At 69.6% G+C, this 57671-nt stretch carries 54 protein-coding genes, 1 tRNA gene and 4 pseudogenes (2 of these 59 running past the window's edge); 33 read left to right on the forward strand and 26 right to left on the reverse strand.

Annotated elements, in window-relative coordinates:
• Positions 1-1495, forward strand: partial view of a transglycosylase domain-containing protein gene (locus ENC19_RS12995; RefSeq protein ID WP_164447462.1) — the 3' portion only. It extends 638 nt beyond the left edge of the window; 1495 of the gene's 2133 nt are visible here — the last part of the coding sequence; its start codon lies off the left edge, out of view; the stop codon is at positions 1493-1495.
• A gap of 3 nt (positions 1496-1498) precedes the next feature.
• On the opposite strand, the gene ENC19_RS13000 is transcribed toward ENC19_RS12995, so the two are convergent.
• The gene (locus ENC19_RS13000; RefSeq protein WP_164447463.1) at positions 1499-2980 is read right to left on the reverse strand and encodes a cobyrinate a,c-diamide synthase; all 1482 of its coding nucleotides are present in this window, start codon (positions 2978-2980) and stop codon (positions 1499-1501) included.
• A 284-nt stretch (positions 2981-3264) separates the two neighbouring features.
• Between ENC19_RS13000 and ENC19_RS13005 the strand changes: the two genes are divergently transcribed.
• A complete protein-coding gene (locus tag ENC19_RS13005) occupies positions 3265-4083 on the forward strand; it encodes an SURF1 family cytochrome oxidase biogenesis protein (protein ID WP_164447464.1) in 819 nt (272 codons plus the stop codon).
• Between the two features lie 4 nt (positions 4084-4087).
• Here the strand turns inward: ENC19_RS13005 and ENC19_RS13010 are convergent.
• The 4 genes and pseudogenes from ENC19_RS13010 to ENC19_RS13025 form a co-directional block, all read right to left on the reverse strand.
• Positions 4088-5673, reverse strand: a pseudogene (locus ENC19_RS13010) (ATP-dependent DNA ligase).
• Between the two features lie 114 nt (positions 5674-5787).
• Entirely contained in the window at positions 5788-5994 is a 207-nt protein-coding gene (locus ENC19_RS13015; protein WP_093410448.1) for a hypothetical protein, read from the reverse strand.
• A gap of 70 nt (positions 5995-6064) precedes the next feature.
• Positions 6065-7411: a dipeptidase gene (locus tag ENC19_RS13020; protein ID WP_208020901.1), complete on the reverse strand. Its 1347-nt coding sequence runs from the start codon at positions 7409-7411 to the stop codon at positions 6065-6067.
• A 166-nt stretch (positions 7412-7577) separates the two neighbouring features.
• Positions 7578-8201 (reverse strand): uridine kinase family protein, encoded by a 624-nt coding sequence (locus tag ENC19_RS13025; RefSeq protein WP_164447899.1) that lies wholly within the window; start codon positions 8199-8201, stop codon positions 7578-7580.
• Positions 8202-8294: 93 nt separating this feature from the next.
• On the opposite strand from ENC19_RS13025, the gene ENC19_RS13030 reads away from it, so the two are divergent.
• Positions 8295-8696 carry a rhodanese-like domain-containing protein gene (locus ENC19_RS13030; RefSeq protein WP_164447898.1) on the forward strand — a complete coding sequence of 134 codons (402 nt, stop codon included), beginning with the start codon at positions 8295-8297 and terminating at the stop codon, positions 8694-8696.
• A 28-nt stretch (positions 8697-8724) separates the two neighbouring features.
• Here the strand turns inward: ENC19_RS13030 and ENC19_RS13035 are convergent, their stop codons facing one another.
• The 4 genes and pseudogenes from ENC19_RS13035 to ENC19_RS13050 form a co-directional block, all read right to left on the reverse strand.
• On the reverse strand, positions 8725-9342 hold the full coding sequence (locus ENC19_RS13035; RefSeq protein WP_164447466.1) for a hypothetical protein: 618 nt from the start codon (positions 9340-9342) through the stop codon (positions 8725-8727).
• Positions 9343-9374: 32 nt separating this feature from the next.
• A complete protein-coding gene (locus ENC19_RS13040) occupies positions 9375-10916 on the reverse strand; it encodes a cobyric acid synthase (RefSeq protein ID WP_164447467.1) in 1542 nt (513 codons plus the stop codon).
• A pseudogene (locus ENC19_RS13045) lies at positions 10913-11928 on the reverse strand (cobalamin biosynthesis protein). The gene ENC19_RS13040 and the pseudogene ENC19_RS13045 overlap by 4 nt, the downstream one beginning before the upstream one ends.
• Positions 11929-12154: 226 nt before the next feature.
• Positions 12155-12991 carry a single-stranded DNA-binding protein gene (locus ENC19_RS13050; protein ID WP_164447468.1) on the reverse strand — a complete coding sequence of 279 codons (837 nt, stop codon included), beginning with the start codon at positions 12989-12991 and terminating at the stop codon, positions 12155-12157.
• A gap of 348 nt (positions 12992-13339) precedes the next feature.
• Between ENC19_RS13050 and ENC19_RS13055 the strand changes: the two genes are divergently transcribed.
• From ENC19_RS13055 to ENC19_RS13075, 5 genes are all read left to right on the forward strand, one after another.
• The gene (locus ENC19_RS13055; protein ID WP_164447469.1) at positions 13340-13759 is read left to right on the forward strand and encodes an HPF/RaiA family ribosome-associated protein; all 420 of its coding nucleotides are present in this window, start codon (positions 13340-13342) and stop codon (positions 13757-13759) included.
• 54 nt (positions 13760-13813) lie between these two features.
• A complete protein-coding gene (locus ENC19_RS13060; protein ID WP_164447470.1) occupies positions 13814-14020 on the forward strand; it encodes a hypothetical protein in 207 nt (68 codons plus the stop codon).
• 79 nt (positions 14021-14099) lie between these two features.
• Positions 14100-15137 carry an alpha/beta hydrolase gene (locus ENC19_RS13065; RefSeq protein ID WP_164447471.1) on the forward strand — a complete coding sequence of 346 codons (1038 nt, stop codon included), beginning with the start codon at positions 14100-14102 and terminating at the stop codon, positions 15135-15137.
• A gap of 94 nt (positions 15138-15231) precedes the next feature.
• Positions 15232-15304, forward strand: a tRNA-Arg gene (locus ENC19_RS13070).
• Between the two features lie 68 nt (positions 15305-15372).
• Positions 15373-16980, forward strand: coding sequence for a tyrosine-type recombinase/integrase (locus ENC19_RS13075; protein WP_309246319.1), 1608 nt, complete (start codon positions 15373-15375; stop codon positions 16978-16980).
• A 208-nt stretch (positions 16981-17188) separates the two neighbouring features.
• On the opposite strand, the pseudogene ENC19_RS13080 reads toward ENC19_RS13075, so the two are convergent.
• Positions 17189-18025, reverse strand: a pseudogene (locus ENC19_RS13080) (IS5 family transposase).
• A 321-nt stretch (positions 18026-18346) separates the two neighbouring features.
• On the opposite strand from ENC19_RS13080, the gene ENC19_RS13085 reads away from it, so the two are divergent.
• Both ENC19_RS13085 and ENC19_RS13090 read left to right on the forward strand, forming a co-directional pair.
• Positions 18347-19360 carry a hypothetical protein gene (locus tag ENC19_RS13085; protein ID WP_164447472.1) on the forward strand — a complete coding sequence of 338 codons (1014 nt, stop codon included), beginning with the start codon at positions 18347-18349 and terminating at the stop codon, positions 19358-19360.
• A 130-nt stretch (positions 19361-19490) separates the two neighbouring features.
• Positions 19491-20525: an NAD-dependent epimerase/dehydratase family protein gene (locus ENC19_RS13090; RefSeq protein WP_164447900.1), complete on the forward strand. Its 1035-nt coding sequence runs from the start codon at positions 19491-19493 to the stop codon at positions 20523-20525.
• Here ENC19_RS13090 and ENC19_RS13095 read toward each other — a convergent pair.
• Both ENC19_RS13095 and ENC19_RS30225 read right to left on the reverse strand, forming a co-directional pair.
• Complete coding sequence (locus tag ENC19_RS13095; RefSeq protein ID WP_235944773.1) at positions 20505-21296, reverse strand: hypothetical protein; 792 nt, start codon at positions 21294-21296, stop codon at positions 20505-20507. The two genes, ENC19_RS13090 and ENC19_RS13095, sit on opposite strands and share 21 nt — an antisense overlap.
• A gap of 18 nt (positions 21297-21314) precedes the next feature.
• The gene (locus ENC19_RS30225) at positions 21315-21773 is read right to left on the reverse strand and encodes a hypothetical protein (protein ID WP_235944774.1); all 459 of its coding nucleotides are present in this window, start codon (positions 21771-21773) and stop codon (positions 21315-21317) included.
• Positions 21774-21919: 146 nt separating this feature from the next.
• Here ENC19_RS30225 and ENC19_RS13100 point away from each other — a divergent pair, with 146 nt between their 5' ends.
• The 15 genes and pseudogenes from ENC19_RS13100 (at position 21920) to ENC19_RS13170 (ending at position 34568) form a co-directional block, all read left to right on the forward strand.
• Positions 21920-22162 (forward strand): helix-turn-helix domain-containing protein, encoded by a 243-nt coding sequence (locus tag ENC19_RS13100; protein ID WP_164447473.1) that lies wholly within the window; start codon positions 21920-21922, stop codon positions 22160-22162.
• A gap of 324 nt (positions 22163-22486) precedes the next feature.
• On the forward strand, positions 22487-22747 hold the full coding sequence (locus tag ENC19_RS13105) for a DUF6284 family protein (protein WP_164447474.1): 261 nt from the start codon (positions 22487-22489) through the stop codon (positions 22745-22747).
• Positions 22744-22953: a hypothetical protein gene (locus tag ENC19_RS13110; RefSeq protein WP_164447475.1), complete on the forward strand. Its 210-nt coding sequence runs from the start codon at positions 22744-22746 to the stop codon at positions 22951-22953. The genes ENC19_RS13105 and ENC19_RS13110 overlap by 4 nt, the downstream gene beginning before the upstream one ends.
• Complete coding sequence (locus tag ENC19_RS13115) at positions 22950-23741, forward strand: ABC transporter permease (protein WP_164447476.1); 792 nt, start codon at positions 22950-22952, stop codon at positions 23739-23741. The genes ENC19_RS13110 and ENC19_RS13115 overlap by 4 nt, the downstream gene beginning before the upstream one ends.
• Positions 23742-23831: 90 nt before the next feature.
• Complete coding sequence (locus ENC19_RS13120) at positions 23832-26006, forward strand: FtsK/SpoIIIE domain-containing protein (RefSeq protein ID WP_164447477.1); 2175 nt, start codon at positions 23832-23834, stop codon at positions 26004-26006.
• A gap of 147 nt (positions 26007-26153) precedes the next feature.
• On the forward strand, positions 26154-26393 hold the full coding sequence (locus ENC19_RS13125) for a hypothetical protein (protein ID WP_164447478.1): 240 nt from the start codon (positions 26154-26156) through the stop codon (positions 26391-26393).
• Positions 26390-26686 carry a hypothetical protein gene (locus tag ENC19_RS13130; RefSeq protein WP_164447479.1) on the forward strand — a complete coding sequence of 99 codons (297 nt, stop codon included), beginning with the start codon at positions 26390-26392 and terminating at the stop codon, positions 26684-26686. Before ENC19_RS13125 ends, ENC19_RS13130 begins: the two co-directional genes overlap by 4 nt.
• Positions 26683-27033: a hypothetical protein gene (locus ENC19_RS13135; protein WP_164447480.1), complete on the forward strand. Its 351-nt coding sequence runs from the start codon at positions 26683-26685 to the stop codon at positions 27031-27033. The genes ENC19_RS13130 and ENC19_RS13135 overlap by 4 nt, the downstream gene beginning before the upstream one ends.
• A gap of 3 nt (positions 27034-27036) precedes the next feature.
• The gene (locus ENC19_RS13140) at positions 27037-28617 is read left to right on the forward strand and encodes a DNA cytosine methyltransferase (RefSeq protein ID WP_164447481.1); all 1581 of its coding nucleotides are present in this window, start codon (positions 27037-27039) and stop codon (positions 28615-28617) included.
• Between the two features lie 206 nt (positions 28618-28823).
• On the forward strand, positions 28824-29792 hold the full coding sequence (locus tag ENC19_RS13145) for a bifunctional DNA primase/polymerase (RefSeq protein ID WP_164447482.1): 969 nt from the start codon (positions 28824-28826) through the stop codon (positions 29790-29792).
• Positions 29789-31348 carry a hypothetical protein gene (locus ENC19_RS13150; RefSeq protein WP_164447483.1) on the forward strand — a complete coding sequence of 520 codons (1560 nt, stop codon included), beginning with the start codon at positions 29789-29791 and terminating at the stop codon, positions 31346-31348. Before ENC19_RS13145 ends, ENC19_RS13150 begins: the two co-directional genes overlap by 4 nt.
• A 146-nt stretch (positions 31349-31494) precedes the next feature.
• A complete protein-coding gene (locus tag ENC19_RS13155) occupies positions 31495-32772 on the forward strand; it encodes a DUF6602 domain-containing protein (RefSeq protein WP_164447484.1) in 1278 nt (425 codons plus the stop codon).
• Between the two features lie 626 nt (positions 32773-33398).
• Positions 33399-33569 (forward strand): annotated as a pseudogene (locus ENC19_RS13160) (ATP-binding protein); the annotation flags it as partial.
• 394 nt (positions 33570-33963) lie between these two features.
• Positions 33964-34194 carry a DUF433 domain-containing protein gene (locus ENC19_RS13165; RefSeq protein ID WP_117228534.1) on the forward strand — a complete coding sequence of 77 codons (231 nt, stop codon included), beginning with the start codon at positions 33964-33966 and terminating at the stop codon, positions 34192-34194.
• Positions 34191-34568 carry a DUF5615 family PIN-like protein gene (locus tag ENC19_RS13170; RefSeq protein ID WP_164447485.1) on the forward strand — a complete coding sequence of 126 codons (378 nt, stop codon included), beginning with the start codon at positions 34191-34193 and terminating at the stop codon, positions 34566-34568. The genes ENC19_RS13165 and ENC19_RS13170 overlap by 4 nt, the downstream gene beginning before the upstream one ends.
• Positions 34569-34608: 40 nt before the next feature.
• Here the strand turns inward: ENC19_RS13170 and ENC19_RS13175 are convergent, their stop codons facing one another.
• The 14 genes from ENC19_RS13175 to ENC19_RS13240 form a co-directional block, all read right to left on the reverse strand.
• Positions 34609-35418, reverse strand: coding sequence for an ATP-binding cassette domain-containing protein (locus tag ENC19_RS13175; RefSeq protein ID WP_164447486.1), 810 nt, complete (start codon positions 35416-35418; stop codon positions 34609-34611).
• Positions 35419-35422: 4 nt separating this feature from the next.
• Positions 35423-37387, reverse strand: a complete 1965-nt coding sequence (locus tag ENC19_RS13180; RefSeq protein WP_164447487.1) for a dipeptide/oligopeptide/nickel ABC transporter permease/ATP-binding protein — start codon at positions 37385-37387, stop codon at positions 35423-35425.
• Positions 37384-38439 (reverse strand): ABC transporter permease, encoded by a 1056-nt coding sequence (locus ENC19_RS13185; protein WP_164447488.1) that lies wholly within the window; start codon positions 38437-38439, stop codon positions 37384-37386. Before ENC19_RS13185 ends, ENC19_RS13180 begins: the two co-directional genes overlap by 4 nt.
• Complete coding sequence (locus tag ENC19_RS13190) at positions 38436-39947, reverse strand: ABC transporter substrate-binding protein (protein ID WP_164447489.1); 1512 nt, start codon at positions 39945-39947, stop codon at positions 38436-38438. Before ENC19_RS13190 ends, ENC19_RS13185 begins: the two co-directional genes overlap by 4 nt.
• Before the next feature lie 152 nt (positions 39948-40099).
• Positions 40100-41248 (reverse strand): MFS transporter, encoded by a 1149-nt coding sequence (locus ENC19_RS13195; protein WP_208020894.1) that lies wholly within the window; start codon positions 41246-41248, stop codon positions 40100-40102.
• Between the two features lie 293 nt (positions 41249-41541).
• Entirely contained in the window at positions 41542-42345 is an 804-nt protein-coding gene (locus tag ENC19_RS13200) for a hypothetical protein (RefSeq protein WP_164447491.1), read from the reverse strand.
• A complete protein-coding gene (locus ENC19_RS13205) occupies positions 42342-43199 on the reverse strand; it encodes a DUF692 domain-containing protein (protein ID WP_164447492.1) in 858 nt (285 codons plus the stop codon). Before ENC19_RS13205 ends, ENC19_RS13200 begins: the two co-directional genes overlap by 4 nt.
• 11 nt (positions 43200-43210) lie before the next feature.
• Entirely contained in the window at positions 43211-43981 is a 771-nt protein-coding gene (locus ENC19_RS13210) for a class I SAM-dependent methyltransferase (protein WP_164447493.1), read from the reverse strand.
• A complete protein-coding gene (locus tag ENC19_RS13215) occupies positions 43978-44775 on the reverse strand; it encodes an ABC transporter ATP-binding protein (protein WP_164447494.1) in 798 nt (265 codons plus the stop codon). The genes ENC19_RS13210 and ENC19_RS13215 overlap by 4 nt, the downstream gene beginning before the upstream one ends.
• On the reverse strand, positions 44772-45908 hold the full coding sequence (locus ENC19_RS13220; RefSeq protein ID WP_164447495.1) for a FecCD family ABC transporter permease: 1137 nt from the start codon (positions 45906-45908) through the stop codon (positions 44772-44774). Before ENC19_RS13220 ends, ENC19_RS13215 begins: the two co-directional genes overlap by 4 nt.
• Positions 45909-45911: 3 nt before the next feature.
• Positions 45912-46925 (reverse strand): ABC transporter substrate-binding protein, encoded by a 1014-nt coding sequence (locus tag ENC19_RS13225; protein WP_164447496.1) that lies wholly within the window; start codon positions 46923-46925, stop codon positions 45912-45914.
• The gene (locus ENC19_RS13230; RefSeq protein ID WP_164447497.1) at positions 46918-48483 is read right to left on the reverse strand and encodes an MDR family MFS transporter; all 1566 of its coding nucleotides are present in this window, start codon (positions 48481-48483) and stop codon (positions 46918-46920) included. The genes ENC19_RS13225 and ENC19_RS13230 overlap by 8 nt, the downstream gene beginning before the upstream one ends.
• Complete coding sequence (locus ENC19_RS13235) at positions 48476-49828, reverse strand: TfuA-like protein (RefSeq protein WP_164447498.1); 1353 nt, start codon at positions 49826-49828, stop codon at positions 48476-48478. The genes ENC19_RS13230 and ENC19_RS13235 overlap by 8 nt, the downstream gene beginning before the upstream one ends.
• A complete protein-coding gene (locus ENC19_RS13240) occupies positions 49825-51003 on the reverse strand; it encodes a YcaO-like family protein (protein WP_164447499.1) in 1179 nt (392 codons plus the stop codon). Before ENC19_RS13240 ends, ENC19_RS13235 begins: the two co-directional genes overlap by 4 nt.
• A gap of 567 nt (positions 51004-51570) precedes the next feature.
• Here ENC19_RS13240 and ENC19_RS13245 point away from each other — a divergent pair.
• From ENC19_RS13245 to ENC19_RS13280, 8 genes are all read left to right on the forward strand, one after another.
• On the forward strand, positions 51571-52287 hold the full coding sequence (locus ENC19_RS13245; RefSeq protein WP_164447500.1) for a YcnI family copper-binding membrane protein: 717 nt from the start codon (positions 51571-51573) through the stop codon (positions 52285-52287).
• A gap of 202 nt (positions 52288-52489) precedes the next feature.
• On the forward strand, positions 52490-52702 hold the full coding sequence (locus ENC19_RS13250; RefSeq protein WP_164447502.1) for a hypothetical protein: 213 nt from the start codon (positions 52490-52492) through the stop codon (positions 52700-52702).
• 185 nt (positions 52703-52887) lie between these two features.
• Positions 52888-53601: a hypothetical protein gene (locus tag ENC19_RS13255; RefSeq protein WP_164447503.1), complete on the forward strand. Its 714-nt coding sequence runs from the start codon at positions 52888-52890 to the stop codon at positions 53599-53601.
• A 182-nt stretch (positions 53602-53783) separates the two neighbouring features.
• Positions 53784-53996, forward strand: a complete 213-nt coding sequence (locus ENC19_RS13260; protein WP_164447504.1) for a heavy-metal-associated domain-containing protein — start codon at positions 53784-53786, stop codon at positions 53994-53996.
• 41 nt (positions 53997-54037) lie between these two features.
• Positions 54038-56209: a heavy metal translocating P-type ATPase gene (locus ENC19_RS13265; protein WP_164447901.1), complete on the forward strand. Its 2172-nt coding sequence runs from the start codon at positions 54038-54040 to the stop codon at positions 56207-56209.
• A gap of 191 nt (positions 56210-56400) precedes the next feature.
• Complete coding sequence (locus tag ENC19_RS13270; RefSeq protein ID WP_164447505.1) at positions 56401-56943, forward strand: sigma factor-like helix-turn-helix DNA-binding protein; 543 nt, start codon at positions 56401-56403, stop codon at positions 56941-56943.
• 68 nt (positions 56944-57011) lie between these two features.
• The gene (locus tag ENC19_RS31405; RefSeq protein WP_164447506.1) at positions 57012-57281 is read left to right on the forward strand and encodes a zf-HC2 domain-containing protein; all 270 of its coding nucleotides are present in this window, start codon (positions 57012-57014) and stop codon (positions 57279-57281) included.
• Between the two features lie 367 nt (positions 57282-57648).
• Positions 57649-57671, forward strand: the start of a protein-coding gene (locus ENC19_RS13280; RefSeq protein ID WP_164447507.1) for a metal ABC transporter ATP-binding protein. 610 nt of this gene lie beyond the right edge of the window; the window shows 23 of its 633 coding nt (coding positions 1-23); it begins with the start codon at positions 57649-57651; its stop codon lies beyond the right edge, outside the window.

Here is a 57671-nt window from a genome sequence, read left to right on the forward strand (position 1 = left end):
GAAGACCCCCAAGGAACTGACCGCCGTCGAGGCGGCCACCCTCGCCGGGTTGGTGAAGTCACCCTCCCAGTACGACCCGGCCAGCTCGGACCAGAAGGAGGCCACCGCCCGACGCAACTACGTGCTGGACAACATGGCACGTCTCGGCTACGTCTCACCGGATTCCGCCCAGGCGGCGAAGGGCGAGCCGATCCGGCTCCGACTGACCTATCCGCCCAACGACTGCGCGGCCGTGCCCGAGAAGTGGAACAGCTGGGGGTTCCTCTGCGACTACCTGAAGAACTGGTGGAGCGCCCAGCCGGCGTTCGGTGAGAACCCGCTCCAGCGGTTGGACAAGCTACGCCGGGGCGGCTATCGGATCGTGCTGAGCATGGACCCGAAGATCCAGACGGCGGCGGAGAAGAACGTCGGTACCCAGTCGAACACCGGCAGTCCGTTCGCCAACGGCATCGTGGTCTCCGAACCCGGCACCGGGCGGGTCAAGGCGATGGCGGTGAACCGCACCTACTCCCTCAACCTGGACGAGAATCCGCTCAGCTCCAACCCGGAGGCCGGGCCGGAGGTCAAGGCCAACTACCCGAACACCGTGGCGCCCCTGATGGGCGGTGGTGACCTGCCCGGTTACCAGGCCGGATCGACGTTCAAGATGTTCCCCATGCTGGCCGCCCTCGACGCCGGCATGCCACTGAACACCACCTTCAACGCGCCGCACAGTTACCGCTCCGAAGTCTACGACGGCTGGCAGCCCTCGAACGCCAGCGGCGCGATGAGCGGCACGCAGACCATGTGGTCCGGCTTCGGCAAGTCGGTGAACACCTACTTCGTCTGGCTGGAGGAGCAGGTCGGGGCGGAACGGGCCGTCCGGCTCGCCGAGCAACTGGGGCTGCGCTGGCGTACCGACGTGGACCGGGAGCACGCCTCCCCGGCGAAGGCCAACAAGTGGGGCGCCTTCACCCTGGGCGTCTCCGACGCCACTCCGCTGGAGATGGCCAACGCCTACGCGGCGGTCGCCGCCGACGGGCGTTACTGCGAGGCGCTGCCGGTGAACGCCATCTACAACCGGGATGGCACCCCGACCACCTACACCACACCCGGCGGTATCGAACGGGAGGTCGCCAAGCCACGCTGCCGCCAGGTGGTCAGCGCCGACGCGGCGCGCGCGGCCACCGACGCCGCCCGTTGCCCCACCGGCGACACTCCGGCCAAGGGCAGTTGCGGCGGCTGGTCCACGGCCGACAGCGTGCGCGGCACGGTGGGCCGCCCGGTGGCCGGTAAGACCGGTACGACGGACAGCACCCGATCCGCCTGGTTCGTCGGCTACACGCCGGAACTGGCGGCGGCCAGTTTCATCTCCGACCCCGACAATCCCTTCAACGCGGTGGGCGACGGCCAGTCGCAGATCCCGATCGCCGCGGTGTCGAACACGCTTCGCGACGCCCTGAAGGGCAAGCCCGTCCGGGACTTCGTCCCACCGTCGGACCGGATCGTCGGCTGATGCTCAGGCCGACGGCCCGGCGGCCGGCCCGGACGCCACCGCATCGGCCGGGTCGCCCGGAGCGACACCCGCCGGCCCGGCCGGGGCACCGCCGCCGGGCCCGACCGGGACCGTGGCCGGCTCGGCCGCAGCGGCGGCCACCAACCGCGTCGCGATCTGTGGGTACGCCGCCCAGTGCGGAACGAGTTGGGAGGCGTGCACCCCCCGCCAGATGAACCCCTCCGGCGCGCCACCCGGCCAGCTCCACGCCGGGCGTTGCCCGCCCCGGGGGGTGAGGACCGCCCGGTGCTCCTTGTGCCCGATCACCACCTCACCACGGGCGGCAACCACACTGTCCCCCTGAGCGGTCGCCTCCCGGTAGCCGACCACCAGCCCGTCGCGCAGACTGCCGATCGCGTCGATCACCCCGCACATCGGCAGCCCGTCGAGTTCGCGGGCCAGCCAGAGCAGGCCGGCGCCCTCGGCGACCACCGGACGGCCGGTGCGAGCCAGTTCGGCGACCGCGATGCAGAGCCGCCGGTTGGCGGAGAGCTGCTCCGCGTACGACTCGGGCAGCGCTCCGCCGACGACCAGGGCACGGGTGCCGGCCGGCAGCGCCTCGTCGGCGAACGGGTCGAGCGTCATCACCTGCGCACCCGCGGCCCGCAACAGCTCGGCCGTCTCGGCGTGACTGAAGCTGCCGCCCGGTCCGCCGAGCAGCGCCACGACCGGACGAGCGGCGCCGCCGGGCCGGGCCGGGGCGGCCTCGGTAGTGTCCGGCGGCGACCATTGCGGCACGCCCAGCGCCGGTGCCGAGCGAGCCAGCCCGAGCAGCCGCTCCAGGTCGACCGTGGCGGTCACCGCCTCACCCAACCGCCGTACCGCCCGGCTGGCCTCACCGGCGCCTTCGAGCACCGGCACCACGCCGTGCCGGCGCGACGGCAGCACCGAGGGCAGATCCTGACGGCGCAGCGCCCCGTAGACCGGCACGCCGATATCGTCGAGCGCCTCACGCAGCAGCGCCTCGTGCCGGGCGGAGGCGACCCGGTTGAGGATCACGCCACCGATCCACAACTGTTCGTCGTACGCCCGGAAGCCGTGTACCAGGGCGGCCACCGACTGGCCCATCGCGGCGACGTCGACCACCAGCACCACCGGGCTGCGCAGCATGGTGGCGACGGCGGCGGTCGACTCGGTCTCGCTCCGGCCGGTCAGGCTGTCGTACAGACCCATGCTGCCCTGCACCACGGCGAGGTCCGTGCCCTGCGCACCGTGCAGCAGCAGCGGGGCGAGGCGTTCGGCACCGACCAGCCGCGGGTCCAGGGTGCGCCCGGGTCGGCCGCTGGCCAGCCCGAGGTACGCCGCATCCACCTGATCGGGCCCGATCTTGAAGCCGGCCACGTCGAGGCCCCGGTCGGCGAGCGCGGCGAGCAGACCGATCGCCAGCGCGTTCTTGCCGTGTCCCGAGGAGGGGGCACTGAGCACCAGACGCGGCACGACGGTCATCATCGACTCCTCGCGAGCGGTCGGCGTGCCGACCGTCGGCGCGCTCCGCCCGCGTGACGATAGCTGAACCGGACGCCGTACACGCACCCTCCGCCATCCCGTCCGGGCCAGGTCAGCCGGTCGGTGGCGGACCGCCCCGACGCGGGTACGCTCCGCCACGACGAGGTCCCCGGCGCCGAGTTCCGGTCGGGGCCGCTGCCTGCGGCGGCTCGGTGCCGACAACGGCGCGCGGACGTCGCGACGGCTCGGCACAGTGGCGGCGGTCACACGGGTAACCTCGTGGCGTGTACCGGTTCCTGCTGACCCCGCGCTGGCTGGGCCTGCTCGTGCTGGCCCTGGCCGCCGCCGTGGTGATGGTGCTGCTCGGCAACTGGCAGCTGGACCGCTACCACGGCCGGACCGCGATCAACGAACGCATCGACGCCGGCCTGCGGATGGATCCCGTGCCGCTGCGCGAGGCGCTGCCCGCGCCGACTGGCGGCCCGGGCGCCGTCGGTGCCCCACCGGCGGAGGAGCGAACCTTCACCCGGGTCACCGTGACCGGCCGGTACGACACCGACAACATCGTCCTGGTGCGGGGCCGCACGGCTGAGGGCCGGGTCGGCTTCGAGGTGGTCACCCCGCTGCTGCTCGCCGACGGCACCGCCGTCCTGGTGGATCGAGGCTGGATCCCGCCCGCCCCCGGCGGGGCGGTGGCACAGCCGGACGTGCCACCGACGCCGGCGGGTGAGGTGACCGTCGAGGGTCGGGTGCACGCGAGCGAGAGCGGCGACGCCAAGGTGTCCCGCCGCGAGGGCCGCCTGGAGAGTCGTCGGGTGTCCGTGCCTCAGCTCGCCGGCGAGCTGCCCTACCCGGTGCACGGCGCGTACGTCCTTCTCGACGAGCAGACTCCGGCCGCCGACCCGACGTTCCGGGCGGTGTCGATCGGCCACACCAACAACTGGCAGAACCTCGGCTACGTCGTCCAGTGGTGGATCTTCGCGGCGATGACCCTGGTCGGCTACGGCTGGATCGCTCGCCGCGAGGCCCGCCGGCTCGCCGGCGTGGTCGATGAACGCCCCCGCGACCGGGCCGCCGACTCCGGCACCCCCGCCGTCACCTGACCACTCAGCCGGGTGGGCGGCCCGCGTGGATCGCCCGGACGGCGTCGATGGTGTCGGCCTCGGCAGCGGTCTTGTCGTCCCGGTAGCGGACCACCCGGGCGAACCGCAGGGCCACCCCGCCGGGATAGCGCGAACTGCTCTGCACGCCGTCGAACGCGATCTCCACGACCTGCTCGGGTCGGACCCGGACGACCCAGTCGCCACGGTCCACGGCGAGCCCGAGGAAGCGTTCGGTCTGCCAGCGCAGCAGCTCGTCGGTGAGCCCCTTGAAGGTCTTGCCGAGCATCACGAACCCGCCGGTGCCCGGGTCACGGGCGCCCAGGTGCAGGTTCGACAACCACCCGGTGCGTCGGCCACTGCCCCACTCCACGGCGAGCACGACCAGGTCGAGGGTGTGCCGGGGCTTCACCTTGACCCAGGCGGCGCCGCGCCGGCCGGCGTCGTAGGGCGCGCCGGGCGCCTTGACCACCACGCCCTCCTGGCCTGCGTCCAGTGCGGCGGCGAAGGCTTCGCCGGCCTGCTCCGGGTCGTCCACCTCCATCCGCCCGACCAGCAGCGACGCGTCGGCCGTGCCGCGCAGCGCCGCCCACCGCTCCCGGCCCGGCAGGTCGATCAGATCCACCCCGTCGAGGTGCAGCAGGTCGAAGAAGTACGGCGTGAGCACGGTCGCACCGGTCCGTTCGGCGGCGGCGCGCACCGCCGGTGCGACCGGTGCCCCGGCGGCGGGACCGGCGGACCCGGCCCGGCGCGCAACGGCACTGGACGTCTGCTGGAACGGCAGCGGCCGGCCGGCGGCGTCCAGCCCGATGGCCTCCCCGTCGAGGACGATCTCCCGGGCGGGCAGGGCACGCACGGCGGCGACCACCTCGGGCACCCGGGTGGTGATCTCGTCGAGGCTGCGGGAGAAGACGGCGATGTCGGAACCACTGCGGTGCACCTGGATGCGGATGCCGTCGAGCTTCACGTCGACCACGGCGGGCACCCCGGTGGCGGCGAGCGCCTCGTCGACGGTGGACGCGCTCTGCGCCAGCATCGGCGCCAGGGGCCGGCCCACCCGGAGACCGAACTCGGCAAGCGCGCTCGCCCCGCCGCCGAGAGCGGCCACCGCCACCGCCCGCAGGTCGCCGGCGAGCAGCAGCGCCCGGCGTACGACGGCGACGGGCACCTCGGCGGCCCGGGCGATCGCGTCGGCGAGCAGCCCGGCCTGGGCACCGTGCCGCAGCTCGCCGAGAACAGGCCGGTCAGCAGGCGTTGCTCGTCGGCGGTGGCAGCCGCGTAGAGGGCGTGCACCAGGGCCCGACGGCGAGCCTGCGAGCCCGCGCCGTGCACGGCCGCGATCTCGTCGATCGCGGCGTCCACCGCCGACACGCTGAGCGTCGGTTCGGTCGCCGGCGGTGGCAGGTCGCGCAGGCTGGCCCAGCCGACCCCGGTCTGCCGCTGGCGCAGCTCGCCGGCGAGCCAACCGGAGCCCGCCGCCACCTCGGGCGGGTCGAGCCGCCGCAGGGCATCGGCGAGCAGCTCCACCTTGGCCCGCCGACCGCTGGTGGCGCCGACGGCCGCGGAGGTGGCAGCCAGGTCCAGGAACCGCACGACCTCATCCTGCCAGCCACCACCGACAACCGGCGCCACCTGCGGACGGACCCGACCGGCGCGACCTTTCTCCGTGGTCCCGACGGCCACCCCACCACCCGGCGGTCGCCGACGTCAGGCCGGCACCGGTTCCTCGATCCGCAGCCCCCGGGCGCGGACACCGTCGGCGATGCGCGACAGCGACGCATCCAGGGCGACCAGCGCGGCGGACAGTTCGCCGAGCTGTTCCTTCAGCGTGTCCTCGGGCCACGCGGAGACGTCGACGTCCCCCAGAGCGATGACGGCGGCCTCCAGGCGGGCCAGAACCTCGTTCGTACGCATGTTCGAGAGGCTACAACAGCCCCGCGTCCGACACACCGGAAACGGCTACCGGCGGTGCGAAGTTACGGGTTCACCCGCGACCCACCTCAGCCACTCCGGCCAGCAACAACGCCTCGGCGAGGCAGACCCGGGCGAACTCGCCGAGGTGCAGGCTCTCGTTCGGTCCGTGGGCACGGGCGTGCGGGTCCTCCACCCCCGTCACCAGGATCGCCGCCTGCGGGAACATCTCCTGGAAGGTGGCGATGAACGGAATGGAGCCACCGACCCCGATCTCCACCGCGTCGGTGCCGTCCCACGCGGTCCGGAAGGCCGATCGGGCCGCGTCGAACATCGGGCCGCTGGCGTCGATGACGCAGGGGGCACCGTCGTGCTCGAAGGTCACCTCGACCTGTGCGCCCCACGGTGCGTGCCGCTCCAGATGGGCGCGGAGCGCCGCGTACGCGCGCTTCGGTTCGTCGCCCGGCGCCAGCCGTACGCTGAGCTTGGCCTTGGCCGCCGGAACCAGCGCGTTCGGCGCCTCGCCGGTGGCCGGGGCGTCGATGCCGAGCACGGCGAGCGCCGGCTTGGTCCACAGCCGGTCGGTGATCCGGCCGGTGCCGAACAGCCGCACGCCGTCGGCCAGCCCGGCCTCGGCGCGGAACCGGTCCTCGGGGTAGTCGACGCGGGCCGCCTCCCGGCCGACCAGGTCGGCCACCGCCACGTTGCCGGCGTCGTCGTGCAGCGTGGCGAGCAGCCGGACCAGGGTGGTGAGCGCGTCCGGGACGGCACCGCCGAACATGCCGCTGTGCACGGCGTGGTCCAGTGTGCGCACCTCCACGAAGCAGTTGACGATGCCGCGCAACGACGTGGTCAGCGCTGGTACGCCGACATCCCAGTTGGTCGAGTCGGCGATCACGATGACGTCGGCGGTGAGCTTGTCCCGGTGCTCGGCGAGCAGCCGCTCCAGGGAGTCGGAGCCGTACTCCTCCTCCCCCTCGACGAACACGACCACGCCGACCGGCAGCCGGTCGCCGAACGCGCGTAGCGCCGCGACGTGCGCCATGATGCCGGCCTTGTCGTCGGCGGCACCCCGCCCGTACAGCCGGCCGTCGCGCTCCACCGGCTCGAACGGGTCGGACTCCCACAACGTGGGGTCGCCGATCGGCTGCACGTCGTGGTGGGCGTAGAGCATCACCGTCGGGGCACCGGGCGGCGCCGCCCGACGGCCGATGACGGCGGGCTGACCACCGGCCCGCGCCACCTCCACGTCGAGGCCGCAGCCGCGCAGCAACTCGGCCACCGCCTCGGCGGAGCGCTCCACGTGCGCGTGGTCGAAGCCGTCGAAGGCGATGCCGGGAATGCGGACGAGGCGCTCCAGATCGGCCCGTACGCCGGGCAACTCCCGCGCGACGGCCTCCCGCAGGTCGGACTCGGTCATGATCGGTGTGGTCATGACCGGCATCGTATTCCGGCCTTACCCGACGGCGCTGCGGGCGTGGCTGGTTCGGAGCACCATCGCAAACCCGGAGCGACAGGCCGGCGCACCGCGGCGCGACCGAGCACCGTGGCGCGACCGGAGTCAGCAGGCGGTCCGGTCGGTGTAGTCAGCCGCGTCGGCAGTAGTAGCGCTCGGCGGCGTGCGGCAGGACCGGTGCGCCCTCGACGACCAGGTCGGCGCGGGCCTCGGTGCCGTCGGCGGCGAAGTGGGCGCGTTCGGTGACGTGCCAACGACGCAGCTCCGGCAGGATCGCCGGGCCGTCGCGGGCCACCGCCCGGTCCAGCCGCAGCGGCTGTGGGGCGGTGACGAAGACCGCCAGGGTCAGGCTCGCCACGGCGGCCGTCCGGGCCGCGCTGACCCCCTCCACGATCAGCACCGGCGCGACCGGCACCGGCACCGGCGTGGGCAGGAAACGCCGGCGTACCCAGCTGTACCGCCGGTAGGCGCCAGGCCGCTCGGCGCGTACCGGCGTCAGCACCTGCTCCTCCAGCCGCTCCCAGAAGGTGAGCTGGTCGTCCCACCCGTCGAGCAGGTCGTCGGTGTGCACCACCGGTGGCCGGGTCGCTTCGGGCGTCGCACCGGCGAGGGCATCGGCCAGACGGGCCGCGAAGACCGTCTTGCCGGCGCCGCTGGGCCCGTCGACGGCCACCAACCGGGTACGCCCCAGCCGGGCCGGCCCCGCCAACACCCGTCGGGCCAGTCCGGCGTACGCCTCGAAGACCACCACCACGGACACCGACGTTACCGATCGGGTTGTCCCGGGCCACTTCGGATCGCACGCCCGGGCGCCGGGCGGCATGCTCGTGGCGTGTCCCATTCCGTGATGAGTCCCGGCGTCGAGGCGTTGCTGGAACAGGCCCGCGCGGGCATGACCCGGTTGACCCCGCAGGAGACGGTGCAGGCCGCGAGCCGTGGTGCACTCCTGATCGACACGCGCACCGACGCGCAGCGTCGGGAACAGGGCGACCTGCCCGGCGTCATCGTGATCGACCGGACGGTGCTGGAGTGGCGACTCGACCCGGCCAGCGACTGGCGGATCCCCGAGGCCACCGGGTACGACCTTGAGATCGTGGTGATGTGCCGGCAGGGGTACAGCTCCAGCCTCGCCGCCGCGAGCCTGCGCGCCCTGGGCCTGCACCGGGCGACCGACATGATCGGCGGAGTGGAGGCGTGGCGGTCGGCCGGCCTGCCCTTCTCCGACCAACCCGCCGACGTCCGTTACTGAGCCGGATGCGGCCCGCACGAGGATGCGCTCAGGCCGCCATCAACGACAGCGCCTCCTCCGCGTAGGTGACCAGCAACGCTTCCGCCTCGTCCTCGTCGGGCACCTCGGTTGCCGTGGACATTAGATCGAGCATCACGGACACCTCGCCGCGTGCCACGTGCAGCGTCGCATGACGTGCCGCCACCGGTTCGGGAAGATCGAGAATCTCCAACCCCTGGTCGACCGGCAGGATCCATACCCAGGCGCCGTCACCAAGTTGCGGCACCTCGTGCCAGGTGCCACGAGCCTGCGGCTTCGGTTGCCGGGGCAGTCCTTCCCGGGCTCGCTCCGGGGATTCGGCGAGCGACACGGAGACGGTGAGGACGTGCATGGAGACCGGGTCCCGTCGGCTCGCCCCGAGCGTGCACTTGCTCATGCGCCGGTCCGGCCGGGGCGGCCACTCACGTGTCTTCGGGGTGCCGCCGTTCAAAGCCACCAACGGCTGCGGGTCCAGTTGCGCGCACAACTCCTCGACCAGGTGGTACCCGGTCTGCGGCGCTGGCGGGGCAACCGGTTCGGATGGCGAGCTGGCGCAACCGGCCAGCAGAGCGGCAAGCAACACCGACGGCAGCACAGCGGGCCGGCGCCGACGAACGAGCAACGTCACGGCGAGATCCTGCCATGACTACGCGGTGCGGATCAGCCCGGCGGAGCGCCGGGTGGAACGAACGGTAGGTCGGTCGGGGGACCGTCCTCGACGAGTCGCCACAGGGCGTCGGTGTCCAGGTGCTCCTCGACCAGATCGCCGAGCAGGTCGAGATTGCGTTCCCGGGCGGCGGCGAAGGAGGTGTCCGGCGCGACCCGGAAGCCGGTACGTCCGGCGAGGCGGGCCGCCCGGGTGAGGAACCAGCGACGGAACTCGTCGGACTCGAACGTGCCGTGCCAGTGGGTACCGTGCACGACGCCGTGCATGGCACCCTCGTCGGCGCCACCGGTGTACCGCAGCAACGGGACCAACCGGGGGTCGGCGGTCGAGACGTGACCGTGGTGGATCTCGTAGCCGTGGACCGGAAGGTCGCCCTCGGCGCTGCCCACCGCCGGCCGGACCGTCTTGCCGCGATCGAAGGTGATCTCGATGGGGAGCAGGCCGAGACCGGGCACCGTGCCCTGCCGGCTCTCCACCGGGTCGTGGATGACGCGGGCCAGCATCTGGTAGCCGCCGCAGATGCCGAGCACCGGACGGTTCGCCGCCACGTGCGCCGTGACGGCGTCGGCGAGGCCCGTCTCGCGCAGCCAGGCCAGATCCGCCACTGTCGACTTCGAGCCGGGCAGCACCACCAGGTCGGCGGCGGCGAGTTCGGCCGGCTCGACGGTCAGGCGTACCCGCACCCCTGGCTCGGTCGCCAGCGCCTCGACGTCGGTGGCGTTGCTGATCCGGGGCAGCCGCAGCACGGCCACGTCGAGCCAGTCGGTGCCGTGCGGGGCGGCCGGGCGACCGAGCACCCGGCCGTAGGCGAGGGAGTCCTCCGCGTCGAGCCACAGGTCCAGCGCCCAGGGCAGCACCCCATACGTCGGGCGTCCGGTGAGCTGCCGCAGCATCTCCAGCCCGGGGGCGAGCAGACCCCGGTCGCCGCGGAACTTGTTGACCACGAAGCCGGCGACGAGGGCCTGGTCGGCGGGGTCGAGCAGGGCGAGGGTGCCGAACATCGCGGCGAACACACCGCCCCGGTCGATGTCACCGACGACGATCGTGGGCAACCGCGCGTGCCGGGCCAGCCCCATGTTCACGTAGTCGCCGTCGCGCAAGTTGATCTCCGCCGGGCTGCCGGCGCCCTCACAGATCACCACGTCGTACTCCGAGCGCAGCTCGGCCAGGGCCGCGTACGCGGTCTCGGCAAGCCGGGGGCGCAGGGTCCGGAAGGTGCCGGCGGTGATCGTGTCGACCGCCTCACCGAGCAGTACCACCTGGCTGGCCAGGTCGCTGCCCGGCTTGAGCAGCACCGGGTTGAATCTCAGGTCCGGCGCGAGCCCGCAGGCCGCCGCCTGCATCGCCTGGGCGCGGCCGATCTCGCCGCCCCGGCCGTCCGGCCCGAGCACCACGGCGGAGTTGTTCGACATGTTCTGCGCCTTGAAGGGCGCCACCTTCACGCCTCGCCGGTGCAGCCACCGGCAGATGCCGGCGGTGAGCACACTCTTGCCGGCATCCGAGGTCGTCCCGGCCACCAGCAGCCCACCGCTCACCGTCGCCCCACCCGCCGAGCCGCGTTGCCGGCCAGCGGACCGGCCCGGCGGGCGGCGGCAGCCACCAGGCGACCCGCGGTCAACGGGTACGCCACCGCGAGACCGAGGGTCGCCAGCCCGACCGCCCGGGAGATGCGGGCGGCCCGCGCCAGGTGCCGTGCCTCGGGACGTGGCCCGTCACCGAGGAACGGACGCACCTCCACGCGACCGAAGTACACGTTGCGCCCGCCCAGCCGTACGCCCAACGCGCCGGCCATCGCCGCCTCGCACTGCCCGGCGTTGGGGCTGGGATGGTCGTCGCGGTCCCGCCGCCACACCCGCCAGGCCCGGGCCCAGTCGCCCTTGCCGGCCGGCGCCAGCGCCACGGTCAGCAGCCCGGTCAGCCGGGCCGGCACCAGGTTGAGCAGGTCGTCCAGGCGGGCAGCCGGGGTGCCGAACCGGGCGTACCGAACATTGCGGTGGCCCACCATCGCGTCGAGAGTGTTCGCCGCGCGGTAGCCGAGCAGGCCGGGCAGCCCGGCGACCGCACCCCAGACCAGCGGGGCGACCACCGCGTCGGAGGTGTTCTCCGCCACCGACTCCACCGTCGCGCGCGCGATCTCGGGCTCGTCGAGCGTCGACGGGTCCCGCCCACAGAGATGCCCGAGCCGCTGTCGGGCCGCCGGCAGGTCGCCGCCGCGCAACGACCGGCCCATCGTCTTCGCCTCGTGGCGCAGGCTGCGCCCGCCAGCACCGCCCAGGTGCCGGCGGCGACGAGCACGGCGCGGGCCGCCGGCCGACGCCGGGTGCCCACCGTGGCAGCCACCCCCATCGCCACCGGCGCGCCCACACAGAGCGCGGTGAAGATCGCGCCGGCCAGCCGTTCCGGGCGGTAGAGGCGACGTTCCAGGGCGGCGGCGGCCCGGCCGAATCCGGCCACCGGGTGCCCTCTGCGCGGGTCACCGAACAGCGCGTCCAGCGCGTAGCCCGCGACCAGTCCCGTCGCGTTCGCCACAGCACCCGCGTGTCGCACGGCATGTCACCCCGGGCGGTCAGCCCTAGCCGAGTCGTGCCGCCCGGATCGTGCCCGGCGGAGCCCGCCCACGCCGCGGCCGTACCCGGTGGCGCCACGTCGGCCGATGGGTGACCGGGCCCGTCGCCGAGACCCGGTCACCTCGGCACCGGGGGCCGATCGGCGAGCCGTACACCGTCGGGCGGGGTGCCCGGTCACCAATCGTCGCCGGCGAGCTTCCGGGATGTCAGACGGGCTGTGGCAGCCGGCCGCGCCCTCGACGACCACGCCCGGTCGCGGCATCGCCCGCCCCCGATTCCTCCGGGCGCACCGCCAGCTCGGACTCGGTCGCGGTGGCGTCGGCGGGCACCGGAGCCAGTTCGTCGGCGACGCCTTCGCCCGCGTCGGCGAAGTCGTCGAACTCCGGCGAGAGGTGGTCGTCGCTCGACGTCTCGGAGCCGGGCGTCGAGTCGGACCTGACCGCCGAGCCCGGGTCGAAGCCGACCGTCGAGCCTGGGTCGAAGGCACCGGGCCGACCAGGGTGACGTTCGCCGGCCGAACCAGCCCCGAAGCCGGACATGTCGGCCAGTTCGAAGTCGTCGTCGACCGGGCGGTGGTCGAACCGGGCGGGCGCCTCGTCATCCGGAACCGGCTCGGTCGGCTCTCCCTGCACCCGCCGCTCCGCGTCGGCGTCGGAGACCGCGCTGGTGGCCAGGGTGGGCCGGTTGCGCAGGAACCTTCCCCGTCCCCGGGACAGGTCGTGGCCGACCGCGACGGCCTCCAGCTCGTACAGGGTGCGGTGGTTGCCGGCGTCGTCGACCCAGTCACGGGTGTAGAGCCGGCCGCAGACCACCACCGGGTCGCCGACCATCACCGAGGCGGCGACTCCCTCGGCGAGCTTGCGCCAGCAGTTGACGCGTACCCGCAGGCTGTTGCCGTCGACCCAGCGTCCGCTGTCCCGGTCGAGGCGTCGAGCCGTTGAGGCGACCTTGAAGTTGGCCACCAGGGTGTTGCTCTGGGCGGTGCGGCGCCATTCCGGCGCAGTCAGAACATTTCCGACAATCGTCATGTAGGTATCGAACATCGTCCCTCCTTGAGGGGTCCGGGGCCTGGCATCGGCGAGTCGACTCGCCACCGAGCCTGCGGTCTTGCGGCCGCCCCGAACAGCCCAGCAGGTGGCACCTGTGGACGACCGGACCAGCTGTGGACAAACGCCTGATCAAGGTCCTGATGTGGTAGGCCGATCGCCCCTGCCCGCCGGGCGACCGGCCATCGATGATCAATAGGAAGCGGAAATGGTCACGTTCCGGACGGAGCCGACCTGGGTAGGGATCCCTACAACCGCACGCGTGAGCACGACGTCGAACGAAAGGTCAGCGATCATGATGATGACCGTCACCCGTTCCGCCCGCCCCACCGGGCAGGTGCGGCGATGAGCGCCGTGCAGAACCCCGCCACCGTGGCCACGTGCCTCAGGCTGGGTGCGGGCTTCTCCGACCGGGAGCGGAACCGCATCGTCGAGCAGTTCGCCACGCTCGACGCCCGCCTGGCCGGCTTTCACGCCGACGCCACCGACATGGAGTTGTCGGTGAAGGACCGGGAGGCCAAGGGCCAGAAGGTCACCCTGGAGTGCTGGATCGCCGGCCGGCAACGGGTCGTGGCCACCTCGACCGAGGAGGACCTGCACGCCGCGCTCAACGACGTCCGCGACGACCTGCGTCGCCAGTTGAACGACGCGAAGACCCGGCAGGAGCCCCGCAACAACAAGCACCTGCGGGTCAACGAACCGCCCGGCCCCGCCACGCCAACCGACGAGTTGGCCGGCGCCGGGACGACGACCGACGAGAGGTGAGCGCCGGGCCGGGGCGACGCAAGCCCCGGCCACGCCACCGTGGAGGTGAACGACATGCCCAACGTGCAGCAGCCCGAGATGCGCCGCAGCGGCGAGACCCGGCTGGTCCAGGACAGCGACGGCCCGATCGAGGGCGGTTCGTCCTCGGCCCGGCGGGAGCACCGCTCGGTGCCGGTCGACCAGGTGTCGCCGTACGGTCCCGATCGGGGGCGGGCCACGACCTTGCAGGAGCCGTCCGGCCGGGAGGCCGTGGGCGACTGACCAGCGAACAGCCCCCGTCCGCCGGGTGCCGGCGGACGGGGGCTACCGCCCGGTAGCCAGCCGGCGTACCGTCGGCGAGGTGGAACCGGACGTGCTTGGCCCGCCCTACGAGCGGGAGATCATCGACCTGGGCCGGGACGACGAGGGCCCGGTGGTGGCGACGCTGGTCCGGCGCCGGGCCGAGCGCCCCACCGGACGGGCCGTGCTCTACGTGCACGGCTTCGTCGACTACTTCTTCCAGACCCACGTGGCCGACTTCTTCGCCGCGCGCGGCTGGGACTTCTACGCCCTCGACCTGCGCAAGTACGGTCGTAGCCTGCTGCCGCACCAGACCCCGAACTTCTGCCGTGACCTCGCCGACTACTTCCCCGAGCTGGACGCCGCCGCACAGCTCGTCCGCGACCGGGACGGGCACGAGACCCTGCTGGCCATGGGCCACTCCACCGGCGGCCTGATCCTCTCCCTGTGGGCCGACGCCCGCCGCGACGCCGGGCTCGTCGACGGGCTCTTCCTCAACAGTCCCTTCTTCGACCTCAACGCCCCCTGGTTCGTACGGCGACCCCTCGCGGCCGCCGTCGCCCGCCTGGGCCGCAGGGCGCCGCACCGCATCCTCCCCTTTTCGCTCGGCACCGTGTACGGCGAGAGCCTGCACGCCGACCATCGCGGCGAGTGGACGTACGACCTGGCCTGGAAGCCACTTGCCGGCTTCCCTGTCCGGGCCGGCTGGCTGGATGCCATCCGCACCGGCCAGCGGCGGCTGCGCGCCGGCCTGGACATCCCGGTGCCGGTGCTGCTCGCCTGCTCGACCCGGTCGTTCCGGGGCACGAAATGGCAGGACGCGGCGACCCTGGCCGACGCCGTCCTCGACGTCGAACACATGGTCCGCTGGGCACCCCGCCTCGGCCAGCACGTCACCGTGTCCCGCTTCGACGGCGGCCTGCACGACCTCACGCTCTCCGGCCCCGCCGTACGGGAGAAGGTCTTCGTCGAAGTCGGCCGATGGGCCGACGCCTTCCTCGGCGCCGGACCGACGACGACTCACCCGACCCCGCCGCAGCCCCGACCCTCGGCCGAGGAGGAACACCCGACGCCGACCCACTCCCCCGCGGACGCCTGATCCTCGCCGACACCCGGCCGCTACGCCCGGCCTGACCACCCGTTTCACCGGGCGAGGGCCGGGCGGCGGTACCCTTCTCGCGCGATACCACATTGCGCCCGTAGCTCAGCGGATAGAGCAGGGGACTTCTAATCCCAAGGCCGCAGGTTCGAATCCTGCCGGGCGCACAGCAACTTTCCTCCTCTGAACGCCTCGCGTGGGGCTATTCGTGGTGCGAGCGAGCTACGGTGGCCCCGTGGCAGCCTCGAACGGACGCAGCAAGCGCCAGCGCGGCGAGATCGAAACCCTCCCAAGCGGGTCACTGCGGGTGAAGGTCTATGCCGGTGTCGATCCGATCAGCGGCAAGCGGCACTACCTGACCGAGACGATCCCTGCCGGTCGCACCGCCGCCAAGGAAGCCGAGAAGGCGCGTACGCGGCTGCTGGCCCAGGTGGACGAGCGGCGGAACCCGCGCACCCGCGCCACGCTCGACCAGCTCCTTGACCGGTGGCTTGAGGTGGCGGACATCGAGGCCACCACCCGCATGGGCTACGTGAACAAGCTCAACAAGCACGTACGGCCGGTGCTGGGCAAGTTGCCGGTTGGCCGGCTCGACGCCGAGACGTTGGAGTCGTTCTACGCGAGCCTGCGCCGCTGCCGCGACTGGTGCGGCGGCAAGGCGTACGTGAAGCACCGTATGGAGGGCGAGCACACCTGCACCCCGAAATGCCGGCAGCACGTCTGCAAGCCGCTCAGCGCCTCCTCAGTCCGCCAGATCCACTGGATCCTGAGTGGTGCTCTCAGCCGTGGCGTCCGGTGGCGCTGGATCGCCGTCAACCCCGCCGGCCAGGCCGAACCGCCCGCGCCACCGCACCCCGACCCTCAGCCACCGAACCCTGCCGATGCGGCTCGCATCATCAACGAGGCGTGGCGCGATCCAGACTGGGGCGCGCTGGTCTGGCTCGCCATGACCACCGGCGCCCGACGCGGCGAGCTGTGCGCGCTGCGTTGGCACCATCTCGGCCTGGCCGCCGGTGTGCTGACGCTCCGCCGTAGCGCCTACCTCGATGAGAACGGCGAGCTACGCGAGAAGGACACCAAGACGCACCAGCAGCGGCGGGTAGCGCTTGACCCGGAGACGATCGAAGTGATGCGCGAGTTGCACAGCCGGTACCTCGACCGCCTGGCGCAGCTCGACGCGGACGCCGACCCCGCCGACTACGTCTTCTCCCCCGAGCCGGACAACAGCCGTGGCTACCGGCCCGACACCATCACCCAGCGGTACGGCCGGCTAGCCACCCGACTTGGGATCGACAGCCACATCCACGCTCTTCGGCACTACTCGGCAACTGAGCTGATCAACGCGGGTGTCGACGTGCGGACGGTGGCTGGACGACTCGGCCACGGTGGCGGTGGAACAACGACGCTCAGGGTCTATGCAGCCTGGCTAGCGGAGTCGGACCAGCGGGCCGCTGGCACATTGGCTGCCCGAATGCCGATACGTCCCTTGACGCCCCCTCGGCGCGCCGTGCCGAGTAGCCCTTACCAGACAATCGCCACCAAGCTACGCCAGCAAATCGCGACCGGTCTACTCCGCCCCGGAGATCAACTGCCTGCAACCGCCGAACTGGCCAGGACTCATGGGGTCTCAGAGGCCGGTTCGCAGTACTACGTCCGTTTCGGGTTGAGGGTGAACACGCCGGGTTGGTCTTCGGTGAGGACGTGGTGGTTGACCATGCGTTTCAGCTTTGCGCGGGTGCCTTCGACGTGTTTCGGTAGGGGTTCGACGCCGAGTGCGAGGCAGATGCCTTTGGCGCGCATACCGGTGGGTGCGGTGCTGAGGATGTGCAGGATCTGCTGGTAGGGGGCGCTGGCGATGGTGGGGTCGTCGGCGGTGAACTCGGCGGCGGCGAGGGTTTGCAGGGTGGTGCGGGTGGTCGCCAGGTCGGCCAGTTCGTTGTCGAGGCGGGCGAGTTCGCCGGTCAGCGCGGTGATCTGCTCGCGGAGCCGGTCGGTGTGCCGGCGTGTGGTGGTCTCCCGTTCGGTGATCAGGTCGAGAACGGTGGGGAGGTTCACCGGTGCCGCCAGGAGGGTGTGCTGTTCCGGTCAGCCGCCGCACGATGTTCGCCGTCGAGGCCCACAGGGTTCGGGACACCGCCGATTCGGGTCGGCTTTCGTACTCGCGTGTGAGGCGGCGGTGCAGCATCAGGGTGCCGTTGACCTGCTCGACGATCCACCGTCTGCGGATCGGTACGAACCCGGGACGGGTGTCGGAGCGTTTGACGACCTCGACGTCGACCCCGAGGACGGCGCCGTGCAGGGCGAGGTCCTGTTTGAACCCGGCGTCGACCCAGGCGCGGCTCACCGTCGGAGTGTGTTCGACGACCTTGTCGAGCAGCCGGATACCGATGGCGTTGTCAGTGACCGACGCCGCGGTCACCACCACCGCGATGATCAGTCCCAGGGCGTCCACGGCCAGGCCCCGCTTACGCCCCGACGCCTTCTTCGCCGCGTCTTTGCCGGTCGTCGCGGCCGGGACGTGGTTCGCCGCGCGGATCGACTGGGTGTCCAACACGACCGCGCTCGGATCCTCCCGACGGCCGACTTTTTCCCTGGCCTGGCAGCGCAGCAGATCGTGGATCACCTGGTCGGTGCCGTCGTCGCGCCACAGGGCGAAGTAGTAGTAGGTGGCCGACTTCGGCGGCAGGTCGTGCGGCAGGTACGTCCACTGACAGCCCGTCCGATTCTGGTAGAAGATCGCGTTCACGATCTCCCGCAGGTCGTAGTCACCCTCACGACCAGACACCGACACCGCGACCCGGCTTGGCCTTCCACGCCTGCAGAAACGGTCCAATCAGCTCCCACTGCTCGTCGCTGACGTCACTGGGATACGGTTTTCGATCACCCATGACCGGGCTAACGCCGCAGCCGCCTCACAGTCACGACCAAGACTCACATCCCATAGATCGACCTGGTGCTGTAACAACAGCGAACCCGCCGGAAGGCCGCCAACCGGACGCAATGCATTAGACCAGATCAAGTTACTGCGGACCGCCCTCTCAGTAGGTACCGCCCACCGCGCAGTCGCGCTGCTGGCAGCAGAGGGGGTTATAAGCGTTGTTCGAGGCCGACGCGCGACCATCAGCCCTGCCCGGAGGGCAGCCGGCGGAAGCAGGGACAGCGCGGAGCGTCAGACGGCGACGCGCGGAAGCAACGTGCAAACATAGCCTGTGGACACACTGGATGATCTTGATGAACAACTGCGGTCTATTGGTGCCGGGTTCGGCAGGGTTCACCTCGGTATCACACACAATCCGCATCTCAGTGCAGATGAGCGAAGCAGCTTGATAGATCTGACCATTCAACCATTCTACGCTTTTGAGGAGTTGACGAACCAAATATCTATTGAAGAGGATTTGATCCCCAATAGTCCAGATTTCCCGCTGATGATGGCCTCGCTCGAAACGACTGTCAGCTCGGCAGGACAGAAGATCCTAACAGCAGAGAAGCCTGAAGTCCTAGATGCTTTGCTCAGCATTATTTGGTGCCTCGGCGACGTTTTTGCCCAGTGGCAGGCTGCGGCGAGCCCAAACAGCAGGGAGCGGCGAGAACGCGACTTCAAACGCGAGTTGATTCAATCGGCCAATTTGGCCCTCGGACGCCTCAAGGAACAAGAGTCATTCCGCAAACTCCACCGTGAGGTTGTGCAAATCGCAGAAGACGCCCAAGAAGCGGCAGGCATAACCGCCAACAGCGAGGTTGCATCCTTCTACCAAGAGAGAGCCCAGCAGGAGCGACTTCGCTACGTTCTCTGGAACTCACTGCTAATCGCAGCCTCAAGCGCCGCCGCCATCGTCGGATGGTTCGCCGTCAACCGAACCGCCGACGCAACACTTACAATCCACGAATTTGCACGCATAACAGTCGCTCTACCAATCTTCGCCTTCGCAGTCTATGCTGCCAGGCAAGCCAGCTACCATAGGAACGCCGAGGCGGAAGCAAATCTGACAGCCGTGCAACTCAAGACCGTAAAGGCATTCACCGATGCCCTAGACGCCACCTCCAAGCAGGAAATGCTCCGCCTGCTCGGATCGAGGATTTTCGGCGCCGCTCCGCCACTCTCATCGACAGAGGCTACAGATAAAGACTACGATAATCCATCTACCGAACATGGCCTGCCGGCACTACTGGAGGAATTGAAGAAGCTCATCCCGAGCCAGAAGGCTAATAACAGTCCTCAATAGTTGAACTGAGAATCCCGCCTCGGGTCGCCGATGCGGCAGACTGTTAGGTACGGTGGCCACGCCCGACGCGCGTAGGTGCTAAGGACGACCGGCCAGGTTGCCGAGCCACCGCAGTCGGCATGATGGTTCCATGCATTTGCTGGTACTCGGCGGAACCTGGTTCGTGGGACATGCGATCGTCAAGGCCGCGATCGACGCAGGCTGGGAGGTGACCACGTTCAACCGGGGCACCTCCGATCCGTTCCTAAAGGCTGCGCGGCCCGTTCGGGGAGACCGCACTCGCCCGGAAGATATCGCTCGCCTAGCTGCTGCTGGATCCTGGGATGCAGTGGTCGACACCTCTGGGTACGTCCCGGCCAACACCCTCGCCGTGGCCCGTGCGCTTGCGCCCGTTTCCGGCTACTACGTCTTCGTGTCGTCAGTCAGCGTCTATCAGGACTGGCCGGCGAAGCCGCTCAGCGAGCACTCCGATGTGCTCTACTGCCCGCCGGACGCCAGCCCGGACTACGGCACTGATATTGAGGACGGACCCACCCAGTACGGCTACCAGAAGGCCGGAAGCGAGGCAGCGGCGGTCGCTGCGTTCGGAGTGGACCGCACGACGATCCTGCGTCCCGGCGTGGTGCTCGGCCCCCGTGAGTACGTCGGCCGCCTGCCTTGGTGGCTACGCCGTGTGGCTGCCGGTGGCGAGGTGCTGGCGCCAGGCTCGCCCGATCGCACGATCCAGCCGGTCGACGTACGCGACTTGGCCGCGTTCACGCTGCACGCCATCACCGAGCACCTGTCCGGCCCGTTCAACGTCTGCGCCCCGGTGAACGGCGCGACCTTCGGCGACATGCTGACGGAGTGCGCCCATGTCACTCGATCCGATCCGTCCTTCACCTGGATTCCGGATGACGCCCTGCTGAGGTACGGCGTACGTCAGTGGTCGGAGCTACCGCTGTGGCGCACCTTCGACGGCGTGTGGCGAGTCGAGACGAGCGCCGCGCAGGCCGCCGGGCTTCGGTGCCGGCCGCTGGCCGAAACGGTGCGCGACACCTGGCGGTGGATGGTGGAGAGCGGCGAGGTCAGCGCCCACGATCGAGCCGCCGAGATTGGGATCAGCCGAGAGAAGGAAGCACAGGTGTTAGACGCCTGGCGACGGTCAGGTGAGCGGACGGGCTGAGGTTTCCGACAGCCACACCGAGATGCGCTCGGCGAGCTGGCCCGCTTCCGCGTCGCCGTTCCATGGCGCCTCGCCGAGTAGCCGCTCGATCCGTGAGAGCCGACCGGTCAGGGAGACGTTGCGCTTCTGAGGCGGCAGGTCCAAGACGGTACGCAGCGTCTCCGCCGCGCCGTCCTTGTCTCGCATGTAGAGGTGCGCCGCGGCTACGTCGATGTGCGTGCCGTTGATCTGTGAGTACGGCTGGCGGGCCGCTGGCAGCGACTCGTACACCCGTAGTGCATCTCGGGCGTACTTCGCGGCCTGCTCACCGTTGCAGAGATCAAGCCACGCGGCAGCGGCGCAAGCTGCGGCCCGCGCGTCTCCGAAGGCGAACTCCCCGCCAATAGAGGTCGAAAGTTCGTCGGGCTGGCTCTCCGCCGAGTCCCTGTCTCGCCGAGCCGCTTCAAGGACAGCGGCAACCGATGCAGAGTCGCCAAGGAGGGCGTGAGAGCGAGACGCGATGTAGCGCAGCCTCAGTCGTGGCTCACCCTCCGGTGCCGCCCGCATCGCCCGAGCGAAGTAGCTAAGGGCTGCGTCCGGCTCGTTGCGCCAGTTCGCCAGCGTCATTTGCAGGCCGTACGTCCATGCCTTTAACGAGGCGTGTCCGGCCAGGTCGGCGTACTGGGTCGCTGCCCTGGCCAGGGCCGCCGACTCGTTCCAGTGCCCGAGGTCGAAGGCGGTAGAAGCCATCAGCGACGTTCCTTGGCCGATGATGATGTACAGGTCCGCCAAGTCGAGTGGCCGACGGGTTCACTCGGCGAGCGTCCGCGCCTCATCGCGCAGCCGCCGTGCGCTCGAAAAAATGTCGAAGGCAGCCATCCCGCCCGACCGCGCCAAAAGCGCCATGTCCTGCTGCAATGCTTCGATGGAGTCATGCGGTACTCCGATGCTCGCCAACAGCGAGTCATTCGCGATTGCGTCGGCAGCGTCGCTCACGAAATCACCAACAACGGCGCCGCTACCGCTGCTTCCCTCATCGGTTGACGTCCGGCTGATGCTCATGTAGAAGCGCGACCGTGCCGAGTCGGCGAGCCGGTCCAGTGCGGCATTCAGCAGTTCTTGATTGGCGTTACCCAGCACGGTGTCCGGCCGGCTGTGCCAGTAGGCGACGGTCCGCACCGCGATGCCGAGCCAACCGGCGAATCTCTCGTTGGTCATGCCTGCGGCGGCCTGTAGCGAGCAGGCAAGGCGCCCTGTCCACTGATCCACCGTCGCCACCGTGGTCCCCCGTGCGTGTTGCATCGGATTGCCGCGCCGTTGCACTGGCCTTGCATGGGCGGATCGCCCGTCTTCGACTTCACTGGGTGCCAGCAAGCCAACACGAACGATAACCACAGACTACTGAGGAGAGTCCCGTGGCTGAACCCCTCACCGCTCGGCAGGATCGCCCTCGTTTTCGATCGGTGGCGGACACCGCAGCGATCCTCGGCATGTCGGAGGTGACGCTGTACCGCGCGATCCACGCCGGGCAGTTCCCGGCCATCAAGGTCCGGGGGCGCTTCGTGATCCCCGCCCGCGCCATTGACGACATGGAGGAGATCGCACTGACGCACGGCCTGGTCGACGCGAGTAGCTACGCACTACGGCCCGCGAGCTAACCGGCCCGCTTTGGCCCGGGCGGCGCGGGCGGGATGTCGTGCTCCCGCGCCAGCTTCCGAATGTAGGCACTGCTGAAGGGCGACAGCCGCTCAACCTCCGCCGGACCGATGCCCGCTCGGAGAGCGGCAACCACTGCCGCCACCACCGTCTCGCGCGCGGCCTCATGTGCCGCCTCGGTTCGCTGATACCGCTTCGTAGCTGCTGAGAGCACATCCCGCGCGTCACTCATCGCACCAACATACCGCTACCCCCTTGCGCAACAGATCTGCGTATCGCTACGGTGTTGCGCAACAAGGGAGCGCATCATCAGATGCGGCCCGAGGATGGAAGGACACAACGTGACCAGTTCCGACGACTTCCCCAGGTCCGAGCCGAGCAGGACCGAGTTGGCCGAGATCGAGCGCGAAATGCCGCTGATCGACGCCGAGGTGCTGCTTCTCGACGCCCAGATCACGGTCTTGACCAGTAACGGCGGTCCGACTGACTTGGACTGGCAACGGTTGCGCCGGGCGCAGCGCCGAGTGCTGCGAGAGGCCCGCGCGTTGCTGGCTACCAAGCCCAATTGGGGAGGTAGGGCCGCATGAGCCGCCGCTACCCCCTACCCCGCCCGACCAACGACGCCCGTTTCACGTTCGGTCTGGTGCTGGATGTGGCTCAGGTGCTCGCCGAGCACGGCAATCCGTCGATGGCTGAGTCCTACGACGGGTGCGGCGCGGATCTGCTGGCCCTGCAACAAGCCCTGTTCTCGCTCATCTACGGCACTGACGTTCCGGAGGGACACCTGTCATGACCGCTCCCACGTTGTCGGCCTTCCCTCGACCGGTCGAAGACCTGATCCCCGCCGCCCGTGACCTGGCCGACCGGCTGGGTGAGCTCCCGTCGCGTAACCGCATCAAGAAGGAACTGCGGGTGGGCGGCCCGAAGGCAGACGCGATCCTCGCCGCCCTCACCCGCACCGACACCCCATCGGCCACCGAGCCCACCCCGGACTCGGCCGTCACCACCCCGGACCCGATCGCCGACCCGGCCCCGGTGGCGGATCTGCCGCCGGTCGCCGACGACATGCCGCCGGTCGTGTCGGAGCAGGCAGCACCCGTCGTAGACCTGGGCACCAACATCACGACGGAGGCGGTCCCGGCCGACTCGGTGGACAGCCGGCGGGCGGTGGTGTGGCCGGTGGTGTTGCTGGCGTTGCCCGCGTTCGTGGCGATCTGGTCCGGGTGGGTCGGGCTCGGTGGGCTCACCGGGTTCGGGGTAGTGCATCCGTTGCCGGGGATCTGGGACAGCTTCTCCATCAACTCGGCGATCACTCTGCCGATCGGGGTGGAGACGTACGGCGCGTATGCCCTCTACGTGTGGCTGTCCGGTCGAGTGCCGGAGCGGGCGCGCCGGTTCGCGAAGTGGTCGGCCATCGCGTCGCTGCTGGTCGGCGCGGCCGGGCAGGTCGCCTACCACCTGTTGGAAGCGGCCGGGGTGACCTCGGCCCCGTGGTGGATCACCACCGCCGTCGCTTGTCTGCCGGTGGCGGTCCTCGGGATGGGTGCCGCGTTGGCGCACCTGGTCCGTTCGCACGACTAGCTAGCCCGGCGGCACAGCTCACGGCCTAGGAAACCCGCTGTGCCGCCGGTCCCCCTACCGATCCGACAGACCGTTGGAGGAACTCCCATCATGACGTCCCCCCACGATGACGACCGTTTCGACTGGCAGGCCGCCGAACGCGACTTCACCGACAGTCCGGACGCGGAGGTGGTCGACCTCGACGCCGCCCGCGCCGCCCGCAACACCGCTGACCCCGACGACGACGGGCCGGTGCTGGTCGACTCGCCCGCCGCGCAGTGCTCGCCGCGGTTCACCCTCGACACCGTGCGTACCGGCCGGCGTCGCCCGATCCTGCCCGCCTGGCTGCGGTCCCGCGCCGAGCTGGTCGACATGATGCGGTGGGCGGTCGGGCATCTGCTGTACACCACCGCCTACCACGCCACCCGCCTGCCGAAGTACGTCGGCAAGCTCGCCCTGCGTGCCCCGGCCGGGGCGTGGCGACTCGCCTGCGGGGCTATCCGGTGGGTGTTCGACTGGGAGGGTGAGCAGCTGCGGCAGGCCACCTCGCAGACCCGCGAGGGTGAGCTGTACCTGAAGCTGTCGCGGCAGCGTGACCGGCGGGTGCGGTGGCGGGGCATTGTCGCCACCCTCTCCCTCTCCCTCTCCCTTACCGGTGGCCTGGCGATGCTGTGGGCGCCGACGTGGGCGCAGTGGGCCGTGCCCGCTCTGCTGGTCACCTTGTGTGGGCTGGCCGGGCAGCCTGCCGATAAGCCGCTGCTCGACACCGCCGTGGTTGTTCCCCGCGTGGCCCGCCTGACCTCCGATGTGGTGGTCCGGGCGCTGGCGGTGCTCGGGATCTCCGGTATCAGCCAGGCCATCGCCAAGCAGGGCAACCGCGCCATCGCGTTCACGGCTCCGATCACCCGCGACGGCCCCGGCTGGCGAGCCGACATCGACCTACCCCCAGGCGTCACCGCCGGAGACGTGATCGAACGCCGGGACCGGCTCGCCGCTGGCCTCACCCGCCCCCTCGGCTGCGTTTGGCCGGAAGGGCAGCCGGAGGTGCACCCGGGCCGGTTGCTGTTGTGGGTGGGGGATCAGGACATGGCCGCCACCCCCGCGAAGCCGTGGCCGCTACTCAAGACGGCAGGAGGGTTTGATTTGGGGCGTCCGGTGCCGTTCGGCACCGACCCGCGCGGCCGGGTCATCTCCATCGACCTGCCGTACACCAACCTGCTGATCGGGTCGATTCCTGGTTACGGCAAGACCGCCGCCACGCAGGTTCCGGTGTTGGCTGCCGCGTTGGACCCGTACGCGGAATTGTGGTGCTTCGACTTCAAGGGCACCGGCGGCCTCGACCCCTTGGAGAAGGTGTCCGCGCGGTATGCGTCGGGGCAGGACGACGACACCGCCGAGCAGGGCTTGTTGGCGTTGCGGGAGCTGCGCAAGGAGTGCCAGCGCCGCGCCGCCGTCCTCAAGGGACTCCCGAAGGCGGTCTGCCCGGACAACAAGGTCACCCCGGAACTGGCTCGCCGTAAGAAGTTGGGTCTGCACTGGCTCGTGGTCGCTCTCGATGAGGTTCAGGAGCTGTTCTCGCACGCGGAGTTCGGCAAGGAAGCCGGGGAACTGGCCGAGAAGGTCATCAAGCTGGGCCGCGCCCTGGGCGTCATCCTGATCGTGGCCACGCAGCGGCCGGACGCCAAGAGCCTGCCCACCGGGGTCAGCGCGAACGCGGGGACGCGGTTCTGCCTGCGGGTCATGGGCCAGATCGAGAACGACATGATCCTCGGCACCAGCGCCTACAAGAACGGCATCCGCGCCACGATGTTCGCCAAGAAGGACAAGGGCGTCGGCTACCTGGTCGGCGCGGCCGACGACGCGCAGATCGTCCGCACCTTCTACGTCGACGGCCCGACCGCCGAGAAGATCACCGACCGCGCCCGCGCCCTACGGGAAGCCGCCGGCACGCTGACCGGGCACGCCATCGGGCAGGTTGCGCCGACCCCGGCCGCCCGCCGGGACACGCTGCTCGACGACATCCTCACCGTGGTCCCGGCGACCGAAGCGAAGGTGTGGACCGAAACGCTCACCGAGCGCCTGGCCGAGCTGAACCCCGAGGCGTACGGCGACCTCACCCGCGACCAGTTGACCGCCGCCCTCAAGCCGTACGGCATCACCACCGGACAGGTATGGGGCACCGACCCGACCACCGGCAAGGGCGCCAACCGGCGCGGCATCGACCGCACCGACATCACCAATGCGGTAGCGGAGCGCAACAAGCGGCGAGGCGACAAAGCCGCCTAACCCGGACAGCCACGGGTCGCTAGGTCTAGCGGAACCCCCCGCTAGACCTAGCACCCCCGCTAGCAACCCATCCCAACCCTGGCCAGCGCCCTAGTTCCTAGCGGCGCGAGCCCTCTGCACCCTCAAACCGGCTCGTGGAGGCATTCCGTGACCACCATCCTGCTGCTCGCTAGCCTCACCACCCTCGGTTACACAGCGTGCTACCTGGCCCTGTGTGCGGCCTCGCCGTGGGGACGCTGCCGCCGCTGCCGAGGTGCCCGCTACCACCGCACCGCCATCGGCACCCGCCGCGACTGCCCCCGCTGCGACGGCACCGGCATCCGCGTCCGCATCGGTCGCCGCCTCATCGACCACATCCGCGCCGAGTACCGCGACGGTCACCGATGACCGCCCGCGTCGCCGACCACACGCCGTGGTGCGGCCGGGACCACCGATGCGGCCTCGGCGAACACCGCTCACCCGAAATCGTGATCGACCTTCCCGGCCACGCCCGCGCCGTCCTCGTGCGCGTCCGCACCGCCGCAGGCCGCGAGCACGCCGAGGTCCGTGTCCGCGTCGCCCTCGCCCCCGGCGAGCCGGCCGCCCGCCGCCAACTGGCCGAGCTGCTCGCCGACCTGCGGCACACCGTCACCCGCGCCGCCGTCACTGCCCGACCCCGCCCACGAAAGGCCACCCGATGACCACCACGACCGCACCCAGGTTCACCAACTCCCAACGCGGCTACCTGATCGTCTGCGCACCCGTCCGACTCACCCCCGGCGTGCTCGCGCACCGCCCCTCCCGAAACGTCATCGGTGGCGCCGAGGACAACCCGAGCAACGGCGCTCGGCTGGTGTTCACCACCGACAAGCGGTGGGTCACCACCCCGGCCTGCCAGCCCGACCCCGAGCCCGACGACCCGAACGCAGGCCGCGGGTGGGCCGAGTACACCGCCGGGTGGGTTGACCACCGGGGCGCGTTGGCCTGCCCGACCTGCTTCCCCTCGGCCGCTGGGTCGGTTGGGATCGACGAGACGGTGGAGGGCTGAGCGGTGTTGACCGTTACCGACCTGTTCTGCGGTGCTGGCGGATCGTCCCCGGGCGCGATTCAGGTTCCGGGTGTGCGGGTGCGGATGGCCGCGAACCATTGGCGGCTCGCTGTGGAGACGCATAACACCAACCACCCTGACGCCGACCATGACTGCGCCGACATCTCCCAGACTGACCCGCGCCGGTACCCGGCCACCGACATCCTGTGGGCCTCTCCGGAGTGCACCAACCACTCACAGGCCAAGGGCAAGCGTCGGGCCGATCGGCAGCCGGACCTGTTCGACCAGGTGCTGCCCGACGACGCCGCCGAGCGGTCGAGGGCGACCATGTGGGACGTCTGCCGGTTCGTGGAGGCGATGAAGCTACGCGGCCGGCCGTACAAGGCGTTCGTGGTCGAAAACGTCGTGGACGTGCGGGACTGGATGTACTTCGACGCCTGGGCGATGGCGCTGCGCGTCGCCGGATACTGCCTGCACCACGTCTACCTCAACTCGATGTACGCCCAGGCCATGGGCGACCCCGCCCCGCAGTCCCGTGACCGCTGGTACGGCGTCGGACATCTGGAGGGCAATCGCTGCCCGGACCTCGGCCGGTGGACGAGCCCTCTCGCATGGTGCCCCGCCTGTGACAAGCGGATCCGCGCGGTGCAGGCGTGGAAGCGGCCCGACCGGCGTCACGGCCGCTACCGTCAGCAGTACGTCTACCGCTGCCCCACCCCGCGCTGCCACATCGAAGTACAGCCTGGGGTGCTGCCGGCCGCTGCCGCAATCGACTGGACGCTGCCCGGCGAACGCATCGGTGACCGCGTCCGGCCGCTGGCACCCAAGACGGTCGCGCGGATCGAGGCCGGTCTCAAGCGGTACACCCGGCCGCCGTTCCTGACCCTGCTCCGGTCGGACCGTCCCCGCACCGTCGCCGTCGGTCAACCCCTCGCGACGATCGTCGCGGACGGTTCCAACCACGGCATGGTCGGGTCCAGCATGCTGGTGCCCGCGGGTGGGACGTGGAACGACGACGCCCGCACCGTGGCCGACCCGTTCCGCACCCGCACCACCCGCGACACCGAAGCGCTGGTGGTGCCGCTGCGCAACAACGGCGTCGCGCGCACCGTCGACCACCCGGTGCCCACCGTCGCGGCGGCCGGCAACCACCACGCGCTCGTGATGCGCAACATGACCGCCCGAGGCGACCAAGGACAGATGTCCACCCCGGTCGACGAGCCGCTGCGCACCCAGACCGCGTCATCGGTGCAGTCGCTGATCCGCTGGGACCACCTGCTCATGCCCTACGACCGCACCGGCGTACCCCGCACCGTCGCCCAACCGGCCCCGACCCAAACCACGATCCAGGGCGACGCCCTCCTCGGACCGCAGCTCGACGTACAGGACTGCACGTTCCGGATGCTGGAGCCCCACGAGATTCAACTCGCCATGGCGTTCCAGCCGGGCTACCGGGTGCTGGGCAACAAACGCGAGCGTGTCCGGCAACTCGGCAACGCCGTCACCCCGCCGGCCGCCCGCGACCTCATCGCCGCCGTGGTCGAGTCCATCACCGGCGAGCAGCTCGACCAGCAGGCCGCCTAGCAGCGCTGACCAGACCCATGACCGCCTCGGCCTGCCAGCACTGGATCGGCCCGGCAGCCCGCTCGTGCGGCGCGGCCGAGGGTGTGCGCCCGTTCCTGCAAGGGCCACGCTGCCCGGCGCACACCCCGGCCGCCCTGGCAGGCCAGCCCGAACCCGAATCCACACCCATGCCCCGCCGAGAACCCACGCCCGACCTTGCTTGTTCGATGGAAGGGAGGCACCTCGTGCCTACTCCCGATCTCCTGACCGCCGCCCTGTCGCATGCGTCTCGCGGCTGGCACGTCTTCCCGCTACGGCCCGACGACAAGCGGCCCGCGTTCCCCGACCACACCGCCGACGACTGCACCGGCCGCGACCCCCGCTGCCGTACAGGTCATGTGGGGTGGGAGCAGCGCGCCACCACCGACCCTGACCGCATCCGCCGCGCATGGTCGCACCGGCCCTACGGCGTCGGCATCGCGTGCGGCCCGTCCGGACTGGTCGTGGTCGACCTCGACGTGCCCAAGCACCCCGGCGACTTCCCGCCCGCCGAATGGGCCGCAGCGCGGGACGGGGGCGATGTGCTCGGCGTGCTGGCGGACCGACACGGCGGCACGATCGATCCGACCTACACCGTCACCACCGGACGGGGCGGCAGCCATCTCTACTACCACCACCCGGAGAGTGGCCCGGAACTGCGCAACACCAATGGTGATCGGGGCGGTCTCGGGTGGAAGGTCGATACCCGCGCCCACGGCGGCTACGTCGTCGCCGCTGGCTCCACCGTGGCCGGTCGCGCATACGCGGTGGCGCTGGACTGCGACCCGGCGCCGCTGCCCGCATGGCTGGCCGGACTACTCACCCCGCCACCGCGGCCCGCTTGCCGGCCGGTCGCGGTGGCACTGCCGCCGGACCGGCGTGGCCGATACCTCGAAGCGGCGATCCGCCGCCAGGTCGACCACCTGACCGCCGCGACCGAGGGTGGACGCAATGACGCGCTGTTCGCCTCGGCGGTGGCCCTCGGGCAGCTCGCCGCCGGTGGCGCCCTCGGCGAAGACGACGTGTACGCCGTCCTGGAACCCGCCGCCCTGTCAACAGGGCTACGACACGGGGAGATCGCCCGAACGATCGCGTCCGGGCTGCGCGTCGGCGCACGCCAACCACGCCACCTGACCAACATCGGGAGGGCAGCATGACCGAACGGCTGCAGATCGGCACCGGCCCAGAAACCATCCGCGTCCTCAAAACCGCCCTCACCAACGGCCTGCTACCCGACACCTACGTCTCCGCCGGGCAGCTCGTGCACATGGAAGCCGTCTCCGGTGGCCTGGCCACCGCCGCCGACGAAGACTCGCCCCTGCCGGTGTCGGCCAGCGTCGTCACCCCCGCCGGCCTGGCCGGGCTCCTGGCCGAACACGCCTACGTCTACCGGCTCAAAACCCGCCGAAGCGACACCGGCAACCCGGAAACCTACGAAGAAGAGGTCACCCCGCCCCGGGACAGCCTCGCCTCGGTGCTGGCCGGCAAGACGTGGCCCGGCGTGCCGCCGCTACGTGGCATCATCGGTGCCCCGGTGCTGCGCCGTGACGGAACCCTGTTGCAGCAACCCGGCTACGACAAGGCCACCGGCCTCTACCTCGCCTCCAAAGTCGCCCTACCCACCGTGCCCGACGAACCCACCGCCGAGCAGGTAGCCGAGGCACGCCGATTCCTGCTCGGCCGCTTCCTGCGCGACTTCCCCTGGGCCAGCACAGCGGACCGGGCCAACTACATCGCCCTGCTCGCCACGCCGATCCTGCGGCACTTCACCCGCAGCCTGACCCCGTTCGCACTCATCGACGCCACCATGCCCTCATCCGGCAAGACCATCCTCACCGCCGGGCCGGGCATGCTTTACGGCCAGCGCGTCATGAACTGGGCCTACTCCGACGAAGAACTCCGCAAGTCCATCACCGCGGTCATGGCCGAACAAGTCGGCGTGGTCATCTGGGACAACCTCGCCGAAGGCACCGTCATCGACTCCGCCGTGCTCGCCCAACTCGTCACCAACGGCGTCTGGTCCGACCGGCAGTTGGGCGCGTCCCGCAACATCGCCACCGTCAATGACCGACTATGGATGGCCACCGGCAACAACCTCCAAGTCGGCGGAGACATGGCCTCCCGCACCGTCCGCGTACATCTCGACCCCGACATGCCCCGCCCCGAACTCCGCGACCAAACCGCATTCGGCATCCCTCACCTCGACCAATGGATCACCAACCCCGCCAACCAACTCACCGTCCTGTGGCACCTACTCGTCCTGGTCCTCGACTGGACCCGACAGGGAGCACCGAAGGTGTCCGGGCTGTCGATGCGGCAGTTCACGCCGTGGGCGCAAGCCCTCGGCGGATTCCTCCACCACCACGGCATCGACGGCTTCCTCACCAACGCCGCCGATGTCCGCGAGATCGACGAAGACGAAACGCGCTGGCGCGCGTTCCTCACCACCTGGCACGACCGCCACGGCGGTCGAGCACTCACCGCCGCCGAGCTACGCCGCGACGCCGAACCCATGCACCTCGGCAGCGACATCAACGACCCATGGGACGGCCAGTTCATCACCACCCACAACGGCCGCCTACCCAACCCACTGCAACTCGGCCGCCTCTTGACCGGACAGACCGGACGGTGGCGCGGACACCACGTCATCCGCACCGGCCGCAACGACCGAGGCGACCGCGCCGTCTTCTGGGTCGAACACCACAACGGATGAACACCGCTGAACCATCTCCGCATCTCCGCAACACCGCACGAACCCACAACCACCAGCAAGAACACCCTGCGGAGATCAAGCCGATTGAGCAGAGCCGATCTCCGCATCTCCGCACGATCTTGCGGAGAACACCGGAGTCTGCGGAGATGGCCGCCACCACCGGCCAGCTGTCTCCGCAACTGTTTTCGCAGCTCAAAACCGCCTTTGCGGAGATGCGGAGATGCGGAGATGGTTCAGCTCTCCTGCGACGGCACTGTTGCCACGTCCAGGTAACCAGTCAAGCTCGGACGGCTGAAACGCAGGCTCTGGCCTCGCTGGCCATGTCACAGCCGACCAGTATCTTGCCGTCTATGCCTAGAAGTCGGAACCGTCGTCGGGATAAGCCACGCACCAGCGGCCCTCCCGATATTGATACATGGCAGCCAAAGCTGCACCCATCCGAGAGCTTGAACCAAGCGTTTTACAGTAGATGCCATCAGATTGAGCGAGAGATCCTTAGCCGAGTAGCCTACGAAAAGCGCTTTAATGAGAATCACTTCGATTCCGGCTGGGCGGTGGAGGACATCATTCGCGAGGCACTCCGAGAGTTGCTGCCCAAACGTTACGCAGTTCGGGCGGCTTCCTTGAGCGACACCAAGGGCTTCTCCGCCGGAGACTGCGACGTCGTGATCTTCAACGAAGAATGGTTTCCGGCGATTAAGGTTGGCCCGAGCAAGGACTCACGCAAGGTCTATCTTCCAATCGAGGGAGCTTATGCAGTCTTGGAGGTGAAGCAGACACTTACAAGACGATCCCTTGAAGAAGCCATGCGCAAGCTTGTAGTCTGCCACCGACTTTTTCGGCCACCGGTAGCCTTCAATAGAGTCGTTGAGAACGATACCAGCAACTCATGCACACACTGGGTTTCGAACCCGCTCTTCTCGGCGGTCGTTGCGGGTGATCTTGCTGAAGGATTCGACACGGACGCAGCAGTAGAGCACTTCATCCGCGTCAACCAACTTCTGCCCCGCAAAGACGTGGTTAGAGCGCTCTGCATCCTTGGACATGGCACGCTCTCGTGGGGCTACCGAGCGTCAGAGGCCGGCACATCAAACAGTCCTGAAGGGCTTGCACCAGCCACGTTTATGACCTCAGACCTCTACTCGGAACTCGTGCCCGTATACGGCAGAACCGAGCCAGATGACTCGCCCTTTTACGAGTTGGTGCAGGGCTTGATGAACCACCTCTTCCATTCAGTGCTCGGCCCTGACAACATTTCAGTTCACTACGGCCACAGTTCCAAAGTACGTACGCCGAGCACCGATGGGGCTACACTTCCCCCCGATCCGAACCTATTGAGCCTCCTAGACGACCTATGCATAGACAAGGACGTGTCTACGGAAAGCGCCTACCATCGCGCTCCAAGGTTGGGGGAAGCAGATTGAGCGAGGCTTGCGGAGTGGCCGAGTGAAGTGGTTTCGACGAAGCCGCAGTGGAACATACAACCGGATGCCAGTTGGCCCACCAACTGTCAGCGCGGCCAACGTGCGCTCTCCTACGCCAAGCGCGTCGGAGCCGCGCAGCGTGACCAGATGCCGCCCACCACCTCAGCCGCCACAGTTGTTGCCGGGCTGTGACGGCCGGTCGGGCTGCTCGCCGCCCCTGGTGTTCAGCAACGTTCCGGCTCCGAGTGCAATCACGCGATACCTCGGCCTGGCTGGCTGGCCGTGGAGCTATTCATGGTGCGAAATGTTGTCTACTGGAGTAAGCAGGAGTGGCTGGAGCAAGAGTTCGTGCAGCTAGTGAAGGCGTCGAAAGTATAGATCAAGGCCCGAACGCCACTTCTAATCCCAAGGCCGCAGGTTCGAATCCTGCCGGGCGCGCTCCACTACATGGCTCTGATCTGCGGTTTCTAGCGGTTTTCGCGATCTTCATTAATGGTATTCTTTGATTTAGGCATACCTTAGGTGAGCCCGGATGTGCAGCCCTCGCACGACGAAGCACCAGACGAGTGGTGACTTCGAACGCCAACTCTCGGACAGTGAACCGCCCCGGATCTTGTAGAGACTTCCTCACCTCGCACCTGCCCTTCGGGCGGTGGGGCGAGGTCTTCGGCGACGAAGTCGTCGCCGCCGCGATGATCGACCGCCTCGTGCACCACGCCGAGGTCCTCACCCTCGCAGGCGAGTCCTACCGCACCAGAGCCCGCCGAGAACTCCTCGCAAAAGACCGCGACAAGTAAAACGACACAACCCCCGGGGGGTCGGGTCAATCCCAATCCGTCGCCAGGGGGTCAGTTCCAGTCCGCCGTTGACATGGTCAGAGGCCGGTTCTCACGAGACCTCAACACCGATCGTCGAAGTGCAGTGTGGGGCGCTGGGTGACCCCCTGTCGCCGCATGTCGCGCAATGATGGCTATTTGATTTTGGGCTGTGAGCATGTGTGAGCACAGAAATTGTGGGAGGCCGGATGCCAGCCCATGCGCTCCCGCGCCGTCCCACAGCGATGACCCCGCCCCGGGCTGCGGCCAACCACGCAATCCTCATGCCTGTTGCGGCATCCTCCGGTACTGATGGGGAGCCAGGTCTCAGGTTAGCCCGGGGTCGGGCTGGGGCAAGACGCGTTACCATGCCGTCATGAACTTCGAGCGGATCACCGTCAACCCGGCCCAGATGGGCGGTGCACCGTGCATCCGTGGGCTACGCATCCCGGTCGCGACGGTCGTGGCAATGATCGCGGACGGCATGAGCGCGGACGAGATCGTGTCAGATCTGCCGGACCTGACCGTTGAAGACGTCTGGGAAGCGCTGCGCTTCGCCGCCGAGGCTGTCCGGGAGCGGGAGCTGCCGCTACATCACGCGGCATGAAATTCCTGATCGACAACAACCTGTCGCCAGCGGTTGCCGCAGGTCTGCGCGCGCAGGGGCATGACGCCGAGCACCTCAGGGACTACGGCCTGGCAGCGGCACCGGATGAGATCGTGCTGGATCGGGCACGCCAGGAACAGCGGGTGTTGATCTCCGCAGATACCGACTTCGGCACTCTGCTGGCCTCCTCCGGGGCCAGCGAACCGTCCGTGTTGCTGGTGCGGCGGATCAGCGGTCGTCGAGCCGCACAGATCATCGCGATCCTGGTGGCGAACCTCGCCGCAATCGCCGACGACCTGGCCAGTGGAGCGATCGTCGTAGTCGGCGAGGACTGGCTGCGGGTCCGGCCCTTGCCCATCCTGCGCGGCAAGTGACCTATTCGCCGGTTTGCCATCGGCCACGAGTCGCAGCCAGTCAGATCACCCCTTCCTCCCGAGCGTGCGTGGATGACGCCACTGTCAGGTCGACTGTTGGCGTCGCCGCGAGTAGCGACTGGGTGTACGGATGGCGAGGATCGGTGGTGAGCTGCGCGGTCGGACCCTGCTCGATGATGCGACCGTTGTGCATGACCGCGATCCGGTCGGCGAGTTGCCTGACGACGGCGAGGTCATGGGAGATGAACAGGCACGCAAGGCCGAGCTGGTCGCGCAGGTCGCATAGCAGGTTGAGGACTTTGGCCTGCACCGACACGTCGAGTGCGGTGACCGGCTCGTCGCAGACAAGCACGCGTGGTTCGACGGTCAGTGCGCGGGCGATCGCCAACCGCTGCTGCTGCCCACCGGACAGTTGCTGCGGCCGACGATCACCCACACGGTTATCGAGCCCGACGAGGTCCAGCAATTCGTCCACGCGGGCGGACCGGGCACGAGAGTCGCCGAGGCGGTGGATGTGTAGCGGCTCGGTGATGGCTTGCCGAACTGTCTGGCGGGGACTGAAAGTGAGATACGGCTCCTGGAAGACCATCTGGATCCGCCGTCGGTGGCTGCGCAGTGCCCGACCGCGCAGGCCGTACACGTCCGTCCCGGAGAGGCGTACCGAGCCTGAATCGGGGCGGTGGAGCCCGGTGATCACGCGGGCGAGGGTCGTCTTGCCGCACCCCGACTCGCCGACCAGGCCGACGATCTCACCCGCGTCGACCCGCATGGTGATGGCATCCACCACGGTGTTGCGGTGCCGCCCTCGCGCGACGGCATAACCGGCCGCAACACCTTCGATCTCCAACACCCGGTCAGTCTCCGTTTCGCCCGACGGCTGCCTCGGGCATCAGCGAGGGCCCGCCGGGTTGGCGCAGGCACGCGGACCGGTGCGCCCCGCCCAGCGCGACCAGTATCGGTTGGCGCTGCACACAGGCGGGGAGGGCGACCGGGCATCGGGAAGCGAACGCGCAGCCGCTGGTGTCGTCCGGACCGGCACCAGAGCGTCCAGGCATAGTGCGAAACCGCGTGCCCGGCGGCGCTCCGGGACGGGGTACGGCGTCGAGCAGCCCCCGCGTGTAGGGATGGTCCGGTTTGCCGATGACGGTGGCAAATGGCCCTGTCTCAACGATCCGACCGGCGTACATGACGGCCACTGTGTCGGCCAGGCGGGTGACCACCGCCAGGTCATGACTGATGATGATCATGGCCATGTTCAGTTCGTCGCGGAGCCGGGCCAGCAGGTCGAGCAGTTGTGCCTGCACAGTGACATCGAGCGCGGAGGTGGGTTCGTCGGCGACGAGCAAGTCCGGCTCACCCGCGAGGGCGATGGCGATCTGCACGCGTTGGCGCATCCCGCCCGACAGTTGATGCGGGAACCCACGGGCGATCCCGGTGGGGTCGGGCAGGCCGACCAGCCGGAGCAGTTCCTCGGTGACCTGGCGGGTGGCGCCGTGTCGGCTGCCCCGGCCGGCGTTGCGGACGGCCTCGTCGACGTGGGCGCCGATGGTCCGCAGGGGGTTGAGGGCGGCGAGGCTGTCCTGGAAGACCACGCCGACCCGCCGGCCGTTGATTTGGCGGCGTTCGTGCGGCGGCAGACCGACGAGTTGACGGGCACCGTCCCCTGCATCCAGCAGTGCCGCGCCGGTCACGACCGCGGTGGGGTCCAACAGTCCGAAGGGGGCCAGCGCCGCCGTGGTCTTGCCGCTGCCGGTCTCTCCGACAAGCGCCAGGATCTGCCCGCGCTTGATCTGGTAAGAGACATCGGCGACGACGCGACGTTGGGCGCCGTCGTGCCGATAGGTGACGGACAGGTCCCGTACCTGCAGCACGCTCCGGTCGTCTGCGGACATGGTCGACGGGGCAATCGCGCCAGTGGTGGCCGGCGGCCGGGAGGCTGCCCGGCCGGCTGCCCGGGTGAGCAGGCGGTGCGGCAGCACCCAGCGCAGGATCGAGGGCCGCTCGGCACCGGCCGCGAGTCGTTCACCGAGCAGGTTGCTGGCGAACACGACAGCGGTGATCGCGATACCGGGCGGGTAGGCGAGCCACCAGGCCGAGGCCAGGTAGGGACGCCCCTCGATGAGCATCTGCCCCCACTCGGCCTGAGGAGGCGGTATGCCGAGGCCGAGGAAACTCAACGTGGCGACCCCGAGCACGATGGCGCCGACGTCGGTGCTGGCGTACACCAGGCACGGTGCCAGGGCCGGCGGAAGCAGGTGCCGACCCACGATGCGCGCCGGCCCGGCGCCGAGCAGCCGCAGCGCGTCCAGGTGCGGGCTACCGCGCAGGCTTGCGGTACGGGCGCGGGCGATGCGAGCGTACGGGGCCCAGACCCAGACCGACATCGCGAGGACGAGATTCTCCACACCAGGGCCCCGGACGCCGATCACCGCCAGCGCCACGAGCATCCCGGGGAGGGCCACCGCTATGTCGATGATCCGGGAGACCACCCGGTCAGCCCATCCGCCCAGGTAGCCGGCGATGGTGCCGGTAACGACCCCCACGGTCATCGAGATCCCCAGGACCGCGGCGGTGACCGCCAGGGAGATCTGTGCCCCGTGCAGAAGCCGGCTGAGCTGGTCACGGCCGAGTTGGTCGGTGCCGAGCAGATGGTCCGCTGACGGCGGCAACAGGCTGGCCGCCAGGTCGTTGGCGGCTGGGTCGGCCGGGGCCAGGACCGGCGCCAGCAACCCCGCGATCGCGAACAAGCTCAGGGGCAGCGCGACAAGCGCGGTGCGCAGCCCTGCCGGGATGCCGCGCCGACCATGTCCTGCCGTCATGTCGTCTCCGTCCGAGCATCGGCTTTGTGCCCGGTGGCCGCGACGTGACCTCCTCCGTCCCGGCGGCGTCGGGGCGCACGGGCGTGGACCTCCGAGTCTCGGCGGGAGCGGGGGTCGATGAGGATCTGCATCACGTCGGCGAGGCGGTTGGCGAGGATGAACCCGCTGCCGAGGACGAGCGCGCTGGCCTGTAGCGCCGGGACGTCGCGCGCTGCGGCTGCCCGTACGAAATAGGCGCCGAGGCCGGGCCAGCCAAAGATCTGCTCCACCACGACCGTGCCCACCAGGAGCGTTCCGATGGTGAATCCGGCGACAGACAGGATTGGTCCGGCGGCGTTTGGCAGGCCATCGCGGAACACGATGGACAGCGGTGAGCTGCCGCGGGCCTGTGCGGCGAGCACGTACGGCCGGTCGAGCGCCTCCCGCAGCGTGACGGCCACCACCCGGCTGAGGGCACCGGCTGCGGGCAGCCCGAGCACTGCCATCGGCATCACCCAGCTCGCCGGGCCCGTCATACCGGAGGTCGGCACCAGGCTCAGCCGCAGAGCGAGGAGAAGTACCAGGAGATAGCTCAGCCAGAACGCCGGTACCGAGGTGGCCAGTAGCGCCCCGACCCGCAGAGCTCCGCGCAGCAGGCCACGTCCGAGCAGCGCCCCGGTGACACCGACGCCCACTCCCACGACCAGGGCAACGACGGCGGAACCGGCCACCAGTCCCAGGGTCACCCCGATCCGATCGGCGATCTCCGGCCCGATCGGTGTGTTGGTGCGCAACGACAGTCCGAAGTCGCCGGTGCTCGCGTCGGCGAGCCAGCGCAGATACCGGACCGGTGCGGGAGCATCCAGCCGCAGCTCGACGCGGACGGCTTCGATCTGCTCGGGCGTGGCCGCACGGCCGGCCCGGGTCGCCGCCAGCACCGCCGCCGGGTCACCACGGGCCAGCAGGACCAGGGCGAAGGTGCCAGCGGACAGCGCGAGGAGCACACCGGCGGTGTCGACGGCCCAGCGGCCGACATCGCCGCTGGCGGAGCGCAGCCACCCGGGTACGCTCACCCGACAGTGACCCCGGTCAGCGCGAGGTCGACATCGCTGGGCGGAATCACGAAGCCTTTCACGGCGTTCCGTACGGCCCAGAGGCGCGGCCGGTAGACCAGCGGCACGAAGCCGGCGTCGGCGGCCACGGCGGTGTAGAGGTTCTGGTAGGCCGCTGCCCGGGCGGCGGGGTCGCGGGCGTACAGCGCCTTGTTCACCAGATCCTCGGTCTGCGGCGTCACCCACAGCGGTGCCCGCGCGCCGCTGGTGAACAGCGACACGATCGAGCTCGACGGGTCGTACGGCGCGCCGAGGGTCTCGAAGAATGTGATGTCGTACGTGCCCTCAGCGCGTTCGTCGTAGTAGGCGGCGGCGTCGACCGGGGCGATCTCGACAGTAATGCCCACCTCCTTCAGGGCGGCGGCGATGGCCGCGGCCATGGTGCGGGGGTCGAGTTGTCCCTCGGCCGGGGTCGCGGGGATGAGCAACCGCAGCGACAGCGGGGTGCCGTCTTTGGCGCGGGTGTCTCCGCTTCGGGTGTATCCGGCGGCGTCCAGCGCCCGGTTCGCCCCCGCTTGGTCGTAGCCGAGCGGAAGGTCGGTACCCGAGTCCGGGACGTCCGGCGGGAACACTCGCCGGGCCGGTTCGGCGTAGCCCAGCAGCAGCGTCCTCGCCAGCGCGGCGGTGTCGATCGCCTGAATCACCGCCTGCCGTACGGCGCGGTCGCCAGCGGGCCCGTCCGGGTTGAATCCGAGCATGATCGAGACGTCTGGTGCTCCGGTGAGCAGCTCTATGCCATCGCGTTCGGCGAGGGACTGTGCCTCCACGGGTGTGATCGGGGCCAGATAGGCGCCGCCGATCAGGTCGAGCTCACCGTTGGTGAGTGCGTCGGCTCGTGCTTGGGAATCCGGGATGACCGTGAATTCGAGGCGTTCCAGACGTGGCTTCGTCCCCCAGTAATCGTCGTTGCGCTCCAGCACCGCGCCGGTAGCGGTGTTGGAGACGAGCTTCCAGGCGCCGCTGCCGACGGGGTTCTGGAACGTGCCATCGTCGGCCACCGATGTCGGGCTGAGCAGCCGCACGGGTCGGACGATCGACATCTCCTGCAGCAGCGGCTCGTACGGCTCGGAGAGGGTGAGCCGTACGGTGTCCGGATCGGGGGCCTCGACGGCGGAGATGACCTGCGACGCGCGAAAGAACGAGAAGCGTTCGTTGCCCACCCAACGGTCGAAGTTCCACTTGACGGCGGCGGCGTCGACAGGCGATCCATCGGTGAAGCGCACCCCGTCCCGCAGGTTGAAGGTAACCTGCTTGCCGTCCTCGGCGACGGTCCAGGACTGCGCCAGCCCCGGCTCCAGCCGCCCGTCCTCGCCGTAGACGACAAGCGACTCGTAGAGGGCGTCGAGCAACAGGAAGTTGCCGGTGAACGCGTGTGGATCCAGCGCGCCCGACTCGACGCTCAACCCGATGCGCAGCGTGGTGGACGATCCGGCGTCGTCAGTGCCGCCACCGCAGGCGCTGGTAAGCATGATCGACACAGCGAGGGCTGCGATGAGGGAACGTGGTCGCGGCACGAGATCTACTCCCAGGAAGTTTCAGCCGGCGGGATGGAGTTGGCGTCGATAGCACTAGTCGGCGAAAGGGCCCGCATGGTTCCCGCCACTCATGACAAGCCACGACGTCATCGCGGGCCCGCACGGCCACGGACGCTGCGGAACCACTGACGCGTGCCCAGTAGGAGCGGGGGCAGCAGGACGCACTGCGCGGCCACGGCCAGCCAGAACCCGGGAAGGATGCCGGCATGGTCGAACGTTCCGTAAACATGCCCACCGATCACACCACTGAGGAAGGAGCCAACCCCGACGGCCAATCGCTGCTGGCCAAAGACCACGGTGGCGGGGCGCCTCGACCGCGCCAGCGCCTCAAGGTCGTTCTTGAGGAACAGCACCGCGTTGCCGACGCTGATGATGGCGACCCCGGCCACGACGGTAAGCCCATTCCCGCCCGCGAAGGCAGCCATCCCGGCGGCCAGGCAGGCGAAGCCGACCGCCATCGCCGTCCGGTAGGCCATCCGCCCGACCCGCTCGGCCAGCAGGGGCTGCACGAAGACCAAGCCGAGGGAGTAGCCCATCATGGCTGCCCCGAACAGCAGGGTGGGCATCCGCCCCTGGGAGTAGCTAGATAAGTACTGATAGAACTGCATGTACAGGTAGATGGACAGGGCTGTGGTGGCGAACGGGAGCACCGCCAGTCCGGAGAACATCCGCCGGAACGGCTCCACCGACCGGTCGTCCTCGCCCCGCCGCTCCCGCGGTAGGAAAAGATGCCCGATGGCCAGGCTCACGTAGATCACCGTGACAAGACCGAACATCGCATCGGGATACCGGATGAGCAGGGCACCTAGCACCGGGCCGAGGGCGATACCGAAGTTGCCAGCCGCGTTACCGGCGGACACCAACGCCGGGCGCCGCTCAGGCCCGACACCGTTCATCAGATAACCGCGGTAGGCGGGCGAGTAGAGCGACCCGCCGGCCGAGATGAGCAGCAGCCCTGCGACGCTGAGCACCGGGGAGCTATCCCCGGTGAGGAAAGCGGCCCCGCCAAGGCTGTACAGGACGGTGGCACCGAGCAGGCAGCGTTGCAGCCCGACCCGCTCGGCCAACGCCGCGGTGGCCGGTGCGCTGGCGAACTGCACCAGGGTCGCCAGTCCCAGCACGACCCCGACGCGCCCCATCTCCATCCCCATTCGGTCGCGCAGCAGCACAGCCAGGTACGGATAGATCGAAAACGAGCCGATATTGACCAGCACGCCACTCACCAGCAACGCCACCTGCGGGCCGGTAAAGGAACGCGCAGGAGGCAGATCGCCGGACGGTCGACGGTGAGAGTCGGCTGCCCGGGGCGACGCTGGTACAGCCATTGCGGTCCCATCTCGCTCATGGCTGAACCTCGGTGACGGCCAGCCCTGCCTGGACAGGATCGTTCATGGGAACGCCAGGGCTCCGGCACCCCACGGCCTCCACCGCGACACACCCATGTCAGCTGCAGTGCGAGCGGCCGTCCCCCGCGCCCCAGGACCCGTAGCGTCAACGCTGGTCCGTTGTCAGCGCGGAGGCAGCGGGATCAGCCAGGATTCGCTTCGAGCACAAGACCGTGCGCCCAGGCGGTGGCGAGCAACTCCGCCGCGCCGCTCGGCCCGGTCGCGGTCAACGCCGCCACCGTACGGCTGCCGTCGCAGGCCTGATACAGGTCGGCCGCCTCGGGGGTGAGCCGGTAGGCGCGGATCACACCGTCGGGTCGCAATGCCAGCGCGAGACAGCTCTGCCCGGACTGTGCTGGCGCGCGACCTGCGGCTAGCGCGAGCACGTCAGCGTCGAACCGGGCCACGCGAACGTGCGCGGCCAGCTGTGGCACCGTCGCGGCGCCGGGCGGTGTTGCCGCGACGTGATGCAGGTGCGCCCACTCTGCTGAGCGAGCTGCGTCTGGGTCGTATCGAAGGTCCGCCCGCAGCCACTCCAGCCGAGCCAGCTCCGCCAAGGCCGGTGGCACCCGCCCGGCGATGGCGAGCCGACGCAGATGATCGACGAATTGTTTCCCCTCGTTGATCCATTTGGCGGCCTCATCGCGCGCGGCGAGGGGGACGACTGCACGCACGAAACCGACGACGAGCCGTTCGGCGCTCGGCGGGTCACCGACGGCGCGCAGCGTCGCGGCGAACATGCGCTTGAGGGTGCGGGTACGGGCCCGTTCGATGCCACCGGCGGTGAAGTCGAGCCGGTCGAGATCGATGCGGGCGAGCAACTCGGTCTCCTCCGCGGTCAGCTTCAGGTCTCCGGCCACCGTGTCAGGAGCAACGCGCCACTGTTCGCGCAGTGTGGGCTCGACCAGCAACCGGGCCAGGGCCGTCTGGAAGCCGAGCGTGTTCATCGCTGCTCCACTCCGGCACCGGCGGTGCCGATCACCTCGCGGGTGCGGGCGATGTCGGCGAGGATCTCCGGGAAGTCGTCCGGGAGTTTGCCGTCGCGTTCGATCATGAAGCCGCTTATCGGCGCGTGCGGAAGTACGTGGCGCAGCAGATCCCACACCTCGGTGTGTACCGCCGTACGGTGGTTGTCCTGGAGCAGGTCGCCGGCGTACGTGCCACCGGCGAGGTGGACCTGGACGACACGTTCCAGGGGGATGGCGTCCAGATAGGTCAGTGGATCGAACTGGTGATTTACCGCGTTGTTGTAGACGTTTGTCAGGTCGAGCAGGATGCCGCAGTCAGCGCGTTCCACGATGCGGGTGAGGAACTCGGCGTCGGGCATCTCCCCCGGTAGGTCGATGAACGCGCTGATGTTCTCCAGCAGGAACGGCACCCCGACGACCTGCTGGATGTGTCGCACCTTGTCGGCGACCGCTGCGACGACCTCCTCGGTGCGCGGCAGCGGCAGCAACGCGCTGAGCGCGATGCCACCCGCACGGGTGAAGCAGAGATGGTCGCTGCACCAGGGCGCGTCGACGAGCGCGACCAACTCCGCGAGTGCGGAGAGATACCCCTCGTCGACCGGTTCGGCGCTGCCGATGGAGAGTTCGACACCGTGCGGGATCAGCGGGAAATGCTCCCGAAGAGCGGCCAGAGTGGCACGGCGGTGGGGGTTGAACAGGTAGTCCTCGGTGATGAGTTCGAGCCAGTCGATCTGCTCGGCGTGGTCGACGACGAGTTGCTCGATCTCCGCCCGCAGTCCGACGCCGACGCCGAGGCGGGGAATGGTGGTGGCGGGCGGCCAGGCGACAGACATCGGGCTCTCCTTCATCGATGGGTGGGTTTGCGGACCTTCCAGATGACGTCGAACGGCCAGTTGGCCAGCCAGTGCCGCCAGGTGGCCTGCTCAAGGTGTGCCGGGATCACGGTCGCGGGATCGGGCACCGGCTCGATCAGTGCCTCGATCGTCAATCCCGCCTCCGCGAAGGTGCGGATCCACCCGCCGTACGGCAACTGGAACCGGACGGTCCCGGTGTTGCCAGGGGAACGGTGCAGGTCGAAGTAGCTGCGCCGGATCTCCGTGCCGGGCTGGTCAGCGTCGGACGCGGTGCAGAGCCAGTAGATCGGGCTCGACGTGCAAACCACCAGCAGTCCGCCCGGACGCAGCACCCGGGCCGCCTCGGGCACGGCGACGTGCGGGTCGCAGAAACTCAGCGCACCCCAGTTCGACACCGCGACATCGAAACTGGCATCGGCGAACGGCAGCCGTTCGGCGTCCCCGTTGACCAGGGCGACGGCTGCCCCGCCCGCGGTGCTGTCACGGGCGTGCGCGAGTTGCCGGGCCGACGCATCGATGCCTACCACGTTGGCGCCGTGGTCGGCGAGGCGGCGGGCCCAACCGGCAGCACCACAGCCCAGGTCGAGCACATCCCGGCCGGTCAGCTCGCCCAGGATGTCGAGCCGGTGCTCCGAGTGCCGCCACCAGCCCCAGGTCAGCTCATCCGGGGTACCCAACTCGGCGAGGATTTCCTGGTACTGGTCGGCCATCCGGTTCCAGGCCCGACGGTTACGCCTGCCGTGATCGTCGGCGGCGGTCATCGTCGTACCGTCGCGGTTTCGGCCGCTGCGGGAAGCGGATAGAAAGCCAGATGCGTACGGCCCGTCACCGGATGCACCGACGGCACCGCACCGACGCCGAACACCGTGCCGACAAGTTCCGGGCTGAGCACCTCGTCGGGAGGGCCGCTGGCGACCACCCGGCCGGCCGCCAGCACGTAGAGCCGGTCACAGTACGCAGCCGCGAGATTCAGATCGTGCAGGGCGGTGAGCGTCGCGATGCCGAGTCGTCGCATCAGGTCGAGCGTCTCCAGTTGGTGGCGGACGTCCAGGTGGTTCGTCGGTTCGTCGAGCACCAGCAGGTCCGGCTGCTGGGCGAGAGCCCGGGCGAGCAGCACCCGTTGTTTCTCCCCGCCGGACAGCGTCCGGAAGCCCCGGCCCGCCAACGGCATGGCACCGACCCGCTCCAGCGCATCGGTGACGAGCTGCTCGTCGGCGGCGGTCGCCGGTCGCAGCGCCGACAGATAGGGCGACCTGCCCATCCGCACGATCTCCCGAACGTCGAAGTCGACGTCACCCGCAGGTTCCTGGACGAGGGCGGCGACCCGACGGGCGGCGGCCTTGGCCGACAGCGCCCAGACGTCGTATCCGTCGATCTCGGCTCGCCCCGCGTCGGGCCGCAACACCCGATACACCCCGCGCAGCAGCGTGGACTTTCCACTGCCGTTCGGCCCGACGAGGCCGACCACCTCACCCGGACCGACGGTGATGTCGACACCGGACACGATCGGCTGACGGTCGATCACCATCGACAGTTCGTTGGCGCGCAGCCTCATCTCTCCCCCACCACGTTGAGTCGGCGTTTGGACCGCATGATGGCGACGAAGAACGGTGCGCCGACGAGAGCGGTGATGATCCCGATCGGGAGCTCCTGTGGTGCGACGACGGTCCGGGCCACCACGTCGGCCCAGACCAGGAAGATCGCCCCGAGGAGCATGGAGACCGGTAGCACGCGACGGTTGTCGGAACCAACGATCAGGCGTACCGCGTGGGGCACCATCAGTCCCACGAATCCGATGCCTCCGCTGACCGCCACCATCACACCGGTCATGAGCGCCGTCAGAGTGAACATCTGCAGGCGGAACCGGCCCAGGTTCACGCCGAGAGTCGCCGCCGTCTCCTCGCCGACGAGCAGCGCGTTGAGTGACCGGGCCCGCAGGGTGACCAGCAGCGTCCCCAGGACCGTCACCAGCCCCGGGATGAGCACGTGGGACCAGCGTGCGCCGCCGAGCCCGCCGAGAAGCCAGAACAGCACCGTCTCGGCGATGCTGGACTGCCCGGCGGTGGCGGCCAGGAAGATCATCAGGCTGGTCAGGGCGGACATCGTGTAGGCGACGGTCAGGCCGGCGAGGATCAGCCGGGCCGGGGCCAGACCACCGGCAGCGCCTGCGAGGACGAGCACCAGGACGAAGGCCACCACCGCGCCACCGAAAGCCGCTGCGGACAGTGCGGTGCTGCCGAACGCGGCGATCCCGAGTGCCAGCAGCGCGGTGGCCCCGGTGGAGGCACCGGAGGTGATGCCGAAGACGTACGGATCGGCGAGCGGGTTACGGACCAACGCCTGCAAGGTCGCCCCGACGGTGGCCAGTCCGGCGCCGACGGCCGCGCCGAGCAGCACCCGGGGCATCCGGATGTCCCACACGATCTGCTCGCGTACGGGTGTCCAGGTGACCTCACCGCCCAGGCCGGGGTGGATTCGGTCGGCGACGATCTGCCACACCTGCAGGAACGGAAGCTCGACTGGACCGATCGTCACCGCCGTGGTGAGGGTGACGACCAGGCCGACCGCGAGCAGCACCAGGACCAGCCAGAACGGCGGACGGCGTCGGAGGCGGGCGCGAACCGACAGGCCCCGGGGCTCGGCCTTGTCGGTGAGCCCCGGGACGTTGGGCGACGTGGTGACGGTCATCGGTTACGGGAAGGCGGGGAAGGTCTTGTCGGGATGCAGGCACTTGCCCACCACGTTGACGTCGCGGGCCAGGCGGAACGGGGTGCCGAAGGCGTAGAAGTCGGTGACGCAGAACGTGCCGTTCTTCACCGCGTCGCTCTGCGACAGGATCCCCCTGAGGAACGTCTCCTTGTCCTGCGGGGACTGCTCGTCCTCGTCCGAGATGACGATGGCCTTCGGGTTGAGGGCGGCCACGGACTCCACGCTGACCTCGGGCGGCGGCAACGCCGCCTTGTCGCTGAAGATGTTCTGTCCGCCCGAGCGGCGCAACCCGTCGGCGGATCCTCCACCGCCGCCGAACGTGGCGAGCGGACCGGTGCCGGAGCGGTAGATGAACGTGGGGACCGGCGTCGCCCCTGCCAGCACTGTCTCCGTGGCGGCCAACGACTCCTTGACCTGACCGATGATCTGATCGGCTCTGGCCTGCGCACCGAAGATGGTGGCCAGCTCGGCGAACCGGACGAACATCCGCTCCGGATCGGGCTGCTCGCCCTGGCACTGCAACGTGTAGGACTTGATCCCCTTGCCGGTCAGCTCCTCGCGGGTGAAGTTGGAGCCCGGCGGGAAACCGCTGTACGTGAAGAAGTCGATGTTGCCCACCACCAGGTCGGGTTCGACGCTGAGCAGTACCTCCTTCGAGGGGTACATCTCGGCGAGCACCTTCACCGACTCGTAGTCGGCCGACACGCTGGGAAAGATGTCGTCGTTGCGGAACGCGGTGCCCACCATGGCGTCCTTGAGGCCGAGGTGCAGCAGTGACTCGGTGGAGATCTGATCCATCGTGACCACCCGTCGGGGTGGCGCGTCGAAGGTCACCTCCTCACCACAGTTGCTGATGGTCACCGGATAGCTGCCATCGGCAGGTGCCGAGGCAGTGCCGCCCGCCGACTCGTCGGCCTGATCGTCGCCGCAGCCGGCGAGCATCAGTGCGGTCGCGAGCGCGACAGCGGTCCAGCGCTGTCGCCGTCTATTAGTCATTACGTGTCGCTCCCTGTGTGACAGACGATTCCGTGGCTTCTGTCGGTTCGGTGTCCCGTGCGGTTCCCGCCGGCTCGGCACTCAACTCGGCGTCGCGCAGCCACCAGGACGCCAGCCACCCACCCACCGCGACCGGGGCGGCGACGAGCAGGGCGTCGCGCAGGCTCGCGGCGTACGCGTCCCGGACACCGTCCCGGACCGCGGCCGGTAGCGCGGCGACGTGGCGAGGCACCTCGATGATCTCGTTGACGTCACCCGACCAACCCGGCAACTGCTCCGCGAGTCGGACGTTCAGCCGGGCGACGAGGATCGCGCCGAAACCCGCCGCGCCGACCGCCCCGCCCAGGGCCCGGAAGAACGAGACAGCCGACGAGGCGACCCCCACGTGCTCGCCTGCCGCCGCGTTGGCGGTGGCGATGAACAGCGCCGGTGTCGACATGCCCACCCCGGCGCCGAGCAGCACCAACGGCACCACCAGCAGGCCGTAGGCGGTGTGTGCATCGACAGTGGACAGCAGCAGGACGCCGAGCGAGAGCGCCGCCATTCCGCCGATGGCGAAACGGCGGTAGCGACCCACCCGTCGGATCAGGCGCCCCACCACTGTCGAGGTCACCAGGGCGCTGCCCAGCACCGGTACCAGAGCCAGTCCCGCGTTCGTGGCGCTCAAACCCTGGGCCAGCTGAAGGAACTGCGGAAGGAACGCCAAGGCGCCCAGCATGATCGCGCCGATGACGAAGGCCAGGGCGAAGCTCATGGCGACGACCTGGTCACCGAACAGCTTCGGCGGCAGCACGGGCTCGACGAAGGTGCGCTGCCGCAGGACGAACCCGGTGAGCAGCGCCACCGACAGCGCTGCCAGGCCCAGCGTGCCCGCCGAGGCCCAGCGCAGCTCGCGCCCGCCGAGGGTGAGCACCAGAATGAGCGTCGCCACCCCGGCCACCAGCAGCAGTGCGCCCCACCAGTCGATGACGGCTGGTCGCGACCTGACTGGGAGCCGTAGCAACGGCCCGATGAGCGACAGCACGCCGACGCCGATGAGAGCAGTTGCCCAGAAGGCCCACCGCCAGCCCGGGCCATCCACGAAGAAGCCGCCGAGCGGCGGGCCGAGGATCGCCGCCAGCGCGAAGACGCTCACGTATGCGCCCTGGTAGCGTCCCCGCTCCCGGGGTGGGAAGAGATCCGCCACCACTCCCAGGGTGGCCGCGAGGATCCCGCCGGCCCCGGCACCCTGCACGGCCCGGAAGGCCACCAGCTGCCACATCGAATCAGCAAGCGCGCACAGCACCGAGCCGGCCAGGAAGACCACGATCGCCACCTGCAGGACGCGCTTGCGCCCGTAGAGGTCGCCCGCCTTACCAAAGATCGGGGTGAACGCCGTCTCGGCCAACAGATAGGTCGTGATCACCCAGGCGTACCGGTCCGCCCGTTGGAACTCGCCGACAATCGTGGGCAAACCTGTCGCCACGATCGTCTGGTCCACCGACGCCAGGAACATCGCCACCAGCAGGGCACCCATCACCACCCGGACGGGCCCCCGCCGCATCACCGCCTCAGACATGGCCGCTGGGCACCGGGAACGACTCGACCGGCTCGACGCTGTCCAACGGAGCGAACATCGCACCCCTGACCCGCAGGTCGGCCTGCCCGCCGAATCCCCTGTCCAACAGCGCGAAGGTCGGTTCGGCCACTCCCCAGCGCCGGCCCACCCAGGCGCGCAGTCTGGCATCGGCGATGTAGTGCGGATTGAACGTCGGGCGAAGGGTCGCCAACTTCTCGTTGCAGCGCACCGCGCGCGCGACGATCCGTTGGGCGGTGGTCCATGCCTCAGTGCCGGCCAGGGCTTCCACGACAGGTTCGACGACGCGCACATTCGGCGCCCACCGGAACGACCGGACCATCGCCAGCAGCGCCGCTTCGTCGGGTGGCAGCTGTCGTTCCGGCCCGTCCAGCCAGTAGTGAAAGCCCTCCGGGAGCACGTCACGGTCCGGCCCGATCAGCCCGCGTGATTGCGCCACTCGTAGCGCGCTGCCGGCCAGCTCGGCCGGATCGGTGTCCACCGGCAGTCCGGTCAACTCGCGAAGCACGATCCGCCGGTGCAGTGCCTCGTAGCCGGTGCCGAACACCTGCGCCGCTGTCAACGTGGCCAGGTCGGATACGGGCACGCCGGCCACCCGGATGGTGGGCGCGGAACGCTGCCAACGCAGCAGGAACGAGGTCATCGGCATCCGCTGGGAAGCCGCCTCCGGCGGGGCTCCCTCATCGCGGCCGAGGTGGTGGAGCAGAAGGTGCGCGTCGGCTCGCTTGGCATCGACACGCTCGTGTCGCACCCGCCCGAGGAAGGACTCGCCCACCGCCGAGGGCAGGCCGTCGCTGACGGCGTCCGCCACGATCCGCCGGTAGGTACGGTCACCGAACGACAACGCGCATGCCGCCTTGACCAGCCGGCGTTCGGCGTCGAAATCCAGCAGCCCGGTGACCCGGGCCCGGCGGATCGCCAGGCGGACCGCTACCAGCGCCTCGCTCATCTGCCGGTACCCGTCGTCCGCCTCGCCGTGCAGGACAGCCACCTCGTCGTCACCGGTGACGACCCCGCTGGAGTACAACCGGTAGATCCGACCGACACCGCGCATTCCGAAACGGTCCAGTTCGGCGGCGCGCAGCGCACCCATGCTGCTGGCACCCCAGACCGGGACACCCTGCTGGAGCAGATGGACGATCTCCTTGTGCCTGATCGCACCGGTCCGGAAGAACACCCCGTCGATGATCGCGACCCGGTCACCGGGGCCGAGGTGCAGCGCGAGCAGGTCGCCGTGGCGTACCGGAGGATGGACGACCGCGTGCGGCAGCCTCTCGTTGATCGCGTCGGCCTCGATGGTGGGCCCAGCGAAGACGTGGGTGGTCATCGTGGCCCCACCCGTTCCACAAGCCCGTGCGCGGCTTCGAAGCGCAGGCCGGGCGCGACCACCTTGGCGACGGCGATCGCCTCGTGGCCGAGACCGAGATCCACGTAGAACGGTTCCCGGCCGCGCCGACGTACGAGTTGCTCGGCGACGGCGGTCAGGTCGTCGGCCAAGGTAGTGTCGGCCCGGTCCGGTCGGGTGAAGGCGACTGTCGGTACGTCGTCGCCCGGCGGCGGTGGCCGCTCCTGGCGGACGTGTTGGAGCAGGTACACCTGCTCGGGGATGCTCTCCCGGGTGCCACTGATGATCGCCAACCGGGACTGCGCCGCCTCGGTCAGCGCCCGGTTCAACGCGACAGCCGGATCCAGATGGCAGCCCGACCCGGACACGAGCACCGGAAACGACGGCGACCACAGGTTCACCACGTAACACGGGAGGTCGAGATCATTTGTGGCGTCGACGATCTCGAACCAGTTGTCGGCAGCGCGGAAACGGGCCATGAGCCATTGGCAGTCATCGTCATGAATAGTTTCCGGGTCCACCCTGGTGTGGGTCGACCGGGGCATTCCCTCGATGCCGGAGAGGCAGTCCCGCTCGATCAGCTCATACAGACCGTGCAGGACTGCCTCGTCCAGGCAATTGCCGCTTGCCAGACCGTTTGTCGACGTCTCGAACAACGGGGGTGCCCATTCCCGTCGAAATTCGTTGCTCATCTCGACATACTGTTTCGGGACTGGTACCGTCCGCCCGCTGAGGACGGTGCGCCCCTGCAGCCAGTCCAGCACGACGGTGTCGGAGACCAGCGAACCCGCGACCAGTTGCAACTCCCGCAACCCGTAGGATCCGTCACCACACTCGGTTGCCGGGCCGCGCGCCGTCGGCAGCGTCACCCGCTCCGCATGCGCGAACTCGATCATCTCCATTGCCGCCGAGACCTTCGCCAGGTCGTGCGTGACACCCTTGCCCTGGGAGACCGCCAAGGTCGCCGACGCAGGACGAATCGCCTGGTAGACCGGGATTCCCAGGTCGTCCAGGCCGGTCACGTCCGCGATCCGGGTGATCCCGAACACGGACAGCAGGGGCCGGATCGCCGCCCACGTCTGCTCCGGCGGCACCAGGCGGTGGGTACCACGCAGATGCCCCTTGCCGGCCGATCCCGTCATCGCCGCGACACCCATTCGTCCTCCTCCGTCAACCGGGCGGGTTCCGGGGGTCACGCGCCCCCCGGAACGTCACGCCAGCCGGCCGCTAGCTACCGGTCCCAGGCGTTCACTCGTCCTCGAAGGACAGGGCCTTCGTGCAGGAGAATGCGAGGATCTCGCCTTGGATCTCGCTCTCGAACAGGTCTTCCACCAGCTCAAGCATCGCCATTCCAATCACCTCCCTCGCAACAAATCCGCCATACATCGACTCCGGCATCGAGGCGCCGCGATCCGGTGATGTGCGGCAATGTCTATGTCGTCGATCGGGTGTGAGCGGTTCCCGCAACATCTCGAAAATCTTGGAAGCGTCGGTGCCACACAGATGGCCCGGACGGTCGCACTGGACGTTTGGCGTGCGTGGCACCCCTCACCCCTGACCGACCAGTCAGCCAAGTCGCCAAGCGGGCCCGGCTCGCAGGCCCGGCCTCCGGCCGGCCCCGAACAACCGGTTCAGATGGCTGGCGTCATGATGGACGTCCTGCGGCCGCGAGCCTGGCCGCAACTCGATCTCATCACCTGCGTCCTGGCGGAAGGATATTCGCGATGGGTAGACGCCTCCGCGGCCGGCCGTTGCTGGCCGCGCTCGTCGCGGCGACTGTGGCGGCCCTCTGGGCAAGCCCGGCACACGCTCATGTCTCGGTCACGCCCAGCCAGGTCGCGCCCGGCTCCTTCGCCACGTTGACCTTCCGGGTGCCTAACGAACGGGCCGACGCCAGTACCGTCAGCCTGCGGCTCGTCGTACCGACGGCAGCGCCGATCAACTCCGCCGCCGTACACAAACTCGCCGGGTGGCGGGCGGAGGTCGAACGAGTGCCGCTCGACGCGGCCGCCGCCCTCGACGCACCAGGAACGGACGCGGTCTCCGCCGTCACGTGGACGGCTCTCGACGACGCGGCGGCCGTCGATGGCAACCAGTTCCAGGAGTTTCGGGTGTCGCTGGGGCCATTGCCGCAGTCCGGGGAACGGTTGATCTTCAAGGCACTGCAGACGTACTCGGACGGACAGGTCAGCCGATGGATCGAAGAGCCCGCCAGCGACGGGACCGAACCGGCGAACCCCGCAGTGGTGGTGTACCTCGACCAAGCCGCCGCTGTCGGCGTCGACGAGCACGGCATGCCTATTCCCGGTGGGGCGCCCTCCGGTGACATCCGTTCGCCCGCCGCAGCCCTGGGGATCGGGATCGCGGCATTGGTGGTCGCCGTCGCCGCGCTGCTGCTCGGCCTGCTCAACAGGGCACTCGGGACGCGTCGACCACGGTGATCAGCGCCTGGCCGCTGGCGGTGACCGTCGCGGCGAGGAACCAATCGGCTCCCGGCACCCCAGTAAGTGTTTGTCGGCTCGGTGGACCATACGGTTCCCGGCACCTCCGATATCCGCACGGGTCCGAAAAGGAACACGCTTCCAGTAATCGGGCGACGGCTCGGCTCTAGCGTTGCGGCGAGTCGAGCCTTGGGAGGCAGACATGGCGCAAGAGAGCCTCGTGCACGTCCTGACGCTGTGCGGCAGCTGCAACTGCGGCTGTCCCGAGTTGTACGTCGATCCCCAGGCGCCGGTTGAGCAGCGGGTCGTCATCACCGACGACTTCGGCAACGCTATCCGTCTCAGTGGCGGGCAACTGCGTGACATCGTCGAGCTGGCCCGGGCCGGGGCGCTCGACGACGCGGCCAACGCCTGAACAGCGAGCAGCTGGACACAACCGGTCTGCCGTTCTGCTGGGTACGCACCCACCGTCCCGGCCGGGCACCCACAACGAAGGCACCGGCGGGGCGGGTGGTCCGCGATCCGGTGCATGACACGCCGTGGCTCACCGGGTGGTGGCCGCGGCGAGTCATGCGTCAGGTGGACACCAGCGGTTTCCGGGTGGTGATCCTCGGCGTGTGCCCGCTGTCGCAGCGGGTTCTCACCGAGCAGGTGACTCAGGCCGTGCGGCGGTATGACCTCGGCGCGGTTGCACGGCTGCCTGGCAGCTTCCGTACCTTCGTCCGTGCGCCCTACGGCACGTACGCCGCTGGCGACGTGGCCGGACTCCATCGGCTGCACCTGTCCGCCACCGGCGAGGCCGCATCCCGTCCCGGACACGCCACGGCACCACTTGCCGAGGCTACAGGTGTTCACCTGTACGACGACGGCTCGGTGCGCCAGGAAACCTACTGGACGCCACCGATGCCCCGGGTGCCGGCGACGGTAACCGGACCACTGCTTGCCCGAAGGCTACGGATGGCCGTCGAGGCACGGGCGTTCCTGGTCACCGCGACCGCTGTGGCGACCGAAGCGGCGATCCACGCGCTGATGCGCAATCAGGCGGCCGATCTGTCCGGCCCGGGTGGCCGGATCACCCTCGACCCCGCCGGATTCAATGCCCTGTTCCGCCCGTCAACTCCCCGTCCGGCGCGACCTCGCCTGGATCAGGCCAGAAGCGCAGCGCGACGCCACGCAGCGGGCACCGGGGCCGCCACCTGTCTGCGTCTGCCGATGGTGGACGCGCATGTGCTGGAGGCCCTGCTGGCCACTCGCGAACGTGACATCCGCAGCGGGCGGCTGTTCGACCAGGTGCGGCAGATGTTAGGGCTCTGACGGCTCCATCACCCGATCCGTTGAACCGATTGCGCGAACAGGCCGTACCATGAGCGGGAGCCGGACACGTCACGCGCCGCCCGTCACGGCTGCGGCGCCGGTCCACCCGACGGCATGGGGCAACTGCCGTCGCGCTGCTCCTCGCCTGCTGTGCGAGATCACCCACCTGAAAGAGGTTCCCCGTGCGATCGACGTACCACGTCCTCGGTATGAACTGCGGCCACTGCGTGCAGTCGGTCACCGCTGGCTTGACGGCGCTGCCCGGCGTCCGAGAAGTCGAGGTCGACCTGGCCACCGCCCAGGTGACAGTCCGCAGTGAAGGCGCGCTGGCCACCGCCGACGTGCAGCGGGCCATCGACGACGCGGGCTTCGATCTCGCGGGAGTGGTCTCGTGACCACTGCCGAACTCGTGCTGACCCCCCTGACGGTGGGCGGTATGACCTGCGTGGCGTGCGCCAACCGGATCGAGCGCAAATTGAACCGGATCGACGGGGTACGAGCCACGGTCAACTTCGCCACCGCCACCGCCACCGTGACACACCCGCCCTCCCTGCCCGTCACCGATCTCGTGGCGACGGTCGTCGCCATGGGCTACACCGCCCACCCGCCGCAGCCGGACCGCCCGGTCTCCGCCGGTGAGCACACCGACGCCGCACTGCGCCGGCGCCTGGTCATCGCCGCCGCCCTCACCGCGCCCGTGCTCGCCATTTCGATGGTTCCAGCGTGGCAGTTCGCCTGGTGGCAGTGGGTGGTAGCCGGGTTGACCGGCCCGGTCGTGGGCTGGGCTGGCTGGCCGTTCCACCGGGCCGCGGCCCTCAACGCCCGACACGGCACCGCCACCATGGACACACTCGTCTCGCTTGGCGCGCTGGTGTCCTACCTCTGGAGTGTGTGGGCGCTCCTGGCCACCCCCGCTGGCCAGCCGGGTCTGACCATGAGCCTCGACCTGCTCGGTAGCCACGACCATGCGCTGTACTTCGAAGTCGGGGCCGCCCTGGTGACATTCCTGCTGACCGGGCGGTGGCTTGAGGCACGCGCCCGATCACGGGCTGGCTCGGCGCTCCGCGGGCTCGCCGAACTTGGTGCCCGGGACGTCACCGTCGTTGCCTCCTCCGGCCAGGAACACCGGCTGCCCGTCAGAGACCTTCAGGTCGGCGACCGCTTCGTGGTGCGACCGGGCGAGAAGATCGCCACGGACGGCGTCGTCGAGTCCGGCGTGAGCGCGATCGACGCCGCCCTCCTCACCGGCGAGAGCGTGCCGGTGGAGGTTGGTCCGGGTGCCTCGGTCACCGGTGCGACAATCAACACCGGCGGCCGGCTCATCGTCCGCGCCACGCGGGTCGGCGAGGACACCCGGCTGGCGCAGATCGGCCGGTTGGTGGCGGACGCCCAGGCGGGCAAGGCGCGGGTTCAGCGTCTCGCCGACGAGGTTGCCGGCATCTTCGTTCCGTTCGTGCTGGTCCTGGCGCTGGCCACCTTCGCCGGCTGGCTGGCCCTCGCACCGGCGACCACCGCTATCGGAGTGGCGGTCGCGGTGCTGATCGTGGCGTGTCCCTGCGCGCTCGGCCTGGCCACCCCGACGGCGCTGCTGGTCGGCACCGGACGCGGTGCACAGCTCGGCATCCTGATCCGGGGTGCCGCGGCTCTGGAGTCCGCCCGCCGCATCGACACGGTCGTCTTCGACAAGACCGGCACACTTACCACCGGCCGCATGCGGGTCACCGGCGTACACCCCGCCGATGGTGTCCGGCGCGAGGAGTTGCTCCGTGCTGCGGCCGCCGTCGAGAACTACGCCGAGCACCCGATCGCGCAGGCCATCGTAATCGCCGACGGGCAACGAAACGCGGCCGGGCTGCCGACCGTCGAGCGCTTCCAGGCAACGCCAGGCCGGGGAGCGCTCGGCATGGTCGACGGTGCCCTCGTCGTCGTCGGAAACGCTCGCCACCTCGCCGATGCGGGTGTCGGCGTGGTCGAGCCGCATGCCGTGACGGACACCGTCGTGCACGTCGCCCGCGATGGACGGCTACTCGGCTGGATCAGCGTCAACGACGGTTTACGGGACACCGCGGTGCCGGCGGTCACCCGACTGCGGGCGCTCGGCCTGCGTCCCGTTCTGCTCACCGGCGACACGCCGGCCGCCGCCGGAGCGGTCGCCGAGCAGCTCGGCCCGATCGAGGTCATCGCCGGAGTCAGCCCCGAGGCAAAGGCCGCGACCATTCGTGAGCTACGTGCCGACGGGCGCGCGGTGGCGATGATCGGTGACGGCGTGAACGACGCCGCCGCCCTGGCCGAGGCCGACCTGGGGATCACCATGGCCACCGGCAGCGACATCGCGATCGAGGCCGGTGACGTGACGTTGGTACGCGCGGACGCGGGCACTGTCGATCTGACCGCCACCGTCGACGCGCTCACCCTGGCCCGAGCGACCCTTCGTACGATCAAGGTCAACCTGTTCTGGGCCTTCGCCTACAACGTCCTGATGATCCCGTTGGCCGGGCTCGGCCTGGTCAATCCGATGCTCGCCGCCGCCGCGATGGCCTGTTCCAGCCTGATCGTCGTACTGAACAGCCTGCGCCTGTCGCACTGGCAGCCATCGGGTCGGCGGTAGGTGACCGGAAGCTCGAAGGACGCGAGATGCAGCCCACTGTCGTTGCGATTGATCCCACGACGCCCTGCGGTCCGTATCACAGCAGCAGGCAGCGAAGCCTCAGTGGCTGACACGGGCGACGAACTAGCTACTACAGCTTGTCGTATCGTTGCCCCGGTAGCCGGGGTTCCGGGTGACAGAAGGAGCTGCAGGTGCCAGACGATGCCGAGATCACTGCATGGGCGATAGCCGCGGGCCACGGTGACCAGCAGGCCGCCGCGGCATTCATCCGGGCGACGCAGCACCAGGTACAGCGCATGTTCCTACACCTCGCCGGCCCCGCCGATGGCCTCGGTCTCACCCGGGAGACCTACACACGGGCGATGCGCGAATTGCCCTCGATCGTCGCCCGCTCGTCGGCATGGGTCTGGTTGCTCGGCATCGCCCGGCAGGTGGCCGTCGAGCACGCCCAGCCTGAGAAACTCGATGGGGAACGGCACGCCCGGCCCGGTCGCGGACAGGGCGTCAGCCTGAACGCCACCGACCAACTGGTCAACGACCTTACGTGGGAACAGCGTGAGGCATTCGTGGTCACCCAGATGCTCGGTCTGTCATACGCCGGGGCCGCCGCCGTCTGCGGGTGCTCTGTCGGTGACATCCGAGCACGAGTGGCGCAGGCGCGGGTGTCGTTGGTCGCGGCCGTGGGCGAGCGCCCCGCGCCTCGGTCGCTGGGTAGAAACGACGCCGCCGGCTGAGCCGATCCGTCGCAGCCGAACCCGTGCGGACGGGAACCACACGGCAGTGTCGCCCGACTATTCGTGACGTGGGGTGCGAGGCGTGGCGCGAGGTTCTGTCCGCGCAACTCGACGGTGAGGCGACACCGCACGAGCAACTCGTGCTCAGGGCGCACCTGGCGGCGTGTACCGGCTGTCAGCAGTGGTTGGCGCGGGCCGTCGAGATCACTCGCAGGGTCCGGATGTCCGGAACCGGTGTCAGTTCACGGCCGAACCGTCACCGCCCCCGGCCGACCCGACGCGGGCGGCGAGTCGGCGATCGCGGTCTCTCGACCCGCAAGGATCTGCGCCGGCCGTGACGTCCCCGGGATGGCAGCCCGGCCTTCTCCGCACTTCGCGTGGCCCGGCATCGGAGCACCGCCAGTCGACATTCGGTTCATGGGCTCGGCCCGCAGCGACACTTCGGGCCGAGCCGGAACCAGCCGGCCCGTCCGCACGACCAAAGGTACGGCTGGACGACGGCTGCGTGCCCGCGCCGGGGACGGGCCCGGCCGCTACAGCTCGTGGCCGTCGTCCAACCACCACGCAGGTGCGGGTGAACGGAGTGTTGATGACGGCCCAGGCCCGGTCGACGGCGGCGACAGCGCGATGGTGGCTGGCAACACCGGCCCGCACATGGATACACGAGCGGTGGCTGGGCGAGCAGCACACCGACCAGAACCAAACATGACCGCCGCCGCGATCACGTT

The organism is Verrucosispora sioxanthis, assembly GCF_010560025.1.
Lineage (GTDB): Bacteria > Actinomycetota > Actinomycetes > Mycobacteriales > Micromonosporaceae > Micromonospora > Micromonospora palythoicola.

Bases quoted from the DNA above. Each gene is read 5' to 3' on its own strand.
- ENC19_RS13060 (WP_164447470.1), top strand. From the start codon at position 13,814: ATGCCCAACGTGCAGCAGCCCGAGATGCGCCGCAGCGGCGAGACCCGG.
- ENC19_RS13205 (WP_164447492.1), bottom strand. From the start codon at position 43,199: ATGTCTGTCGCCTGGCCGCCCGCCACCACCATTCCCCGCCTCGGCGTC.
- ENC19_RS13150 (WP_164447483.1), top strand. From the start codon at position 29,789: ATGACCGAACGGCTGCAGATCGGCACCGGCCCAGAAACCATCCGCGTC.
- ENC19_RS13240 (WP_164447499.1), bottom strand. From the start codon at position 51,003: ATGGGTGTCGCGGCGATGACGGGATCGGCCGGCAAGGGGCATCTGCGT.
- ENC19_RS13220 (WP_164447495.1), bottom strand. From the start codon at position 45,908: ATGACCGTCACCACGTCGCCCAACGTCCCGGGGCTCACCGACAAGGCC.
- ENC19_RS13190 (WP_164447489.1), bottom strand. From the start codon at position 39,947: ATGCTTACCAGCGCCTGCGGTGGCGGCACTGACGACGCCGGATCGTCC.
- ENC19_RS13050 (WP_164447468.1), bottom strand. From the start codon at position 12,991: ATGTTCGATACCTACATGACGATTGTCGGAAATGTTCTGACTGCGCCG.
- ENC19_RS13235 (WP_164447498.1), bottom strand. From the start codon at position 49,828: ATGACCACCCACGTCTTCGCTGGGCCCACCATCGAGGCCGACGCGATC.
- ENC19_RS13250 (WP_164447502.1), top strand. From the start codon at position 52,490: ATGGCGCAAGAGAGCCTCGTGCACGTCCTGACGCTGTGCGGCAGCTGC.
- ENC19_RS13245 (WP_164447500.1), top strand. From the start codon at position 51,571: ATGGGTAGACGCCTCCGCGGCCGGCCGTTGCTGGCCGCGCTCGTCGCG.
- ENC19_RS13155 (WP_164447484.1), top strand. From the start codon at position 31,495: ATGGCCGCCACCACCGGCCAGCTGTCTCCGCAACTGTTTTCGCAGCTC.
- ENC19_RS13145 (WP_164447482.1), top strand. From the start codon at position 28,824: ATGGAAGGGAGGCACCTCGTGCCTACTCCCGATCTCCTGACCGCCGCC.
- ENC19_RS13225 (WP_164447496.1), bottom strand. From the start codon at position 46,925: ATGACTAATAGACGGCGACAGCGCTGGACCGCTGTCGCGCTCGCGACC.
- ENC19_RS13020 (WP_208020901.1), bottom strand. From the start codon at position 7,411: ATGACCGAGTCCGACCTGCGGGAGGCCGTCGCGCGGGAGTTGCCCGGC.
- ENC19_RS13200 (WP_164447491.1), bottom strand. From the start codon at position 42,345: ATGAACACGCTCGGCTTCCAGACGGCCCTGGCCCGGTTGCTGGTCGAG.
- ENC19_RS13170 (WP_164447485.1), top strand. From the start codon at position 34,191: ATGAAATTCCTGATCGACAACAACCTGTCGCCAGCGGTTGCCGCAGGT.
- ENC19_RS13135 (WP_164447480.1), top strand. From the start codon at position 26,683: ATGACCACCACGACCGCACCCAGGTTCACCAACTCCCAACGCGGCTAC.
- ENC19_RS13105 (WP_164447474.1), top strand. From the start codon at position 22,487: ATGGAAGGACACAACGTGACCAGTTCCGACGACTTCCCCAGGTCCGAG.
- ENC19_RS13180 (WP_164447487.1), bottom strand. From the start codon at position 37,387: ATGACGGCAGGACATGGTCGGCGCGGCATCCCGGCAGGGCTGCGCACC.
- ENC19_RS13110 (WP_164447475.1), top strand. From the start codon at position 22,744: ATGAGCCGCCGCTACCCCCTACCCCGCCCGACCAACGACGCCCGTTTC.
- ENC19_RS13165 (WP_117228534.1), top strand. From the start codon at position 33,964: ATGAACTTCGAGCGGATCACCGTCAACCCGGCCCAGATGGGCGGTGCA.
- ENC19_RS13030 (WP_164447898.1), top strand. From the start codon at position 8,295: ATGAGTCCCGGCGTCGAGGCGTTGCTGGAACAGGCCCGCGCGGGCATG.
- ENC19_RS13265 (WP_164447901.1), top strand. From the start codon at position 54,038: ATGACCTGCGTGGCGTGCGCCAACCGGATCGAGCGCAAATTGAACCGG.
- ENC19_RS13015 (WP_093410448.1), bottom strand. From the start codon at position 5,994: ATGCGTACGAACGAGGTTCTGGCCCGCCTGGAGGCCGCCGTCATCGCT.
- ENC19_RS13090 (WP_164447900.1), top strand. From the start codon at position 19,491: ATGCATTTGCTGGTACTCGGCGGAACCTGGTTCGTGGGACATGCGATC.
- ENC19_RS13120 (WP_164447477.1), top strand. From the start codon at position 23,832: ATGACGTCCCCCCACGATGACGACCGTTTCGACTGGCAGGCCGCCGAA.
- ENC19_RS13000 (WP_164447463.1), bottom strand. From the start codon at position 2,980: ATGACCGTCGTGCCGCGTCTGGTGCTCAGTGCCCCCTCCTCGGGACAC.
- ENC19_RS13210 (WP_164447493.1), bottom strand. From the start codon at position 43,981: ATGACCGCCGCCGACGATCACGGCAGGCGTAACCGTCGGGCCTGGAAC.
- ENC19_RS13215 (WP_164447494.1), bottom strand. From the start codon at position 44,775: ATGAGGCTGCGCGCCAACGAACTGTCGATGGTGATCGACCGTCAGCCG.
- ENC19_RS13115 (WP_164447476.1), top strand. From the start codon at position 22,950: ATGACCGCTCCCACGTTGTCGGCCTTCCCTCGACCGGTCGAAGACCTG.
- ENC19_RS13230 (WP_164447497.1), bottom strand. From the start codon at position 48,483: ATGTCTGAGGCGGTGATGCGGCGGGGGCCCGTCCGGGTGGTGATGGGT.
- ENC19_RS13130 (WP_164447479.1), top strand. From the start codon at position 26,390: ATGACCGCCCGCGTCGCCGACCACACGCCGTGGTGCGGCCGGGACCAC.
- ENC19_RS13055 (WP_164447469.1), top strand. From the start codon at position 13,340: ATGAGCGCCGTGCAGAACCCCGCCACCGTGGCCACGTGCCTCAGGCTG.